Source organism: Nonomuraea sp. NPDC050536, assembly GCF_044457685.1.
Taxonomy (GTDB): Bacteria; Actinomycetota; Actinomycetes; order Streptosporangiales; family Streptosporangiaceae; genus Nonomuraea.
Window position 1 is genome coordinate 1 of the sequence record NZ_JBITHD010000017.1, and the last position, 56609, is coordinate 56609.

Annotated in this window: 50 protein-coding genes (1 of these 50 running past the window's edge); 14 read left to right on the plus strand and 36 right to left on the minus strand. The window is 70.7% G+C overall.

Translation table 11 applies throughout. From position 1 onward, the window contains the following. Positions 1-331 precede the first annotated feature (331 nt). Positions 332-1405 (plus strand): AI-2E family transporter, encoded by a 1074-nt coding sequence (locus ACIBHX_RS37160; protein WP_397072123.1) that lies wholly within the window; start codon positions 332-334, stop codon positions 1403-1405. Here the strand turns inward: ACIBHX_RS37160 and ACIBHX_RS37165 are convergent. Then, the gene (locus tag ACIBHX_RS37165) at positions 1344-2435 is read right to left on the minus strand and encodes a sensor histidine kinase (protein ID WP_397072124.1); all 1092 of its coding nucleotides are present in this window, start codon (positions 2433-2435) and stop codon (positions 1344-1346) included. The two genes, ACIBHX_RS37160 and ACIBHX_RS37165, sit on opposite strands and share 62 nt — an antisense overlap. Then, the gene (locus tag ACIBHX_RS37170) at positions 2435-3088 is read right to left on the minus strand and encodes a response regulator transcription factor (protein WP_397072125.1); all 654 of its coding nucleotides are present in this window, start codon (positions 3086-3088) and stop codon (positions 2435-2437) included. Before ACIBHX_RS37170 ends, ACIBHX_RS37165 begins: the two co-directional genes overlap by 1 nt. 101 nt (positions 3089-3189) lie before the next feature. On the opposite strand from ACIBHX_RS37170, the gene ACIBHX_RS37175 reads away from it, so the two are divergent. Further along, on the plus strand, positions 3190-3591 hold the full coding sequence (locus tag ACIBHX_RS37175) for a hypothetical protein (RefSeq protein WP_397072126.1): 402 nt from the start codon (positions 3190-3192) through the stop codon (positions 3589-3591). 45 nt (positions 3592-3636) lie between these two features. Here the strand turns inward: ACIBHX_RS37175 and ACIBHX_RS37180 are convergent, their stop codons facing one another. From ACIBHX_RS37180 to ACIBHX_RS37225, 10 genes are all read right to left on the minus strand, one after another. Next, positions 3637-4368 carry a DUF6597 domain-containing transcriptional factor gene (locus ACIBHX_RS37180; protein WP_397072127.1) on the minus strand — a complete coding sequence of 244 codons (732 nt, stop codon included), beginning with the start codon at positions 4366-4368 and terminating at the stop codon, positions 3637-3639. A gap of 9 nt (positions 4369-4377) precedes the next feature. After that, a complete protein-coding gene (locus ACIBHX_RS37185; RefSeq protein ID WP_397072128.1) occupies positions 4378-5241 on the minus strand; it encodes a hypothetical protein in 864 nt (287 codons plus the stop codon). Between the two features lie 47 nt (positions 5242-5288). Beyond that, positions 5289-6497 carry an ABC transporter permease gene (locus tag ACIBHX_RS37190; RefSeq protein WP_397072129.1) on the minus strand — a complete coding sequence of 403 codons (1209 nt, stop codon included), beginning with the start codon at positions 6495-6497 and terminating at the stop codon, positions 5289-5291. A gap of 64 nt (positions 6498-6561) precedes the next feature. Beyond that, positions 6562-7212: an ABC transporter ATP-binding protein gene (locus ACIBHX_RS37195; RefSeq protein ID WP_397072336.1), complete on the minus strand. Its 651-nt coding sequence runs from the start codon at positions 7210-7212 to the stop codon at positions 6562-6564. Continuing rightward, the gene (locus tag ACIBHX_RS37200; RefSeq protein WP_397072130.1) at positions 7212-8306 is read right to left on the minus strand and encodes a peptidoglycan-binding protein; all 1095 of its coding nucleotides are present in this window, start codon (positions 8304-8306) and stop codon (positions 7212-7214) included. Before ACIBHX_RS37200 ends, ACIBHX_RS37195 begins: the two co-directional genes overlap by 1 nt. Then, entirely contained in the window at positions 8303-8824 is a 522-nt protein-coding gene (locus tag ACIBHX_RS37205) for a hypothetical protein (RefSeq protein WP_397072131.1), read from the minus strand. The genes ACIBHX_RS37200 and ACIBHX_RS37205 overlap by 4 nt, the downstream gene beginning before the upstream one ends. Before the next feature lie 29 nt (positions 8825-8853). Continuing rightward, positions 8854-10275, minus strand: coding sequence for a sensor histidine kinase (locus tag ACIBHX_RS37210; protein ID WP_397072132.1), 1422 nt, complete (start codon positions 10273-10275; stop codon positions 8854-8856). After that, a complete protein-coding gene (locus ACIBHX_RS37215; RefSeq protein WP_397072133.1) occupies positions 10272-10952 on the minus strand; it encodes a response regulator transcription factor in 681 nt (226 codons plus the stop codon). Before ACIBHX_RS37215 ends, ACIBHX_RS37210 begins: the two co-directional genes overlap by 4 nt. Positions 10953-10987: 35 nt before the next feature. Next, on the minus strand, positions 10988-12514 hold the full coding sequence (locus tag ACIBHX_RS37220; RefSeq protein ID WP_397072134.1) for an AMP-binding protein: 1527 nt from the start codon (positions 12512-12514) through the stop codon (positions 10988-10990). 40 nt (positions 12515-12554) lie between these two features. Then, positions 12555-12695 carry a hypothetical protein gene (locus tag ACIBHX_RS37225; RefSeq protein WP_397072135.1) on the minus strand — a complete coding sequence of 47 codons (141 nt, stop codon included), beginning with the start codon at positions 12693-12695 and terminating at the stop codon, positions 12555-12557. A gap of 189 nt (positions 12696-12884) precedes the next feature. On the opposite strand from ACIBHX_RS37225, the gene erm reads away from it, so the two are divergent. Continuing rightward, positions 12885-13631: an ErmE/ErmH/ErmO/ErmR family 23S rRNA (adenine(2058)-N(6))-methyltransferase gene (erm, locus tag ACIBHX_RS37230; protein WP_397072136.1), complete on the plus strand. Its 747-nt coding sequence runs from the start codon at positions 12885-12887 to the stop codon at positions 13629-13631. On the opposite strand, the gene ACIBHX_RS37235 is transcribed toward erm, so the two are convergent. Next, positions 13620-14903, minus strand: a complete 1284-nt coding sequence (locus ACIBHX_RS37235; protein ID WP_397072137.1) for a hypothetical protein — start codon at positions 14901-14903, stop codon at positions 13620-13622. The two genes, erm and ACIBHX_RS37235, sit on opposite strands and share 12 nt — an antisense overlap. Before the next feature lie 222 nt (positions 14904-15125). On the opposite strand from ACIBHX_RS37235, the gene ACIBHX_RS37240 reads away from it, so the two are divergent. After that, a complete protein-coding gene (locus ACIBHX_RS37240; protein WP_397072138.1) occupies positions 15126-16325 on the plus strand; it encodes a hypothetical protein in 1200 nt (399 codons plus the stop codon). Between the two features lie 6 nt (positions 16326-16331). Further along, positions 16332-17450 carry a VWA domain-containing protein gene (locus ACIBHX_RS37245; protein ID WP_397072139.1) on the plus strand — a complete coding sequence of 373 codons (1119 nt, stop codon included), beginning with the start codon at positions 16332-16334 and terminating at the stop codon, positions 17448-17450. Here ACIBHX_RS37245 and ACIBHX_RS37250 read toward each other — a convergent pair. From ACIBHX_RS37250 to ACIBHX_RS37280, 7 genes are all read right to left on the minus strand, one after another. Continuing rightward, positions 17423-19228 carry a chitinase gene (locus tag ACIBHX_RS37250; protein WP_397072140.1) on the minus strand — a complete coding sequence of 602 codons (1806 nt, stop codon included), beginning with the start codon at positions 19226-19228 and terminating at the stop codon, positions 17423-17425. The two genes, ACIBHX_RS37245 and ACIBHX_RS37250, sit on opposite strands and share 28 nt — an antisense overlap. Continuing rightward, positions 19225-20454, minus strand: a complete 1230-nt coding sequence (locus ACIBHX_RS37255; RefSeq protein ID WP_397072141.1) for a carbohydrate-binding protein — start codon at positions 20452-20454, stop codon at positions 19225-19227. The genes ACIBHX_RS37250 and ACIBHX_RS37255 overlap by 4 nt, the downstream gene beginning before the upstream one ends. 102 nt (positions 20455-20556) lie before the next feature. Then, positions 20557-22254, minus strand: a complete 1698-nt coding sequence (locus ACIBHX_RS37260; protein ID WP_397072142.1) for a carbohydrate-binding protein — start codon at positions 22252-22254, stop codon at positions 20557-20559. Then, the gene (locus ACIBHX_RS37265; RefSeq protein ID WP_397072143.1) at positions 22251-23813 is read right to left on the minus strand and encodes a chitinase; all 1563 of its coding nucleotides are present in this window, start codon (positions 23811-23813) and stop codon (positions 22251-22253) included. The genes ACIBHX_RS37260 and ACIBHX_RS37265 overlap by 4 nt, the downstream gene beginning before the upstream one ends. A gap of 105 nt (positions 23814-23918) precedes the next feature. Further along, complete coding sequence (locus ACIBHX_RS37270; protein WP_397072144.1) at positions 23919-26063, minus strand: glycosyl hydrolase family 18 protein; 2145 nt, start codon at positions 26061-26063, stop codon at positions 23919-23921. A gap of 405 nt (positions 26064-26468) precedes the next feature. Further along, entirely contained in the window at positions 26469-28283 is a 1815-nt protein-coding gene (locus tag ACIBHX_RS37275; protein ID WP_397072145.1) for a M14 family zinc carboxypeptidase, read from the minus strand. A gap of 77 nt (positions 28284-28360) precedes the next feature. Beyond that, positions 28361-29032 carry a nitroreductase family protein gene (locus ACIBHX_RS37280; protein WP_397072146.1) on the minus strand — a complete coding sequence of 224 codons (672 nt, stop codon included), beginning with the start codon at positions 29030-29032 and terminating at the stop codon, positions 28361-28363. A 93-nt stretch (positions 29033-29125) separates the two neighbouring features. Here ACIBHX_RS37280 and ACIBHX_RS37285 point away from each other — a divergent pair, with 93 nt between their 5' ends. Continuing rightward, positions 29126-29692, plus strand: coding sequence for an Lrp/AsnC family transcriptional regulator (locus ACIBHX_RS37285; RefSeq protein ID WP_397072147.1), 567 nt, complete (start codon positions 29126-29128; stop codon positions 29690-29692). Here ACIBHX_RS37285 and leuE read toward each other — a convergent pair. After that, on the minus strand, positions 29630-30277 hold the full coding sequence (gene leuE, locus ACIBHX_RS37290; protein WP_397072148.1) for a leucine efflux protein LeuE: 648 nt from the start codon (positions 30275-30277) through the stop codon (positions 29630-29632). The two genes, ACIBHX_RS37285 and leuE, sit on opposite strands and share 63 nt — an antisense overlap. A gap of 15 nt (positions 30278-30292) precedes the next feature. Continuing rightward, a complete protein-coding gene (locus ACIBHX_RS37295) occupies positions 30293-31504 on the minus strand; it encodes a serine hydrolase domain-containing protein (RefSeq protein WP_397072149.1) in 1212 nt (403 codons plus the stop codon). A gap of 87 nt (positions 31505-31591) precedes the next feature. Between ACIBHX_RS37295 and ACIBHX_RS37300 the strand changes: the two genes are divergently transcribed. From ACIBHX_RS37300 to ACIBHX_RS37310, 3 genes are all read left to right on the plus strand, one after another. Next, on the plus strand, positions 31592-32965 hold the full coding sequence (locus ACIBHX_RS37300; RefSeq protein ID WP_397072150.1) for a selenium-binding protein SBP56-related protein: 1374 nt from the start codon (positions 31592-31594) through the stop codon (positions 32963-32965). After that, positions 32962-33579 (plus strand): hypothetical protein, encoded by a 618-nt coding sequence (locus ACIBHX_RS37305; RefSeq protein ID WP_397072151.1) that lies wholly within the window; start codon positions 32962-32964, stop codon positions 33577-33579. The genes ACIBHX_RS37300 and ACIBHX_RS37305 overlap by 4 nt, the downstream gene beginning before the upstream one ends. 230 nt (positions 33580-33809) lie before the next feature. Further along, entirely contained in the window at positions 33810-36923 is a 3114-nt protein-coding gene (locus ACIBHX_RS37310; protein ID WP_397072152.1) for a BTAD domain-containing putative transcriptional regulator, read from the plus strand. Here the strand turns inward: ACIBHX_RS37310 and ACIBHX_RS37315 are convergent. The 4 genes from ACIBHX_RS37315 to ACIBHX_RS37330 form a co-directional block, all read right to left on the minus strand. After that, positions 36896-38437, minus strand: a complete 1542-nt coding sequence (locus ACIBHX_RS37315; protein WP_397072153.1) for a CocE/NonD family hydrolase — start codon at positions 38435-38437, stop codon at positions 36896-36898. The two genes, ACIBHX_RS37310 and ACIBHX_RS37315, sit on opposite strands and share 28 nt — an antisense overlap. Further along, entirely contained in the window at positions 38434-39183 is a 750-nt protein-coding gene (locus ACIBHX_RS37320) for an ABC transporter permease (protein ID WP_397072154.1), read from the minus strand. The genes ACIBHX_RS37315 and ACIBHX_RS37320 overlap by 4 nt, the downstream gene beginning before the upstream one ends. Further along, entirely contained in the window at positions 39180-40115 is a 936-nt protein-coding gene (locus ACIBHX_RS37325) for an ATP-binding cassette domain-containing protein (RefSeq protein ID WP_397072155.1), read from the minus strand. Before ACIBHX_RS37325 ends, ACIBHX_RS37320 begins: the two co-directional genes overlap by 4 nt. Positions 40116-40181: 66 nt before the next feature. Next, positions 40182-40448 (minus strand): hypothetical protein, encoded by a 267-nt coding sequence (locus ACIBHX_RS37330; RefSeq protein ID WP_397072156.1) that lies wholly within the window; start codon positions 40446-40448, stop codon positions 40182-40184. A 263-nt stretch (positions 40449-40711) separates the two neighbouring features. Here ACIBHX_RS37330 and ACIBHX_RS37335 point away from each other — a divergent pair, with 263 nt between their 5' ends. Then, positions 40712-41341, plus strand: coding sequence for a VC0807 family protein (locus ACIBHX_RS37335; RefSeq protein ID WP_397072157.1), 630 nt, complete (start codon positions 40712-40714; stop codon positions 41339-41341). On the opposite strand, the gene ACIBHX_RS37340 is transcribed toward ACIBHX_RS37335, so the two are convergent. The 8 genes from ACIBHX_RS37340 to ACIBHX_RS37375 all read right to left on the minus strand — a co-directional run bounded on the left by ACIBHX_RS37340 (position 41249) and on the right by ACIBHX_RS37375 (position 50927). Next, positions 41249-42187 (minus strand): hypothetical protein, encoded by a 939-nt coding sequence (locus ACIBHX_RS37340; RefSeq protein ID WP_397072158.1) that lies wholly within the window; start codon positions 42185-42187, stop codon positions 41249-41251. The two genes, ACIBHX_RS37335 and ACIBHX_RS37340, sit on opposite strands and share 93 nt — an antisense overlap. Before the next feature lie 73 nt (positions 42188-42260). After that, positions 42261-44012, minus strand: a complete 1752-nt coding sequence (locus tag ACIBHX_RS37345; RefSeq protein ID WP_397072159.1) for a bifunctional metallophosphatase/5'-nucleotidase — start codon at positions 44010-44012, stop codon at positions 42261-42263. Between the two features lie 121 nt (positions 44013-44133). Continuing rightward, positions 44134-45033, minus strand: coding sequence for a GNAT family N-acetyltransferase (locus ACIBHX_RS37350; protein ID WP_397072160.1), 900 nt, complete (start codon positions 45031-45033; stop codon positions 44134-44136). A 3-nt stretch (positions 45034-45036) separates the two neighbouring features. Then, positions 45037-45912 carry a carbohydrate ABC transporter permease gene (locus ACIBHX_RS37355; RefSeq protein WP_397072161.1) on the minus strand — a complete coding sequence of 292 codons (876 nt, stop codon included), beginning with the start codon at positions 45910-45912 and terminating at the stop codon, positions 45037-45039. Then, positions 45912-46778 (minus strand): carbohydrate ABC transporter permease, encoded by an 867-nt coding sequence (locus tag ACIBHX_RS37360; RefSeq protein ID WP_397072162.1) that lies wholly within the window; start codon positions 46776-46778, stop codon positions 45912-45914. Before ACIBHX_RS37360 ends, ACIBHX_RS37355 begins: the two co-directional genes overlap by 1 nt. Next, on the minus strand, positions 46778-48079 hold the full coding sequence (locus tag ACIBHX_RS37365) for an ABC transporter substrate-binding protein (protein ID WP_397072163.1): 1302 nt from the start codon (positions 48077-48079) through the stop codon (positions 46778-46780). Before ACIBHX_RS37365 ends, ACIBHX_RS37360 begins: the two co-directional genes overlap by 1 nt. Continuing rightward, positions 48076-49686, minus strand: coding sequence for a beta-N-acetylhexosaminidase (locus ACIBHX_RS37370; protein WP_397072164.1), 1611 nt, complete (start codon positions 49684-49686; stop codon positions 48076-48078). Before ACIBHX_RS37370 ends, ACIBHX_RS37365 begins: the two co-directional genes overlap by 4 nt. Then, positions 49683-50927, minus strand: coding sequence for a Gfo/Idh/MocA family protein (locus tag ACIBHX_RS37375; RefSeq protein WP_397072165.1), 1245 nt, complete (start codon positions 50925-50927; stop codon positions 49683-49685). Before ACIBHX_RS37375 ends, ACIBHX_RS37370 begins: the two co-directional genes overlap by 4 nt. A 125-nt stretch (positions 50928-51052) precedes the next feature. Here ACIBHX_RS37375 and ACIBHX_RS37380 point away from each other — a divergent pair, with 125 nt between their 5' ends. Continuing rightward, positions 51053-52207 carry an ROK family protein gene (locus ACIBHX_RS37380; RefSeq protein WP_397072166.1) on the plus strand — a complete coding sequence of 385 codons (1155 nt, stop codon included), beginning with the start codon at positions 51053-51055 and terminating at the stop codon, positions 52205-52207. Here the strand turns inward: ACIBHX_RS37380 and ACIBHX_RS37385 are convergent, their stop codons facing one another. Further along, positions 52208-53338: an FAD-dependent monooxygenase gene (locus ACIBHX_RS37385; RefSeq protein ID WP_397072167.1), complete on the minus strand. Its 1131-nt coding sequence runs from the start codon at positions 53336-53338 to the stop codon at positions 52208-52210. Between the two features lie 97 nt (positions 53339-53435). Between ACIBHX_RS37385 and ACIBHX_RS37390 the strand changes: the two genes are divergently transcribed. After that, complete coding sequence (locus tag ACIBHX_RS37390; protein WP_397072168.1) at positions 53436-53981, plus strand: TetR/AcrR family transcriptional regulator; 546 nt, start codon at positions 53436-53438, stop codon at positions 53979-53981. Here the strand turns inward: ACIBHX_RS37390 and ACIBHX_RS37395 are convergent. Continuing rightward, positions 53949-55070, minus strand: coding sequence for a sensor histidine kinase (locus ACIBHX_RS37395; RefSeq protein ID WP_397072169.1), 1122 nt, complete (start codon positions 55068-55070; stop codon positions 53949-53951). The two genes, ACIBHX_RS37390 and ACIBHX_RS37395, sit on opposite strands and share 33 nt — an antisense overlap. A gap of 302 nt (positions 55071-55372) precedes the next feature. Between ACIBHX_RS37395 and ACIBHX_RS37400 the strand changes: the two genes are divergently transcribed. Next, the gene (locus tag ACIBHX_RS37400) at positions 55373-55981 is read left to right on the plus strand and encodes a DedA family protein (protein ID WP_397072170.1); all 609 of its coding nucleotides are present in this window, start codon (positions 55373-55375) and stop codon (positions 55979-55981) included. A gap of 36 nt (positions 55982-56017) precedes the next feature. After that, positions 56018-56609, plus strand: the 5' portion of a protein-coding gene (locus tag ACIBHX_RS37405; RefSeq protein ID WP_397072171.1) for a DMT family transporter. It continues 287 nt past the right edge of the window; the window shows 592 of its 879 coding nt (coding positions 1-592); its start codon is at positions 56018-56020; the stop codon falls past the right edge of the window.

The following is a 56609-nucleotide window of genomic DNA, read 5'->3' on the forward strand; positions in this document are numbered from 1 at the left end:
TGCATGAAAATTCATGCACTGGCTTTTAACACACTGTTGAGTTCTCAAGAAACGGACGCGTACTCCCCTGAACTTCAGGAGGCGTTCATTTCGTTTTCGTGTCTCAAACCTTACCGCCGTCCCAGCTGGTGTCAAATTGACTCCGGCCAGTCCTAGCTGCAGGAATGGGATCCCGCTCCGTCTCCGGAGCAACCCTTCTAACTTACTCCGAACTTCGGAGCTTGTCCAGTCGGGCCGCCGGGCGATCTTCATCTCCCGGTCGGGACTGGTGAACTCTATGTAGACACCCGGCAACCGTCAAATCGACGGATATGGGGGTATGTACCGGACCGTGAGCGATCGTCCGGTGCCCAGAGCGCTCATCATCCTGCTGGGGATCGCCGGAGCGGTGGTCGCCCTCTTCGGAATGCGCGAGGTCAACTCCATCCTCGGCCCCGTCGTCCTCGCCCTGGTCCTGGTCATCGCCGTTTCCCCGGTGCGCAGGTGGCTGGAGGGCAGGCATGCCCCCACCTGGGTGCAGATCGCCGTGCCGTTCACGATCGTCCTGCTCGTCCTGCTCGGAATGGTGGCCGTGCTGACCCTCGCGGTCACCCAGCTGGCGTCGATCCTGCCCACCTACACCACGCAGTTCCAGGGCCTGATCACGCAGTCCCAGCGGTTCGCCGTCGAGCACGGCATCAGCAACGACCAGCTCAACAAGGCCATCCAGTCCTTCGACCCCGGCAAGATGATCGGCCTGGCGCAGAGCCTGCTGACCAGCCTGCTCAGCGTGCTGTCGAGCCTGTTCCTGATCGTAGTGCTGTTGCTGGCCATGTGCCTGGACGCGCCGGCCACCGCCAGGACCATCGCCTCGGAGCACGGCGATCGCCCGCAACTGGTGAGGGCGCTGGCCGAGTTCGCGCACAAGACGCGGCGATACCTCATCGTCTCCACGGTCTTCGGCCTCATCTGCTCCGCGCTGGACGTCGGCGCGCTCTACATCCTCGGAGTCCCGCTCCCCCTGCTCTGGGGTGTCCTGGCGCTCATCACGAACTACATCCCGAACATCGGCTTCATCCTCGGCCTGATCCCGCCCGCGATGCTGGCGCTGCTCGACGGCGGGCCGAAGCAGATGCTCCTCGTCATCGCCGCCTATGTCGCGATCAACGTGGTCATCCAGTCGTTCATCCAGCCGAAGTTCCTCGGCGACGCCGTCGGGCTGTCGACCACGATGACGTTCCTGTCGCTGATCGTGTGGGCGTTCGTGCTCGGCCCGCTGGGTGCGCTGCTGGCGATCCCGCTGAGCCTGCTCACCCGGGCACTGCTGATCGACAGCGACCCGAGCGCGACCTGGGCGGCCGCCCTCATCTCGGGCGAACCCCCGCGAGCGGTACGGCAGGCCGTACCGGCTCCGAAGGGAAAGTGACCGTGATCGAGAGGCCGCCCTCGGGGCCGGGGAGGGCGGAGACGGTGGCGGCGTGGGCGTCGGCGATGGCCGCGACGATCGAGAGCCCCAGGCCGAGCCCGTCGGCGCCCGCGCGACGGTCGGCGTCCAGGCGGCGGAACGGCTGGAAGAGCCCGTCGATCTGGTCGGCCGGGACGACCGGGCCGCTGTTGACGACGGTGAGTGAGCGCTTGCCGGTGGAGACCCGCACCCAGCCGCCGGGAACGTTGTAGCGGCGGGCGTTGTCGACGAGGTTGGTGACGAGGCGTTCGATCAGTGCGGGATCGCCGGAGACCCGGGTGGGGACGAGATCCGGGGAGTCGCCGGCGACCCTGGTGGCGATCGCGGCGAGGTCGACGTCCTGCCTGGTGGACAGGCCCTGCTGGCCGCGCGCCAGGGTGAGGAGCGCGTCGATGAGGCGTTCCTGGTGCCCGCAGGAGGCCAGCAGCCGCTCGAACGTGGCGCGCATCGCCGCGACGTCGGGATCCGGGTCGGCGAGCGCCACCTCGACCATGGCCTGCTGCAGCGTGAGCGGGGTGCGCAGCTCGTGCGAGGCGTTGGCGACGAATCGGCGCTGCGCGACGAAGGCCGCCTCCAGCCGTCCGAGCAGGTCGTCGAAGGTGTCGGCCAGTTCTTTCAGCTCGTCGTCAGGGCCGGTCGCGGCCAGGCGCCGGTCGAGGCGGTCGGCCGAGATCCTGCGTACGGTCGCCGTCATGCCGGCCAGCGGCCGCAGCACTCGCCCGGCCATCACCCAGCCGAGCGCGACCGAGGCGCAGGCCATGACGCCCAGCGCGATGGCGGACCCGGCGAGCAGCCGGTTCAGGTCGGCCTCGCGCTGGCGGTCCATCCAGGTCTCGGGCACGGTGATCGGCGGGCCGGACAGGTCGGGCGCGGGCGGGGCGCCGGCGGGCAGGTGCGCGGCCAGCAGGTAGATGAGCGCGACGAGCAGGATCCCGGTCGCCAGGAAGAGGGTGCTGTAGACCAGGGTGAGCCGGAATCGGATGGTCCGCATCAGATCCGGTATCCCGCTTGGGGCACGTTCTCGATCAGCGGCGGGTCGCCGAGCTTGCGCCGCAACCGGCTGATCGTGACCTTGACCGTCTGGGTGAACGGGTCGGCGGCCTCGTCCCAGGCCCGTTCGAGCAGGTGCTCGGCGGAGACGACCGCTCCCCTGGCGGCCATCAGCAGCTCGAGCACGGCGAACTCCTTCGGGCTCAGCGCCAGCGGCAGCCCGTCGCGGCTCGCCTCGCGCCTGGCCGGGTCCAGCCGGAGCCCGCCGCGTTCCAGCACCGGCGGCAGCGCGGGCTGCGACCTCCTGGCCAGCGCCCGCACGCGGGCCACCAGCTCGGCGAAGGCGAAGGGCTTGGGCAGGTAGTCGTCGGCGCCCACGCCAAGCCCCTCGACGCGGTCCTCGATCGTGCCCGCCGCGGTGAGCATCAGGACCCTGGCAGGGTTGCCCGCGGCGGCCAGCGCGCGGCAGACGTCGTCACCGTGCACGCCGGGGAGGTCGCGGTCGAGGACGACGACGTCGTAGCGGTTGACGCAGGCGCGGTAGAGCGCGGCGTCGCCGTCCAGGGAGACGTCCACGGCCATGCCTTCGCGGCGCAACCCGGTGGCCACGGTTTCGGCCAGCTCCGCGTGGTCCTCCACGATCAGCACCCTCATGCGGCCATGGTGACCTTCGCCCGGTTACGGCGGCGTAACTGTTCCCGGGCTGTAACCGACCGCCCGCTTCCCTGGGGTCAACCGATCCGAGGAGGAACATCATGCTCAAGCTCGTCACCGCCCTGCTGGGCGTCGCGGCCGTCACCGGGGGCGGCCTGGTGACAGCGGCGTCCGCGGACACTCCGGCGTCAGGGGATGCGTCGGCGTTCGTCCGGTGCATGCGGTCGCACGGTCTGCCGGACTTTCCCGGCGTGACCGTCACGGGGGACGGCCAGGTGCACATCGAGCTGTCGGGGACGCGGGTGGATCCGGTGTCCCAGCAGTACGACGCCGCCGTCCGCGCGTGCGAGCCGCTACTGCCCGCCGGGGCGCGCCTGCCCCGCCCGCCCGCCGCCCCTTCCGGCGTCGACTTCCCTGGCGTTCCGGGTGTCCCGGGATTGCCCGCTTGCGATGCCTGGTGCCCCGTCGCGCCGACCGCGCCCCGCGCGCCGCATTCGTCATGAGGGTGGTACGGCGGGCCGGCGTGGCTCGCCGTACAGCCGGAGAAGTCAGGCGGCGAGGTGGGTCATGGAGACGCCGCTGAGGCGCTTGACGTCGTGGGAGAGGTGGGCCTGGTCGGTGTAGCCGCTGGAGGCGGCGACCTCGGCCAGGGGGACGCCGGAGCGGGCCAGGCGGAGGGCACGCTGGAACCTGACGACGCGCTGCAGGGTCTTGGGCGCGTAGCCGAAGCCGGCCAGGGTGCGGCGGTGCAGCTGCCGCTCGCTGTAGCCCAGGTCCCAGGCGACCTCGGCGACCGTGCGCCCGGCCCGCAGCGCCGCCGCGATCGCCGGGGCGGCCGGGTCGGGTGCGGGGGTGTCGCGCAGCCGGGCGAGGACGACGGCCTTCAAGGCCAGCATCCGCGCGGCCCCCACCGCATCCAGCCCCGCCAACCTCGGCACCCCGAGAAGCGACGCGGTGGGGTCTGTGAGGAGGGGGGCGGTGAGGGCGTCGAGCGCGGCGGCGGGGACGCGCTGGTCGCGCAGCTCCGAGAGGGGGACGCCGAACACCAGGCCGGTCGCGCCGGGTTTGAAGCGGATCCCGACGTAGGCGTCGCCGGCGCGCATGGGCGCCGGCATCGGCCCGGTGTCGGGGCCCGCGACGTGCGGCCCGCCGGGACCCCAGATCAGGTCGACGCAGCCGTCGGGCACCACGAGGTGGGTGCCGTCGGCCTCGCACACCTGGTGCCACAGGCAGGCGATCCGATCGGCCAGCGCGGGCTCCGGCGGCCTCTCGGTGTACACATGGCCAGGCTATGCCCCGCCACCGACAGAACGCCCGTACGCCCGGAGGGTCTTGAGCCGGAGCACCGTGACGTACCCGCCCCACTCGTGGGCCACGATCGGCGTCCACATCAGCCAGTTCCCGCTCCACCCGCCGTCGGCGGACTGGGCGGCCTCCAGGACGTCGAGGTGCTGGGAGAGCACGTCGTCGGTGAAGAGCGGCAGCCGCAGCGGCGCGGGCGCGTAGTCGAGCGGGAAGTGGGCATGGCCGGAGGCGCCGGGGTCGAAGCTGACTGTGGCCAGGATCGACTCCTTCAGCCGGGTGAACTCGGCCAGCGCCCGATCCCGGTCGGGCACCAGGTCGAGGAAGGTCACCACGGCGCGCGCCTCGTAGGGCGTGGTCTCGGCGATGCGGGCGATGGCCGACCAGCAGAACTCGGTGGCCGGGCCGAGCCAGGGATGCTCGACGCCGTGCTTGTGCAGCAGGCCGACCAGCGAGGCCGTCGGCACCAGGTTGCCCGGCGGGTCGTCCTCGGTCTCCCACCAGGGCGCCCGTGGCATGTCGCGCACCGAGGGCAGGACGAACGGCACGCCGCCGTCCTTGGCCGTGACGGAGGCCAGGTAGTCGCAGGCCGCGGGGACCATCGGGTCGGAGAAGGCGTCGAGCTCGTCCAGGATCCAGAACGCCACCTCGACCGGCTCCGGCTGGCTGGCGGCGCCGCGCAGGTCGGGTTCGAGCGCGTTGCCGAACCCGCCGTCGGCGTTCTGGTAGCCGCGCAGCACGCTGAGCACGCGCTCGCGCGATCCGCCCGAGAACAGCGCCTCGAAGCGGAGCCGGTCGATCAACCTGGCATTGAGCTGCAAATATGTCGCCGCACGCGGCAAAACGTTCATACGGCGACGCTATCCGGGACCCGCCCGCCGCCTCTTGTAGAAATCGGTCATGGCGTGGCCAGGGCCTCCGTGGGCGACATCCTGGCCGCCCGGACGGCCGGGTAGAAGCCGGCCAGCCCGCCGATGACCAGCGTGGCCAGCACGCCGCCGACCATCGCCCAGATCGGCACGAGGGACGGCCAGCCCTGGAACGTGGCGTAGCTCCAGGTCACGCCGATCCCCAGCACGACGCCCCCGATCCCGCCGATCGCCGACAGCAGCAGGGACTCGGCCAGGAACTGCAGCCGGATCTGCCCGCGCGTGGCGCCGAGCGAGCGCCGCAACCCGATCTCGGCCCGCCGTTCCAGCACCGAGATGACCATGGTGTTGGCCACGCCCACGCCGCCCACCAGCAGCGCGACCCCGCCGAGCCCGAGCAGGAGCGCGTTGAGCGTGGCGTCGGTGGCCTGCTTGGCGGCCAGCACGTCCGAGGGCCTGGAGACCTGGACCTCGTTGGGTTTCTCCGGGTTGGCCGTGGCCGCGAGCACGTCGCGTACCGCGGGGACCTGCTCCTCGGCGGCCCTGGTGTAGATCGTGGTCGGATACCCGTCGAAGGCCAGCCGCGATTCGGCCACCGGCCAGCCGACCAGGGCCGCGCTGTCCAGCTCCGGCGCCAGCGCCGCGGGGGCCAGCACGCCCACCACGGTGAACCACTGCCCGCCGAGCCAGACCCGTTGATCGGGACCGGCGTGGACGACCCCGAGCCGGTCGGCCGCCTTGGCGCCGAGCACGACGGCCGGGTAGCGGTCGGTGGCCGCGTTCAGCCAGGCGCCGCCTGCCATCGTGGCGCCGACGTCGCGAAGCAGGTCGAGCCGGGCGGCCATGACCGAGATGCTGCCTGACTCCTCGGCCGGGATGTGGTCGTTGCGGTACACCTTGGCCGTGGTCAGGCCTGTGGCGGTGACCGCGGTGACGGGCCCGATCCGGCCCACCATGCCCTCGGCTTCGGCGGGCAGGTGGGAGCTGTCGCCGAAGAGCGTCTGGCCGGGCGAGACCTTGAGCAGGTTGGTGCCCAGGGCCTGCAGCTGCCGGTTCAGGTCCTCCTGGCTGGAGGCGGAGATGCCGACGACGCCGAGCATGGCGGCGATACCGATGGCGATGCCGAGCGCCGACAGGAACACCCGCAGCGGCCTGGCGCGCAGGCCGGCGCCGCCGACGCGGACGACGTCGCGGGGCCGCAGGCGGGCGGCGGCGAGCGCGGTGGTCAGCACGGTCATGAGCCCTCCTTCGTCGGTCTCATGACCAAGGTGCTGTGTCTATTGATGACCTCGACAAGCTCGGTCATGACAGCACCTGCCCGTCGAGCATCTCGACCTGCCGGGGCAGGGCGCCCGCGATGTCGCGGTCGTGGGTGATGATGAGCACGGTGGTGCCGGCGGCGTGCAGCCCGCGCAGCAGCTCCATCACGCCGGCGCCGGAGCGGGAGTCCAGGTTGCCGGTGGGCTCGTCGGCCAGCAGCAACTCCGGCTCGCCCGCCACGGCCCTGGCGATCGCGACGCGCTGCCGCTCGCCGCCTGACAGCTCGTGCGGGCGATGGCCGAGGCGGTGCCCGAGCCCGACGCGTTCCAGCGCGTCCAGCGCGCGCAGCCGCCGGTCGCGCAGCGAGTAGCCGGCGTAGAGCAGGCCGTCGGCCACGTTGTCCAGCGCCGAGACGCCGGCCGCGAGGTGGAACTGCTGGAAGACGAAGCCGATCGAGCCCGCGCGCAGCGCCGACAGCTGCCGGTCGGTCAGCCCGGCGACCTCGTGCCCGGCGATCCGGACGGTCCCGGCGGTCGGCCGGTCCAGCGTGCCGATCATGTGGAGCATGGTCGACTTGCCGGATCCCGACGGGCCCACGATGCCGACCAGCTCGCCGTACTCGATGCCGATGGAGACGCCGCGCAGGGCCGCGACCTCGCCGTAGTCCTTGCGGACGTCGTGGAGTTCGACGATCACTTGGGCACCGCCACGGTGGCGCCCTCGTCGACGCCGGTCACCTCGACCTGGCCGTCGGCGAACATCCCGGTCTTGACCGCCACGTAGCGGGTGGTGGCGCCGTCCACGACCTGCACCCCGTAGCCGCCCTCGGACAGCGCCAGCAGGGCGCCGACCGGCACCGACAGGACGTTCGCACGCTGCTCGGCGACGAGCGTGACGTCCACGGGCGCGGCGTCGAAGCCCTTCTTCAGCCGCGTGACAGAGACCTTCACCGCGATCGTGGTGGTGGCGTCGTCGCCTTGGCCGCTCTGCGTCGCGACCTTGCCGACGCTGGTGACCTTGCCCTTCACCGTGGTGCCGTCGGGCAGCTCGACCGTGGCCTTGGTGCCGCGCTTGACCAGGTGCTCGTCGGCCACGTCGAGGTTGACCTGAACCTGGCGGGTGGTGCCGGTAGCGGTGAGCACAGGGCCCGAGGCGGCGGATCCCTTGGCGGTCTTCAGGTCGGCGACCCGGATGGGTCCCGAGGCGATGACCACGTCTCCCGGCTTGACCTGGCCGGTCTGCTCCACTCCGAGGTCGTCCTGCCACCGCTTCACAGCCTCGGCGGTGGCCGAGCTGTAGGTGTCGTCCACGGTGAACCCGGTGTAGCCGAGCTTGGCCAGGTTCCGCTCGAGCTCCTCGACGTCCTTGCCCGAGACGCCGTCCTGAAGCGTGCGGTAGAGCGGCATGGTCCCGTACAGCAGCGGGCGGCGGTCGGCGTCGACGCTGTAGACGGCGTGGCCGCGGGTGATGACCGCGCCCTCGGCGGGCAGCCAGGTGATCACGCCTTGGGCCGCGGCGGAGATCGTCTGGGTGTTGCCGTAGCCGAGCGTCCCGTCGACGGTCTTGGTCTCGGTGAGCGTTGTCTTGGTCACCTTGGCGGTCGCGGGCGGGGTTCTGGCGGCGGCAGCCGTACCCGTGCCCTTGCCGCCGAAGCCGATGGCGGCGGCCGCGACGGCGGCGGCCAGCAGCGCGGCCCCGCCCGTCCACGCCGCCAAGCGCAGCGGGTGGCGGCGGCGCGGCGGCAGGGCACGGGTGCGCAGTCTGTCCTCTTCGTGGACCTTGGTCACTGCTTCACCTTCATCTGCGGCATCTGCGAGCGGCATGTCTCGAGCGCCTGCTTGAAGGCGGGGTTGTCCGGGTCGAACCTGGTGTCCTTCTTCTTGGTCATGACCATGTTGCCGCTGGGGTCCGGGTCGGGCATGTCCACGCCGTGCTCGCGCATGCACTTGGCGAAGTTGCGCATCTTGTCCAGGTCCTCTGGCGTCATCTGCGCGCGGTCCTTGAACGGCGCGAAGGACCGGCAAGCGTCCATGGCCTGCTTGAACTTGTCCTTGTCGCCGTCGGCCTTGACGGCGAATTGCACGCCCTTGCCCGGTTCGGGGTCGGGCACGTCGACGCCGTGCTCACGCATGCACTTGGCGAACTTCCTGCCCTGCTCCTCCGGGTCCACGCCGGCGGTGGCCGATGGGGTCGCCGACGGCTTGTCCGAGGCGTTGGCGACGGAGGCGACGCCCGTCGAGCTCGGCTGGTTTGCGCAGGCGGCCGCCCCGATGAGCAGGGCGGCCGCGATGAGTGTCCGTCTCATGCTCCGAATGTGCCGACCGCCGCTCGGAGCTAGCTGGGAACCGCCTCGGAGCCGGGTAGGAGCACGCGGAAGGTGGCACCGCGGCCCGGTGCCGTGTCCACCTCGAGCCGGCCGCCGTGCGCGCGCACGATCGCCGCCACGATCGCCAGCCCCAGCCCCGCGCCGCCGTCGGCCCTCGATCTGCCCTGGCTGACGCGGTAGAGCCGGTCGAACAGGTGCGGCACGTGCTCGGCGGCCACCCCCGGTCCGTCGTCTGTCACTTCGAGTACGGCCCAGCCATCGAGGCGCCCCACGCGCACGGTGACCGCGGCGTCGGGCAGGGTGTGCTTGAGCGCGTTGCCGACCAGGTTGGCCGCCACTTGGCGAAGCCGGGGTTCATCGGCTGCGAGGGCGACCGGCTCGAGCTTGTCGCCGAGGCCGGCGAGCTTGACCTGCCGGTCGGGCACCCTGACGCGGGCGTCGCGGATCGTGCCGGCCGCCACCTCGAGCAGGTCGACGGGGTGCAGGTCGAGCGGGCGTTCCTCGTCCAATTGGGCGAGCGTGAGCAGGTCGTTGACCAGCACGCCCATCCGGGCGGCCTCCTCTTCGATGCGGCGCATCGTCTCGTCCACGTCCTCGTCTCCGCCGCGCCTGTGCAGCTCGGCGAAGCCGCGTACCGAGGTGAGCGGGGTGCGCAGCTCGTGCGAGGCGTCGGCCAGGAAGCGCCGCATGCGCGACTCGGAGGCGGTCCTGGCGGCGATCTCCGACTCGAGCCGGTCCAGCATGACGTTGAGCGCCAGGCCCAGCCTGCCGGGCTCGGTGTGCGGGTCGGGGGCGGGGACGCGGCTCGCGAAGTCGCCTTGGGCGATCGTGCCGGCCGTACGCTCCATCCTGGTCAGGGGGCGCAGGCCGAGCCGTACCACCGCGTCGGCGGCCAGGCCGACCATGAGCAGCACGACGGCGCTGACCGCGAAGGAGATCGCGCTCAGCGCGGTCCTGGTGCTCTCGACCTCCTTCAGCGAGGAGGCCAGCAGGACCGTGCCGCCGTCAGGAGTCTGGGTCCTGAACACCCGCCAGGACGGTCCCGAGGTGCCGGGAACGGTGTAGGGGCCGTCCTCGTCCGTGCGCACCTCGGCCAGGTCGGGACCCGGCTGGCCGTCGTCGGGCAGCTTGGAGACGGGCCGGCCGGGCGAGTCGTAGGAGTAGATGCGCAGCGCCGACGCGACCCGTTTGGTGATCAGCGTTTCGATGGGCATCGGGGTCCCCGCGAGGCGGGGTGTGAACCCGTAGGCCATGACCGGCTTGGCGCTGACGACCTTGGTCATGGCCGTGAGCTGGTCGTCGGTCCGGCCGATCAGGTTGCCGGTGAGCAGGGTGATGCCGAACACGTTGGCCAGGACCAGGCCGATCGTGGTCAGGCCGAGCACCGCGATGACCAGGCGGGCGCGCAGGGTCCAGCGGGCGGGCCTCATCGGGGCGTCCTGAGCGTGTAGCCGACGCCGCGGACGGTGTGGATGAGCTGCGGCTCCCATTTGTCGATCTTTTTGCGCAGGTAGTAGACGTAGGACTCGACGATGCTGGAGTCGCCGTCGAAGTCGTAGCGCCAGACGCTGTCCAGGATCTGCGCCTTGCTCACCACCCGGCCGGCGTTGGTGAGCAGGTACTGCAGCAGGTTGAACTCGGTCGGCGACAGGTCCACCAGCGTGCCGTCGCGCCTGACCTCGTGCGCGGCCGCGTCCAGCTCCAGGTCGGCGTAGCGCAGCACGTCCGTCCCGGGGTCCTGGGTACGGCTGCGCCGCAGGATCGCGCGGATGCGCAGTACGACCTCCTCCAGGCTGAACGGCTTGGCCACGTAGTCGTCGGCGCCGAGGGTGAGGCCGCGCACGCGGTCCTCGATGGCGTCGCGGGCGGTCAGGAAGAGCACCGGGACGCGCTCGCCCAGGCGCCTGGCCACCTCGAAGCCGTCGAAGTCCTCGAGCATCACGTCGAGCACGACGAGGTCGGGGGCGAAGTCGCGGGCGGCGGCGATGGCCTCTGCGCCGGTCTCCGCCGTCTTGACCTCGAAGGAGACCAGGCGGAGCGTCTGGGAGAGCAGGGCGCGGATGTTCGGCTCGTCGTCGACGACGAGGACCCTGGCCGGTCGGTCCATGCCCCAAGGTTTACCCCAGGCAGCTCAATGCCAGCTCAAAGCGGGACGTACCGCAGCTCCTTGCCCGGGCGGTGCCAGAGCGGGTCCGTCGTGGCGGTGGCTTCCTTCCGGAGGCCGCGTTTGTCGACCTTGTTGGTGGCGGTGAGCGGCATCTCCTTGACGAGCCTGACGTAGCGTGGCGCCCACTTCGTCCCGAGATCATCCTGCCGTTTCAGGAAATTTCCTAATTCGTCCGGGGTGAGGTCGCCCTCGATGGCGGCCATCACCTGGTCGCCCGTGACCGGGTCGGGGATCGCGTAGACGGCCACCATGACGACCTTGGGATGGCGGGCGATGATCCGCTCGACGGGCGCGGCGGCGAAGTTCTCGCTGTCCACGCGCAGCCAGTCCAGGTCACGTCCCGCGAAGTAGAAATAGCCGGCCTGGTCGCGATATCCCAGGTCACCGCTCCAGTACCAGCCGTCGCGCAGCCTGCGCGCGTCGGCCTCGGGGTTGTTGTAGTAGCCCTCGAAGCGGACGTTCCTGCCGACGATCTCGCCGATGGCGGCGTCGCCGTTGACCAGGGCGCCCGTCTCGTCGAACTCGGCGCGCGGGCACTCCCGGCCCGTCTCCTGGTCGTGGACGGCCACCTCCATGCCCTCGGGCGGCAGCCCCAGCGCGTCGGGCGGGGTCTCGGGCGTTCTGTTCAGCGAGATCGCGCCCTCGCTCGAGCCGTAGCCCTCGATGACCTGGCAGCCGAACCTGCGGGCGAACTCGGCCATGTCCCGCGCCGACGCCTCGGTGCCGAAGGCGACCCGCAGCGCGTTGTCACCGTCGTCCGGAGCCTCGGGGGTGGCCAGGATATAGGCCAGCGCCCGCCCCACATAGTTGACGTACGTAACCCGATATTTCCGGATATCGGAGATGAAGCCGCCGGCCGAGAAGCGCCTCCGCAGGGTGATCGTGGCTCCCGCACACGTCGCCATCGCCACGTTCGCCATGATCGAGTTCCCGTGGAACAGCGGCATCGCCACGTACGTCACGGACTCCGGCCCGATCCCGAACCGCTCGCCGTACGCCCCGATGTCGGCCAGCCTCCCCTGACTGCACACCACCGCTTTCGGCGCCCCCGTCGATCCGGACGTGAACAGCAAGAGCAACGGGTCCGTACGGCAGGCCACCCCATCCGCGCCGCGTGGGCGATCAGGGACGTCGGCGATACCTTCGTCCACGAGCCGCACGGGCACCCCCAGATCCAGCCGATCGAGCAACCGCGCCTGGGATGCGTCCGTGACGATGAAGGCGCAGTCCGTATGCCGGATGTCGGCCGCCAGCTCGGAACCCCGGCGCGTGGGGTTGATCCCCACCACCACTCCCCCGGCCAGCGCCGCCCCGAAGATCCAGAAGAGGTACTCGGGCACGTTGTCGAGCAGCACCCCCACGTGCGCCCCGCGCGGGATCTCCGCGGCACGCAGCCGGGCCTCGGCGACCACCTCCCGCCAGCTCCACGCCATGTCCTCGAACCGCAACCCGACCCGGTCGTCCTCGGCCCGCGCCAGCACGAGCTCCGCGAAGGTCACCACATCCGCGATCTTTGAACAAGCGCTTGACCGCGTCAAGCCGTCACTTCAAGTGGAACACCGGCCCCCGCGCGCGGAACGGCAGCGAGGCCCCCTGCGGCACCAGGAAGGCGTGCCGGACGACCACGACGTGCAGCAGCAGCTCGGGGAGCTGCGCCGAGGTGACCGTGACCGTTGCCTGCATGCCCTCCAGAGTGCGGAAAACGCGTGGCGGGCGCATCAGGTTTTCCGGCAGGCTGACGGCATGACATGTTACGGCGCCTACTTCATCAGGCTGCGTCACAGCGGGGCCCTGGCTCGCTAGACGCTGGTCGGCGCGCCCAGGGCCCTTCGAGAGATCCCATTCATCTCGAGGACCCGAGAGGGCTGCTTTGTGGCGCGCAATCGACGCGTTTTTTCACAGAATTTCCTGACAGACCGGCATGCGCTCGACCTGATCGTCAAGGCCGCGGAACCCGAAGGCCTGATCCTGGAGCCCGGCCCCGGAGAAGGCGTCCTGACCAGGGCCCTGTCCCATGCGGGAGCCAGCGTGATCGCCTACGAGATCGACCCGAGGCTGGCGGCGAGGCTGGCCGCCAGCACCAGGGACGACCCGCGGATCCAGGTCAGGCGCGGCGACTTCGCCCGGGCCTTCCCACCGCGGGAGCCGTTCGCGGTGGTGGGCAACATCCCGTACTCGGCCACGTCACGGATCGTCGGCTGGTGCCTGCGGGCGCCCGGCATGACCGCGGCGACTCTGCTGACGCAGCTGGAGTACGCCCGCAAGCGCACCGGCGACTACGGCCGCTGGAGCCTGCTCACCGTCGCCTCCTGGCCCTGGTACGGCTGGCGGCTCGGCGACCGGGTGAGCAGGCGCAGCTTCCACCCGGTGCCGTCGGTGGACTCGGCCATCCTGCGGATCGAGCGGCGGCGCCGGCCGCTGGTCCGCGACGGCCGCGCCTACCGGGAGCTGGTCGAGCTGGGCTTCCGCGGGGTGGGCGGCTCGGTGCGTGCCTCGCTGCGTCCGCATTACAGGGGCGTGGACGCGGCGCTGGCCGCGGCGGGCATCGGCCGCGACACCGTGGTCGGGTACGTCCATCCCGACCAGTGGGTCACGCTGTTCCTGCGGCTACACCAGTGAGACGGACTCCTTGTCCGGGGTGGGCCTGGGCGTGATGATCGCCGGGGCCGTCGCCTTGCGGCGGCCCCACGGCATCGCCATCACCAGGATCGGCAGCAGCACGATCGAGGCGCGCGACCACTCGGAGTGCAGCGCCCACCAGGTGTTGACGTCGAACTGGGTCATGTAGAGATAGCCGTATCCCGCCCACAACGACACCCCGATGATCGCCGGCCAGGCGAACCGGGTCGGGCGGGCCACCAGGAACGGCATGAACCACATCAGGTACTGCGCGCCCAGCCGCGGCGTGACGACCATGAACGCCAGCAGCATCGCGATGGTCAGGTCGATCGGGTCGGCCCGCCGCCACAGCAGGGCCACCACGACCAGCGTCAGGTAGATCAGGTTGGTGCCGATCTTGGCCATCCCGGGCTCGAGCGACCAGTCGCCGCCGGTGAACTGCGGGGTCCACCCCCACTCGCCCACGATCGGCCGGATGTCCTGGATGACCTTGATGACGTCGGGCAGCTGGCTCCACTTCGTCCCGGCGAACACCGGCAGCGTGACGAAGAAGAACAGCGGCACGGCGCCCGTGGTGACCAGCGCCACGATCCTGGCCCGCAGGTGCGGCAGGAGCAGCAGCATGCCGGGGATGAGCCAGATCGGCCAGCTCTTGGCCGACAGCGCCAGCCCCATCAGCACGCCCGCCCACAGTGCGCGCTTGAGTTCCGCCCGGTCGCCCGTGCCCGGGAGCAGCGCCCGGTGCAGCATGCCGCCGCGGCCGACGATCCGCGGGATCGAGCCGCGCACGCCGTACGCGCGCACGCCGTTGCGGACTCTGGCGACCACGTCGGTGGTGATGCCGTTGCGGTAGGGCGAGCCGGGACCGCGGGCGACGACGAAGGCGGCCACGCCGAACACCAGCGCGACGGGCTCCACCTGGCCATGGATGGCGGCCACCAGCAGCGCGAGCGGGTTGAGCGCGTACTGCAGCGCCCGCAGCGACGCGCGGGGCCCGCCCGCCAGCTTGGCGACCAGCGGGATCAGCACGATGTCGGCCACGACGGTGACCAGGCGCCCGGCGTAGCTCCACGGAATGCCCAGCCACAGCAGCGCGCCGTACGCGTAGGGGATGGTCGGCAGGAAGTGCCAGCCGCCGTCGCTGGCCAGCACCGGATCCTGGCCGTGCAGCACGGCCTGCCCGGCGGGCTGGAAGCTCTCGACGTAGTCGACCGGCTGCCAGGCGTCGTTGGCGGCTGTGAACAGCAGCAGCACCCGTACGCCGACGCCCACGAGGACAGCGGCCCAAAGGGGCGGACGCCACTCTCGCCACTGGGCGATGAGGGCGAGAGCAACACCGGCGACGAGGACTATCCCCGTGAGAACTGCGTATTCCATGGCGTTGACTAGCCTGCCGTACCCGTAGAAGTGCTGCCACCAGGGCATCCAAATGCGATGGAGCCTGAGGCGGGTCGTACCACGATAGATCACCACCGGTTGTGCTGAACTTCTTCCATGGGGGGATCGCAGGTCAACAAGGCGCTGTTCGCGCTGTACAGCGAGGCGCGAAAGGGTCTCGAACCGGTCTTGGCCTGGGCGAAACTCACAGGAAACTCTGAGCTCTACCAGGCGCTCCGCGGCCGGCCCCGGATCGCGATCCCCGATCGGGTGGCGGCCGAGCTGGCGGCGGCCGCGATCGCGCACGCGCGGGCCGCGCACGGGCCCGGCTCCGTCGCGGCGATCGCGGGTTCTCCGCTGGCCGAGCTGATCGGCACGGTGCTGCCGGAGCCGCCCATCCCGGGTCCGCGTTCGGCGGAGTGGGCGCGGGCGGCGTACGTGGTGCTGTGGGGCGCGCAGGGACGGCCCTCGCCCGGGGCCCCGTGGGTGATCGCCGGCCGTTATAGGGGGCAGAAGGTGGTGGCCATCGGCCCGCATCCGGCGCGGCTGTCGGACGAGACGCTGGTCGTGCGGCCCGGCACCGACGAGGCGCTGGCGCGGGCGGTGGGCCACGTGCTGCTCAAGGAGTTCTTCGTGGACCGGCCGGTCTTCACCGACCGTCCCGAGCTGTCGTTCCTGGTACGGCCGGGCGGCGGCGAACTCCTGGGTCCCGCGGGGCGGCTGTCGCTGCTCGGCGAGGGCGAGCCCGCCGAGGTGCTGCTGCACCATCCGGGCGGGGTGCTGCGGCGCGGCGTGCCGGTGATCCGGGTGGACGGTGAGCCGGCGACCACGGTGTTCGACCTGATGCTCGCCGAGTACGGGGTGGCGCGCGACGGGCTGCCCGGCTCGTGGCCCGGCGGGTACGGCGATCCGCGCGAGCCGTACACCCCGGCCTGGCAGGAGGCGGTGACGGGGGTGGCGGCCTCGCGCGCGGTCAAGCTGGCGCGGGAGCTGGGCGTGACGGCGGAGAAGACCGGCGGGCAGGTCGCGATCCTGCCGGGACAGCTCGAGCCGGACGCGCTGCGGGTGGTGCTGGCGCTGCTGCGGCTGACGGGCGGCGGGTGGGCGCTCCCGCCTGCGCCCAGGGTGCTGGCGGTGCCGGGCGCGCCGGGACAGCTGGCGATCCCGGGACTCGCCCGTCCTGGTCCCGCGGGGTTCCAGCCGGAGGTGGAGCTGCTGATCGGGCCCGGCGACGACTGCGATCTGACGCCGCCTCCCGTCCCGCTGGTGTCGCAGGCGCTGGCGGCGCTGAACCATCAGGCGGTGGAGTCCGTGTAAACCGGCATGATCAGAAACGTCGCTGTCGCCGCCACGTTGCTGTTGGTCGCCGGATGCGGCGCGGAGTCCGTGCACTCCGCCCCTGCTCCCGCGAAGGGATTCGCGGGGGAGGCAGACAGCGGAAAGGCCGCGCCCACGAACGCGCCGACCCCGCCGGAGCAGCAGCGCAGCTCCGGGCTGCGAGCGGGAAGCGTGGACGACAATGTGGCCTTCGCCGACTACATGAAGTACCGCGAGAAGTTCGCCGGGTGGAACATCCCGGTCCGCGACATCGACGTCCGGCAGAGCCGCATCGTCACCGTGGTCGACCAGGACGGCCGCCCGCTGCCGGGCGCGCTCGTGCGGGCCGGGCAGCGGGAGGTGCGCACGTTCGCCGACGGGCGGGCCGTGCTGCCGGGCTCCGGCGAGGGCACCGTGACCTACGGCAACGCCAGTGTGCCGCTGGCCGAGCAGGGAAGCACGAAGGTGCCCGTGTCGCGGCCGAACGGCAGGCCGCGCCTGCAGGTGCTGTTCCTGATCGACACCACTGGCTCGATGCAGGACGAGATCGACCGGCTCAAGGCCACCGTCGCGACCGTCGCCCAGCGCATCGACGACCTGGCGGACCTGGAGTTCGGCATGACGCTCTACCGCGACAGGGGCGACGCCTACGTCACCAGGACCACCGACTTCACGCCCTCGGTCGACGCCTTCAGGAGCGCGCTGGCCGAGGTGCAGGCCGACGGCGGGGGCGACACTCCTGAGGACCTGAACGCCGCCCTGGCCGAGGCGCTGGACAAGCCGTCCTGGCGCGACGAGACGCTCAAGCTGGTCTTCCTGATCGCCGACGCGCCACCGCACCTGGACTACCAGGACGAGCCCGACTACGCCACGAGCGTCGCCGCCGCCGCCCGGCGCGGGATCAAGATCGAGCCGATCGCCTCGTCCGGGCTCGACGACCAGGGCGAGTACGTCTTCCGGCAGCTGGCCCAGCTCACCATGGGCCGCTTCACCTTCCTCACCTACGGCGCCGACGGCGGCTCGCCCGGGGACAACACCCGCCACCACGTGTCGGAGTACGCGGTGCTGTCCCTGGACGACCTGGTGGTGCGCCTGGTTCAGGACGAGCTCAAGCCGTTGAGGTAGGCGCGATGACTGCGTGAGAACTCCAATCCGTTGAACCTGTCCCAGTTGATCGACCAGGCCATCAGCCCCTTCAGCCCGCCGAAGACGCCGTGCGGCCGGTAGCCGCCGCAGTTGGTCCCCTTGGCCAGGCAGTCGAAGGCCTTCTGCACCTCGGCGACCGTGGTGAAGCCGTTGCCCGCGTTGGGCGAGGCGGGCAGGCCGATGGCCACCTGGTCCGGGTTGAGCGCGGGGAACAGGTTGGCGGTGTTGCCCGCGATCGGGAATCCGGTGAGCAGCATGTCGGTCATCGCGACGTGGAAGTCGGCCCCGCCCATCGTGTGGTATTGGTTGTCCAGCCCGGTGATCGGGCCGGAGTTGTAGTCCTGCACGTGGAGCAGGGTCAGGTCGTTCCTGAGCGCCTGGATGACCGGCAGGTAGGAGCCGGAGCGCGGGTCGGCTGCGCCGTTCGGCCCCGGGCCGTAGAACTGGTAGCCGAGCTGGACGAAGAACGTCTCGGGCGCCATGGTCAGCACGAACTTCGCGCCATATCTGGCCTTGAGCGTCTTCAGCGCGGAGATGAGGTTGACCACGACCGGGGTTGTGGGGTTGTTGACGTTGGTGTCGCCCTGGTTGAGGTAGAGCGAGTGGCCCTCGAAGTCCACGTCCAGGCCGTCGAGCCCCCATCGGTCGATGACGGCGCCGACGGACTCGACGAACTTGTCCCTGGCCGCCGTGGTGGTCAGCTGGACCTGCCCGTCCTGCCCGCCGATCGAGATCAGCACCTTCTTGCCCTGCGCCTGCTTGGCCTTGATCGCCGCGAGGAAGTCGGCGTCGGACTCGACGCCGGGGCACTCGCTCGCCGGGCAGCGGTTGAACCGGATGTCGCCCGAGGTGACCGAGGTGGGCTCGCCGAAGGCCAGGTCGATGTAGTCCCACTCGGCGGGCACGTCGGCCATCCTGATGTATCCGGACCCGTTGGCGAACGAGGCGTGCAGGTAGCCGACCAGCACCTTCTTCGGCGTCCCTCCGCCGCCTCCCGCCGTCGTGGTGCCGCCGACCTCTCCCGTGTACGGCGAGCAGTTCCCGGACCCGTCGCAGGCGCGCACCTTGAACCGGTAGGTGGTGCTGGGGGTGAGCCCGGTGGCGGTGAAGCCGGTGCCAGTGACCGCGACGGGAGTGCCGCCGTCACGGGAGACCTCGTAGCGGGCGACGCTTCCCGAGTTGTCGGTCGAGGCGGACCAGGAGGCGGTCAGGCTCGTGCTCGTGGCCCCGCCCACGGTCAGATTGCCCGGCACCGTCGGGGGCTCGGTGTCGGGTGTGCCGCCAGGTCCGTCGAGGTTGACGTCGTCGGCGTAGTAGGCGCCCTGGCCGTACCAGCCGTTGACGTAGACGGTGACGCTGGTCGTGCTCGCATCGGTGGTGAACGAGGTTTTCAGCTGGGACCACTGCGATCCGGGTGCACCCCAGGTGGAGACGTTGACCCCGCCTCCGGTGGCGCCTAGGAAGACGTAGTTGCCCTGCACCCACGCGGACAGCTGGTACGCCGTGGACGGCTTGACGGTCAGGGTCTGCTGGCACCGGGCGAAGTCGCTGCCAGCGGGCGTGGCCTGCAGGGCCTTGGTGCCGCCGTGCACCGGGCTCGACACGGCCTGCGCGCTCGCGGTCGTCGAGCAGGTCCAGCCGCTCAGCCCGCTCTCGAAGCCCGGGTTGGTGAGGATGTTGGCGGCCGCGGCAGGCCGGGCGATCAATGCGGCACCGGCGAGCGCGGCGGCCGCCACGATGGCGACGGAGCGGTTCATCCTGTGTACCCCACGAAGATCTTGGCGAAGTCGTACGGCGACTGCGGGATGTTCGTGCACTTGTACAGGGCGCCGTTGCAGGCGTTGCGGTCGCGGGTGAGCTCCCAGAACGCCAGCGTCCCCAGGTGCTTGGAGGTGGCGAAGGTGACGAGCTGGCGGGCGTCGTCCTGGTTGTAGATCCGGCCGTCGTCGTTCTGGCCGACCATCGGCGTGACGCCGACCATCCGCCACAGCTGGGCGTCCGACTTCCCGGAGTACAGCGACTTGAGCTGGTTGAACGTGCTGGTGGCCGCCTGGACCGCGGCGTCGCCGTAGTCCACGCCGCGGTAGTAGTCCATGGCCATCACGTTGACCAGGTCCAGGTTGACGCCGGCGTCCCTGGCCGAGCGGACCACGGCCAGGCCGTCGGCCGTCAGACCCTCGGGCAGCACCGGCAGCGTCAGCGAGATCTTCAGCGCCGGGTAGGTCTGCTGCAGCCTGGCCAGGGCCTGCGAGCGGCGGGCGACCGAGGCGGCGTCGGCCTGCGCCGCGCCCTCGATGTCCAGGTCGATGTAGGTCAGCCGGTAGGCGTCCACGACCGCCTTGTACTCGTTGTACAGCGCCGTCACGTCCGAGCAGCCCTGGGCCAGCTCGACGCCGGAGGCGCCGCCGAAGGACACCTTGACCTGGCCGCCCGCGGCCCTGACGGCGTCGATCTGGTCCTTGGCCCAGGCCTGGCGCGGGTCGTAGGCGCCGAACCAGCTCGCCTTGCAGGCGGCGCCGGTGACGAAGGCCAGCGTGAAGCTCTTCAGCCCGGACGCCGCGGACATCTCGGTCAGGCTCGGGGTCGGCCAGGCCCCCATGTCCACGTACGGCGCCACCGGCATCGCGACCGCCGGCGGGGTGCCGGTGACGGTCGGCGTGGGCGTCGGTGAGGTGGTCGGCGTCGAGGTGCCCACGGGCTTCCAGAGCGCGGGGACGTTCGGGGGCTCCCAGCCGGTCAGCGAGGTGTGGGCCTGGATGCACTCGTAGTCGGTGCCGTTGTAGGTCACCCGGTCGCCTGCCTTGTAGGAGACGTTGGGCGCCCAGGCGGCGTAGGCCTGCGCGGCCGCCACGGCGGCGGGACGGGGCGCGCCCGCCAGGCTCGGGGTGGCCGCCAGTGCGGCGGCGGCCAGCGCGGTGACGACCGCGACGCCGGCGGCGACGGCCGCCATGGCGGCGCGGGAGGCGAGGGAAGGAGGTTTCATCGTCCGTCCAGAAGCTGGGGGGTGGGGGCGGAGCGTCGTGGGACAAGGGGTACGGCTTGCGCCCGTGGGGTCGGGGGCGCAAGCCGTACACGAAAGCGGCCGCTAGAAGCCGGCGGTGATCTTGGTGAACTCCCAGTCGGCCTGGGCGATGCCGCTGCAGGCCTCCTGGACGCCGCCGCCGGGGCAAGGACGGTCACGGTTGGTCGACCAGAACGCCAGGCGCGTCAGGCCCCTGGAGTTGGCCCAGTCGCGGATCTGGGTCCAGGTCGACTGGTTGGTGAGCTCCTGCTGGTCCGACAGGCCGTTCATGCCGGAGATGCCCATGTGCGCGTACGCCTGGGCGTCGGTCCAGCCGAAGGCGTTCTTCAGCGCGGTCTTCAGCCCCTCCGAGGCGTTGACGGTGTTCTGGTACATGTTGGCGCCGCCGCCGAAGTCGAACGGCATGATCGTGTAGTTGTCGATCGGCACGCCGAGCGCCTTGGACTGGTTGATCAGGCGGGTGCCGTAGTAGTTCGGGCCCGAGGTGGTGGTGCCGATGGTGACGACCGCCTTGACGTTCGGGTTGTTCTGCTTGACGATCTTGATGCCGCCGAGGATGCGGTCCTGGACTGTCTCGTTCTCCATCTCGTCGGTGTTCTCGATGTCGAAGTCCACGACCGCGGGGCCGAGCGCGGTGATCACCTGCTGCACGGCGCCGGCGAAGGCCGAGGCGGAGGAGCAGTTCGGGCCGAGCTTGTTGCCCTGCCAGCCGCCGAAGGAGATCTGGACGCTGCCGCCCTTGGCCTTGATCGCGTTGATGGCCTGCTGGTCGGCGCCGCCGGTCAGCGGGCGCTGGCCGTCCCATGCCGGGTTGCAGCCGCCGCTGGACAGCATGAACGCCATCGTGAACGACTTGACGCCGGTCGCGTCCATCACCGTGCCGGGCGCGGGCGGGTTGCCCCAGCCCATGTAGAGGTACGGCGCGCCGGGCAGCTTGGTGCCGCCGCCGGTGCAGCCGGTGGTGGTGGCCGACACGTCACGCCCGGCCGATTCACCGGCCGAGTTGTAGGCCTTGATCGTGTAGGTGTGGTTCTCGCAGGTGCCGAGCCCGGAGATCGTGGCGCTGGTCCCGGTGACCGTGGCCTTGACCGTGCTGCCCTCGTAGACGCGGTAGCCGGTTACGGTCCCGCTCGAGGCGCCCCACGACAGGGAGATCGAGGTGTTCGTCGAGGTGGCGGTGGCCGCGCCCGGCTGGCCGGGGGCGCCGCTGTTGCCCGAGGTGGAGACCGTGAGCGCGGCGCTCGGGTCGGAGACGTTGCCCGCCGCGTCGCGGGCTCGGACCGTGTAGGTGTAGCTGGTCGCGGCGGTCAGGCCCGTGTCGGTGTACGACGTGCCCGTCGCCGTCGTCACCTTGGTGCTGCCCCGGTAGACGTCGTAGCCGGTGACGCCGACGTTGTCGGTGGAGGCGTTCCACGCCAGGGAGATGCTGGTGGAGGTGGTCGCGGTGGAGTGCAGGTTGCCGGGCACGCTCGGAGCCTGGTTGTCGCCGCCGCCGGTGACCGGTTTCCACAGGGCGGGCACGGCCGACGGGGTCCAGTCGGGCTGTGAGGTGTGGGCCTGGATGCACTCGTAGTCGGAGCCGTTGTAGGTGACCCGGTCGCCGACCTTGTAGGCGGTCCACGGCGCCCACGCGGCGTAGGCGGCGACCTGGGCGGCCGAGGCCGTCCTCGCCACGGACGCCTGCGCGGGCGCGGAGGCCATGCCCGCGGCGCCCAGCGCGGCGGCGGTCAGTAAGTACAGGACCTTGCTACGAAATTTCATGGCATTCCCTGGAGGTGGGGTTTGACGGTTCTCGAGAAGTTCCAGCCGTTACTTGCGTCCCAGTTGATGGACCAGGTCATGGCGCCCCTGATGTCCGGGTAGGTGTGCGGGGGCACGAAGGAACCGCAGCTCGCGTGCTTGGCCAGGCAGTCGAGCGCCTGGTTGACCAGGGTGGGCGAGACGACCCCGCCGCCGGCCGCGCCCGGCCCCGCGGGCAGGCCGAGCGCCACCTGGTCGGGCCGCAGGCCGTTCTCCAGCTGGATGCAGGCCAGCGCGGTCATGAAGTTGACCGTGCCCTGCGAGTAGGCCGCGTTCTGGTCGCAGCCGAGCATCGCGCCGGAGTTGTAGTACTGCATGTGGACGACCGTGAGGATGTCCTTGATGGTCAGCGCGAGCTGGAAGTACTGCGTGCCGGTGGACTGCATGTCGATCGTCTGCGGGGCCATGGTGATGATCAGCCCGGAGCCCGCCCTGGTCCGCAGCGCGCGCAGGGCCTGGCCCATGGAGGCAGCGTTGAGGCCGTTCTCCAGGTCGATGTCCACGCCGTCGAAGCCGTAGCCCTGCATGATCGAGTAGACGGAGTCGGCGAACGCGGTGGCCGCGGCCGAGCTGGAGACCTGGATGTCGCCCTTCTCGCCACCGACCGACAGGATCACCTTCTTGCCGCGCTGGTGCAGGGCGGCCACGTCGGCCTTGAACTGGGCGTCCGTGTAGCCGCCGAGCGCGCTCGACAGACCGGGGTCGAGGCCGAATTTCACCTGGCCTGGCGTGCTCGTGGACTCGCCGAAGGCGACGGCGACCAGGTCGTACTCGTCGGGGACCGCCGACAGTCTCAGCGGGGTGGCGGGGTTGGTGAAGTTCTGCCAGTAGCCGGTCAGGAAGTGGCGGGGCAGCGGGCCGCTGGTGCATCCCGCCGTGGCCGCGGTGGTGGAGGTGCCGGCCGACTCGCCCACGTCGTTGTAGGCCTTGACGTTGTACGTGTGCGTCTCGCAGGTGCCGAGCCCGGAGATCGTGGCGCTCGTCCCCGTCACGGTGGCCTTGACGGCGGTGCCCTCGTAGACCCGGTAACCGGTCACGGTGCCGCTTGCCGTACCCCAGGACAGGGAGATCGACGAGGTGGTGGACGTGGCGCTGACGGGGCCCGGGGCGCCGGGGACGCCGGGCTGCGAGGGGCCGCCGCCGCAGGGAGCGCCGTTGAGCGTGCAGTTGGAGATGCCGGGGAAGTTGCCCGGGCTGCCGTTGAAGCCGAACGACGCCGAGGCGCCGGGCACCAGCGGGCCCGCCCAGGACGGCGGGATGAAGGTGTAGTGCTGGCCGCTGCGGGACAGCTGAGCGTCCCAGGCGGACGGGATCGAGAACCCGGCGGGGACGTCGAACTGGACGTTCCAGCTCAGCGGGGTCGAGCCGCCGTTGGCGATGGTGACCTTGCCCTCGAAGCCGGAGCCCCAGTCGGAGGTCTTGGTGAAGGTGGCGGTGGGCGATCCGGCCGCCACGGCGGGAGAGGCGAACAGCGCGATGAGGGTGAGCGCGACGGCCCACGACAATGCGCGTGATTTCACGGTGGTTCCTTCACGGAGTGGCGTGCCGTACGGCTTGCGCCGGGGGGTGAGAACGCAAGCCGTACGGCACGGCCCGCGGAGGCGGCGCGGGCCGGTCGGGAGGTGTCAGCGCAGGCCCGAGTCCAGCGCCGTGGTGAGGACGCCGGGGTCGCCGGACATCTCCCAGATCATGGCGCCGAGCAGGCCCTTGGCCTTGATGTATGCGGTCTTCTTGCCGATGGACCAGGGGTCGTCGAACGTCCACCACTGGCCGCCGTTGCCGGTGAAGCAGTACGTGGCGATCGACTGCTCGTCGTGGCGGATGGTGCAGTTCGGGACGCTGGCCAGCAGGTTGCTGTAGCCGCGGGTGCCCGCCTCCTCCTGGAACTGGCCCGGGGCCGCGCCGTGCGCGTCCTGCCACTCGCCGAACTTGCCGCCGTCGGTGACCTGCTGCCAGCCGCGGCCGTAGTAGGCCAGGCCGATGGTCAGCTTGCGCGGGTTCACCCCGGCGTCCAGGTACTTCTGGACGGCCTTGTCGACGGAGAAGTCCGGGCTGTACGGGCTGTCGGTGTCCAGGTAGAGGTTGCCCTGGTGGCCGGTGCGGTTGGGCTCCCAGGAGTTGTCGCTGCCTGCGCCGTGGAAGTCGTAGCCCTGGGCGTTGGCGAAGTCCAGGGAGCTGAAGATCTTCGACAGGTCCCAGCCGGCGTCGATCTTGACGGGGTCGGCGGGGGTGAACGCGGTCAGCAGGTAGTGCTTGCCCGTCGTCGCGCCGAGCGCGTCGAGCTGGGTGCGGAACTCCTGCAGCAGCAGCGTCAGGTTGGCCTTGTCGTTCGGGCTCACGTGGTTGCCCGGGTGCCCCTCGGCGCCCGGCCACTCCCAGTCGACGTCGATGCCGTCGAAGACGCCGGCCGCCGCGCCGTCGCCACCTCTGCCTGAATAGGCCGGCAGGTTGCCCTTGATGTACATGTCGATGCACGACTTGACGAAGGCCTTGCGCCTGGCGTCGGTGGAGGCCAGGTCGGAGAAGTACTTGGAGTACGTCCAGCCGCCGACCGAGATCAGCGTCCTCAGGTTCGGGTACTTCGCCTTGAGCTTCTTGAGCTGGCCGAAGTTTCCCGCCAGCTTGGCGTCCCAGGCGTCGGCCTGGCCGTCGACGGACTCGCCCGCCGAGAAGCCCTTGCCGTAGTCGGCCCACGCGTCACCGGCGCCGTCGCCCTGGTTGGGGTCCTGCGGGTTCGGGCTGGTGGCCTTGTCCACGCCGTTCATGCAGGTGAGCGAGCTCGAGTTGACGTTGCTGAAGGCGTAGTTGATGTGGGTGAGCTTGGCGGCGGCTCCGGTCGTGTCCAGGTTCTTCACCAGGTAGCCGCGGCCGTAGATGCCCCACTGGACGAAATATCCGACCTTGTTGTACGTGCCGCCGCCGGTGTCCGGTTTGGTGGAGGCGGTGACGGGCGCGCTCTTGTCGGACTCGTTGTTGGAGGGGTCCACGGCGGTGACCGTGTAGGTGTGGCCGGTGTTCGGGTTCAGCCCGGTGACCTGGGTGGACGTGGTCGTACTGGTCTTGACCAGCGTGGCGCCCTCGTAGACTCGGTACTCCTTGATCGAGCCGCTGTTGTCCGTCGAGGCGTCCCAGGCCAGGTCGATCGTGATCGAGGTCTGCGCGGGCGAGCGCAGGTTGCCGGGCACGGTGGGCTTGGTGGTGTCACCGCCGGTGTTGGTGGTCTTCGCGGTGACAGGGGCGCTCTTGTCCGACTCGTTGTTCGACGGGTCGACCGCGGTGACCGTGTAGGTGTGGCCGGTGTTCGGGCTCAGGCCGGTGACCTGGGTGGACGTGGTCGTACTGGTCTTGACCAGCGTGGCGCCCTCGTAGACCCGGTACTCCTTGATGCTGCCCGAGTTGTCGGTGGAGGCGTCCCAGGCCAGGTCGATCGTGGTGTTGCCCTGGGCGGGCGACCTGAGGTTGGCGGGGACGCTCGGCTTGGTCGTGTCTCCGGGGGTTCCGGTGGCCGGCTTCCACAGCGCCGGTACGGCGGGCGGAGTCCAGTCCGGCTGGGAGGTGTGCCCCTGGATGCATTCGTATTCGGTGCCGTTGTACGTGACGTGCGCGCCTGTGGCGTAGGCGGTCCACGGCTGCCAGGCGGGGGCTGCCGCGAGCGCTTGGGTGACCTCGGTTCCTCTGGGAGTGGCCGCGTGCGCCGAGCCGGGGACGAGGAGGGCGAGGAGGAGGCTTGCCAGAGCAGTCAGGGTGAGTAAGGGACGGCTGCGCCGCATGATCGCTCCCATGGCTGGGGAACTCAGGGGGTGTCCACGACCCGTAACTTCCGTCGTGGTGAGAGAGTCATCCATTTCCGCAGCTAGCGACCGGAATATCCGGAGGTGATCGAGCCATCACTGTCCCGATTCATGATTTCTTTTAAGAAAGTTTCCTAACAGTTGTCGCGATCGTAGCCTTGACAGGGATTGCTTACAAGACCCAATTCGACCCCGCGTCGAAACCCAGCGTGCCGGGGTGCGGTCGCTCCGTAACGGCGGGCGGGCCGTCAGACTGCCTGGCGTGGAACCTGCGGAGGCGCGCCCGCGGCGGCGGGTGGTGGGTGGGGCGGCTTGCCGTAACGCGAGAAGACCACGCCCCGCCGCACAGGGGGGCGCGCGGCGGGGCGTGGCGGAGCGGGACGCTTACTGCTGCTGAGTGATCTTGACGTCGTCGACCCCGGCTTCGACCAGGGAGGCCGAGGACGCGTCGGCGGCGTCGATGAGGATGCGGACCGTCTGGCCCGCGTAGGACGTCAGGTTGGCGGTGGCCGCGGCCCAGGCGCCGTTGCGGTTGGAGGCCGCGCCGGCCTGCTGGAACACCGTGGTCGTGGTGTTGCCGACGACCCTGACCCTGAAGTAGTCCGCGCTGGAGGCGTTGGAGCCGTGGGCCAGATACCACGACAGTGACAGCGTCAGCGTGCCGGTGCTGGGCAGCGTGATCGGCGGCGACTGGATCGAGGTCACGCCGCCGTCGATGTCGTAGTCACCGGCCGACGCGCCGGCCAGGCGTCCCGTCACCAGGTCGTTGGTGCCGCTGACCGTGGTGCCGAGCTGCTTGGCGCCGGAGGAGTTGGTCGCCTGGGGGACGCCGCGCTCCCACTGGCCCGTGGTGGCCGTGTCGGTGCCCGATGGGTTCGTGGTCCAGCCGGTGTTCGTCTCGAAGGTGTCGGAGTAGACGGTCGTGGGCGGGTTGCCGGTGCCGCAGTACTGGGGCTCCTTGCCGATGATGCGGTAGACGCAGTCGGAGTACTCCAGGAAGCGGAGCACGGCCTCCTTGTTCCGCGTCGTCTGCGGGACGATCTGCTCGTCGGGCGGGTAGAAGCCCGGGTTGGCGCCGGTCGGGTACATCTCGAAGGTGAAGCTGAAGATCTTGTAGACGCCCCACAGCCAGTCGTCGATGCTGCCGTCGGTGATGTACAGGTCGCTGGCCTGCTCGGGCGTGTAGCCGTTGGTCGAGGCCATGTTCTGGCCCAGCGTGGCGAACGCGTCGTGGTCGTCCTGGGTCATGCCGGGGGCCGTGTCGTTGTAGGTGTAGCCGTACGGCCACAGGATGAGCTCGCTGTAGGTATGCCAGTCGATGTTCGTCTTGATCTGCTGGACGCCGTTCACGACCCGGCTGCGCACGAAGTCCGCGGTGGCCTTGACCTCGGGCGCCGACTCGGCGGAGGGGCCGCGGTAGGTCTCGCTGGTGGTCGAACCGGACGAGCCGCCGCAGCAGCCCCAGTTGTAGGCCCAGTTGCGGTTCAGGTCGGTGCCGTTCGGGGGCTGGCGGTTCTTGCGCCACGAGCGGTAGCTGCCGGTCGCGATGTCGTACTCGCCGCCGTCCGGATTAAGGTCCGGCAGAATCCAGATTTCCCGGCTGTTGACCAGGTTCGTGATGCGAGCGTCGGAGCCGTAGTTGTCGGCGAGCAGGTGCATGATGTACAGCGCCATCTCGACCGTGAGGTGCTCGCGCGCGTGCTGGTGAGCGGTGAAGAGCACCTCGGGCTCGTTCTCGTCGGTACCGACGTTGTCGCTGATCTTGACGCCGATCAGCTGCCTGCCCTCGTAGGACGTGCCGTAGGTGAACTTGCTGGCGATGGCCGGATGCGCGGCGACCAGCGCGTTCACGTCCGCGGTCATCTCCGCGTAGTTGTGGTAGCCCGAGTCCGCCGGCGGGAAGTCAAAGGGTGTCACATCGGCGGACGGGGATAACGGGCGCGGCACCTCCGCGACCCGGAAGCCGAGCCGCTTGATCGCGGCCACCTCGGCTTCCGTGGCGGTGACCAGGACCGAGTCCTTCGTCACCTCTTCGATGGCGGCTCCGGTGGCGGCGACGGCGCTGCGCTGCCGCGCGTCGGCGGGCCCCTGGACCCGGTACTGCTTGTTGGCGGGTGGTTCCGCGGCGGCCGCGGGGTTGATGCCGCTCAGGCAGAACAACCCCAGAACGGCGATCAGGATGGCTAATCGGCGTCTCACTGGGCCCTCCTCGTGGGTGGTTGACACGCGCCTGCACCGAGGGTGAAGAACAAACGCCAACCGAAAAAGGCCCAACTTTACGGCCGGCTCACCAGGGCCCGATCGAGAGGTTTGCGGGCCAGGTCGGGCACCTCCGCGTCGGGCGCCGCGTAGCCGACGGGGAACAGGATGTACGGCCGCTCGCTCGCCGGGCGCTCGCAGATCTCGCTGAGGAAGGCCATCGGGTTGGGCGTGTGGGTGAGCGTGGACAGGCCCATCGTGTGCAACGCCGTGATGAACAGGCCGCAGGCGATGCCCACGCTCTCGTTGACGTAGTAGTGCTTGACGCGGGTGCCGTCGGGGCGGGTGCCGTACTTCTGCGCGAAGCAGACCACCAGCCACGGGACCGTTTCCAGAAAGGACTTGTCGGAGCCGGTCCCCAAGGGGGCCAGCGCCTCGCGCCATTCCGGCGGCAGGCGGCCGCCCTCGTAGTTCTGCCGTTCCTCCACCTCGGCGGCCTCCCTGATGCGGCGTTTGGTGGCCGGGTCGCCGACCAGCACGAACGTCCACGGTTGCTGGTGGGCGCCCGACGGCGCGGTGTTGGCGGCCAGCACGGCCAGTTCCACACACTCGCGCGGGACCGGCTCGCCGGAGAAGAACCGGACGCTGCGGCGGCGGTCGACGAGCTCGTAGAACTCACGGCCGCGCTTGACCATCTCGTCCTCGGGGTAGCGCTCGGGCCTGTAGGGGACGAACGGGTACTCATGCATGCCAGCCAGTCTTATGCCCTGCTATCCAGCGTGACAACACTCGTTCGCCTATACTGCCATTTTTACAGCTATAGCCGAGTTTAGGTGTCTGATATGCCAGCACGACGTCACGGGCTCGACGATCTCGACCTGAGCATCCTCCGCCTGGTCCGCGAGCGGCCCCGCGCCGGGCTGCTGGAGCTGGCGCGCCTGCTGGACGTCGCCCGCGGCACCGTCCAGGCCCGCCTCGACCGCCTGGTGGCCGACGGCGTGATCACCGACTTCGGTCCCTCCCTCTCCCCCGCCGCGCTCGGCCACCCGGTGCAGGCCTTCACCACGCTGGAGGTCGAGCAGGCCGGCCGTACGGAGATCTCCCGCGCGCTCGCGGCGATTCCCGAGCTCCTGGAGGCCTACATCGTGACGGGCCCGGGCGACGTGTGGTGCAGGATCGCCGGGCGCGACCACGAGCACATCCAGCAGGTCATCGACCGCATGCTGGCCATCCCGGGAGTACGGCGCAGCACCACGGTCATCACCCTGTCGCCGGTGGTCCCCTACCGGGTCGAGCCGCTTGCCGCGCTTGTCCAGGTACGGGACCGGAGCCAGGGAGCGCAGGCGTCAGGACAGGGAACTGGTGGCCAGCTTGGCGCCGAAGCCCAGGAAGAGGGCGCCGACTCCTGACGTGAGACCGGCCGAGAGCTTCCTGCGGGCGCGGAACTGCCCGGCCAGGAAGGTGCCGCCGAAGATCAGTGTCGTCAGGTAGAGGACGCTGAAGACCTGGATGATGCCGCCGAGGATGAGGAACGACAGGGCCGGAGCGCTGTAGCCCGGGTCCACGAACTGGACGAAGAAGGAGAGGAAGAACAGGATCGCCTTCGGGTTGAGCAGGCTGATCGTGAGCGCCTTGCGGAAGGGGTGGGCCTTCGGCACCTCGACCGGCTCAGCGGACAGCGTCTCGGGGTGACGCCAGGAGCGCCAGGCCGAGCGGATCATCTGGAAGCCGATGTAGGCGAGGTAGCCCGCACCCGCGTACTTCACGATCGTGAACAGGATCGGGCTGGACTTGAGCAGCGAGGCGGCGCCCGCGGCCGTGAGCAGCATGAGGACCGTGTCGCCGATGAAGACCCCGGCGGCGGCCGTGTAGCCCTGGCGGACTCCTCGCTGCGCGGACAGGCTCAGCACGTACAGCGAGTTCGGTCCCGGCAGCAGAATGATCAGGAACGCGCCGACGACATACTTCCAGATGTCGATGATGCCGAAGAACATGCATCCCACGATATTTCAGGACCGATACCAAATTCCTCCCCCGAGTTGGTCGTACCCGAGTGACCGATATGTCGCATCCACCAGAGCCTGTCCCCGCGGGTTGATGCCCAGCCCCGCACCCTGCTTGTTCATCGTGTATCCGAACGCCAGCCGCAGCGGAGGATCGCAGAACCCGGCCGAGCCGCCCATCCCCGAGTGACCGAAGGCCGTGGTCGACATCATCGCGCCCTCGCTGTCGGCCGGAGGCAGGTACCGGTTGTCCACCGACCGCATGACGCCCAGCCCGAAGCGGGTCGGCACGAGCAGCACCGCGTCCATGCCCGCCGAGGTCGTGGTGGACATGATCGTCCGCTGCTCGACCGGCAGCAGGCGCCCCTCGGCCAGCGGCCGGTACATCCCGGCGAGCCCGCGGGCGTTCGTGATCGCGCCGATCGCGCCGTACTCGGCGGCGTGCGCCTCGCGCGTGTCGGACATCATCGCGGACCCGGCGGCGTCGGACGCGCCCATGTAGCCGCCGGTGTTGGTGAACAGCAGAGCCTGCGGCGAGCCGGGCTCGGAGAAGGCCCGCAGGTAGAACGACGGCGGCTCGGCCGGAGGATCGGCCGGGATCGTGGGCGCGACCCGCCCCTCCTCCGACTCGGGCAGCCCGAGCCAGAAGTCCAGCCCGAGCGGCTCGGCCACCTCCTCACGGAAGAACGTGCCCAGGGAGCGCCCGCTGACCCGCCTGATGACCTCTCCCACGAGGAACCCGAACGTGAGGCCGTGGTAGCCGTGCCTGGTGCCCGGCTCCCAGAACGGCTCCTCGGCGGCCAGCCGCTCGACCATGAGCTTCCAGTCGAAGAAGGCGTTGGGGGGCAGCGGCTCCCGCAGCGCGGGGAGTCCCGCCTGGTGCGCGAGTAAGTGCCTGACCAGCGTCCCGCTCTTGCCCCGCACGCCGTACTCGGGCCAGTAGCGGGTCACCGGCGCGTCGAGGTCGAGGTCACCGCGCGCGGCCAGCAGGTGCGCGCAGAGGGCGGTGGCGCCCTTGGTGCAGGACCAGACGTGCCCGATGGTGTCGCGCCGCCAGGGTTCGCCGGGTACGGCTTCGCCGCCCCACAGGTCGACGACGACCTCGCCGTCGAGGATCACGCACACCGAGGCGCCCACCTCGCCACGGTCGGCGAGGTTCCGCTCGAACTCCTCCGCGACCTGGGAGAATCGGGGGTCGCAGGTCCCTTGTGCCGTCATTTCCCGAATTCATCATAAAGGTCGAAGACTGTAAACCTCTTTACAAACCTATTGACCCTGTAGGTAATCGATGAATGTGTAGAAGTCATGACGCTCTGGACTCCGGATCCCACGTTCTATCCCTCTCCGAGAGACGCGGCCGAAGCGCCCGCGGAGAAGCGCGCCTACGTCGTCGCCTTCGACAGGCAGGCGCAGAAGCCCGACGCGATAGCCGTGATCGACACCGACACCGGAGAGGTCGTGGGCTGGACCGACCTGCCCAACACCGGCGACGAGCTGCATCACTTCGGGTGGAACGCGTGCAGCAGCGCGCTGTGCCCCTATGCCCCGCACCCGCACGTCGAGCGCCGCTATCTCGTCGTGCCGGGGATCAGGTCGTCCCGCATCCACATCTACGACACCAAGGACCGGGTGAGCCCGGAGCTGGTCAAGGTGATCGAGCCGGAGGAGCTGGCCAAGCGGGCCGGGTACTCCCGCCCGCACACCGTGCACTGCGGCCCCGAGGGGCTGTACGTCTCGGCGCTGGGCGGGGCCAACGGCGAGGAGGGCCCCGGCGGGATCGCGATCATGGACCACACCTCCTTCGACGTGCTCGGCCGGTGGGAGGTCGACCGCGGGCCGCAGTACCTGGCCTACGACTTCTGGTGGCACATCAACTACGACGTGCTGGTCTCCTCGGAGTGGGGGACGCCGTCGATGCTCGAGGACGGGCTGGTCGGCGAACTCCTGCTCGGCCGCAAGTACGGCCACAAGCTGCACTTCTGGGACCTGCGCAAGCGCCGCCACGTCCAGGAGGTGGACCTGGGCGACCAGTACCAGATGACGCTCGAACTGCGGCCCGCGCACGACCCGACCAAGCTGTACGGCTTCGTGGGCGTGGTCACCAGCGTGGAGGACCTGTCGGCGTCGGTGTGGCTGTGGTTCCGCGAGAACGACCGCTGGCAGGTCCGCAAGGTCATCACGATCCCGGCGGAGCCGGCCGATGCCGCGGACCTGCCGCCGATCCTGCAGCCCTTCGGCGCCGTGCCGCCGCTGGTGACCGACATCGACCTGTCCGTGGACGACCAGCGACTGTACGTCTCCTGCTGGGGCACAGGCGAGCTCAAACAGTACGACGTCTCGGACCCGCACAAGCCGGTGGAGCTCGGCAGTGTCCGCATAGGCGGAATTGTCGGCAAAAAGCCGCATCCGTCGTTGGATCAGCCTCTCAGCGGCGGCCCGCAGATGGTCGAGGTGAGCCGCGACGGCAAGCGGGTCTACTTCACCAACTCGCTGTACGGCGCGTGGGACGACCAGTTCTACCCCGAGGGGGTGGGCGCCTGGCTGGCCAGGGTCGACGCCGACGGCTTCACCTTCGACAAGAACTTCTTCCCGCACGGCGACGACTTCCGCGGCCTGCGCCCGCACCAGGTGCGCCTGCAGGGCGGGGACGCCTCGTCCGACTCCTACTGTTACCCGTGACGATCGCGGCCGTCCTGCTCCTCGGCGCCTTCCACGGCCTGAACCCGGCCATGGGCTGGCTCTTCGCCGTGGCCCGCGGCCTGCAGGAACGCAGCCGCGACCTGCTCCTGCAGTCGATCCCGGTGATCGCGCTCGGCCACCTCGCCTCGGTGGCCGCGGTGGCGCTCGTGGTGAGCGCCACGGGCTCGCTGGTCACCGGGAGCGTGCTGTCGATCGGCGGCGGCGTGGTGCTGGTGGGGTTCGGCCTGTGGCGGCTGCTGTCCACCCGGCACTTCCGCTGGGTGGGCATGCGGCTGACGCTGCCGCAGCTGGCCGCGTGGTCGTTCCTGATGTCCTCGGCGCACGGCGCGGGCCTGATGCTGCTGCCCGTCTTCACCGGGCTGCAGAGCGCGGGACACCACCACGGCGCGCTCGCAGGGGGCCTGGCCGTCGCGGCGCTGCACACGCTGGCGATGTTCGTGGTCGCGGGCACGATCGCGCTGGTCGTCTACGAGGTGGTCGGGCTGAAGATCCTGCGCAGGGCCTGGTTCAACCTGGACAGGATGTGGGCGGTGGCGCTGGTGTGCGCGGGCGCGATCACCCTCACGATGGGGCTTTACCCGAATTCCCCCTAGGTTTAGTATGAAATCAGGCGCGCTTCCTCGATGAGGGAGGCGGGCCGACGTCCGGTAGGCGTCTTCGCCACCGCGACGGCGGTGAGCCTGCTGCTCGCGCCGGGGCTGGCGGCGCTGCTGTTCAGCGGGTCCACCGTTTGATGGTGGAGTACGGCTCGTGCGGCTAGGGGTGGCCGCGCGAGCCGTACTACCCCCATCGGCACGGCAGGATGAGACCTGTGCGGATATCCATGCTGGGGGCACTGGAGGTCGAGGGCGAGACGGGCCCGGTGGCCGTCGGCGGGTTCCGCGTACGTACGCTGCTCGCCCTGCTGGCGCTGGAGGCAGGCCGTACCGTCACCGCCGAGCGCCTGATCGACGCGCTGTGGCCGGGCGAGCCGCCCGCCAACGCGGCCAACGCCCTGCAGACCCTGGTCAGGCGGCTGCGCGCGGCGCTGCGACCGGCCGAGGTCGTGCGGAGCCGCCCCGGGGGCTACGTGCTGGCGGTCCCGGCCGACGACGTCGACGCGCTCCGGTTCGGCCGCCTGGCCAGGCAGGATCCCGAAGCGGCGCTGGCGCTGTGGCGCGGGCCCGCGCTGGCCGGGCTCACTTCGGTCCCGCACCTGGCCAACGTGGCCGCTTCCCTGGAGGACGAGCGCCTGTCCGCCGTCGAGTCGCTGCTCCAGCAGGGCAGGACGGCCGGTCTCGACCTGCTGGCGGAGGTGGCCGCGCATCCGCTGCGCGAGCGGCTCGCGGCCCTGGCCATGCGCGCGCTGGCCGCCGACGGCCGCCAGGCCGACGCGCTGGCCCTCTTCGAGCGGACCCGCGCCAGGCTCGCCGACGAGCTGGGCGTCGACCCCGGTCCCGACTTGCGCGACGCCCACCTCTCCGTTCTCACGGGCGAGCTCCCCCGCCACGTTCCGGTACGGCAGGCCGTACCGGAACCCGCCCCACCGGAAAACGGCGCGCTGCCCAGGAGCAACCTGCGCAGGCCGCTGACCAGCTTCATCGGCAGAGAGGACGAGCTGGCCCAGCTCACGGGCCTGCTCGGCGAGGCCAGGCTGGTGACGATCGTCGGACCCGGCGGCGCGGGCAAGACCAGGCTGGCCACCGAGGCGGCGCTGCGCATGACGCCCGGCTGGATCGTCGAGCTGGCCCCGATCACCGACCCCGGCGGCCTGCCCGCCGCGGTGCTGGACGCGCTCGGCCTGCGCGAGGGCCTGCCCAGCCTGCACCCGGACCCCACCCGGCAGGCGGACGGAGCGCCGGCCCGGGTCGTGGACGGACCGCTGGCCCGGGTGGTGGACGCGCTCGGCCACCACCGCGCGGTCATCGTGCTGGACAACTGCGAGCATCTGGTCGACGCGGCCGCCACGCTGACCGAGTCGCTGCTGGCCGACTGCCCCGGCCTGCGCGTGCTGGCCACCAGCCGGGAGCCGCTGAACGTGCCGGGCGAGCGGCTCGCCCCGATCCCGTCGCTCGAGCTGCCGCCGATGGGCGTGCCTGCCGAGCTGGCAGTCGGATACCCGGCGGTGCGGCTGCTGATCGACCGGGCCGCGAACTTCGCGCTGGACGCCGGCAACACCGAGGCCGTGGTGTCGCTGTGCCGCAGGCTCGACGGGATGCCGCTGGCGATCGAGCTGGCCGCCGCCCGGCTGCGCACGATGACGGCCAGGCAGCTGGCCGACCGCCTCGACGACCGCTTCCGGCTGCTCACCGGCGGCAGCCGGACGGCGTTGCCGCGCCAGCAGACGCTGCGCGCGGTGGTCGAGTGGAGCTGGGACCTGCTGGACGGCCAGGAGCGGACGCTGGCGCGGCGCCTGGCGGTGTTCGCGGGCGGCGCCGGGCTTGAGTCGGTGGAGGCGGTGTGCGACGCCACACCCGACGTGCTCGGCGCGCTGGTGGACAAGTCGCTGGTCCAGGTGGCCGGTGTTCATGACGGGGGCGGCCGCTACACGATGCTGGAGACGATCCGCGCCTACGCGCTCGAGCGGCTGTCTGAGTCGGGCGAGGAGGCGGAGTATCGGCGCCGCCACGCCGTACACCTCATGGAGCTGGCCGAGCGCGCGGTGCCCGAGCTGCGGACGGCGACGCAGCTGGAGTGGATGGAGCGGCTGACGGCCGAGCGCGACAACTGGGCGGCGGCGCTGCACTGGGCGCACGAGACGGGCGACGTCGAGATCTCTCTGCGGCTGTGCGCGGCGCTGAACTGGTTCTGGTGGATGGGCGGCTACCACCAGGAGTCGGCGGCGTGGGCCACCAGGGCGATGGAGCTGGCCGGCAACCGGCCGCCCGAGGGGCTGGTGCGGGCGTACGTGGCGTGCCGGTTCGCCTATGGGGTCAGCCTGTTCGGCGAGCTGGTCAGCGACAAGGGAGCCATGGAGCGGCTGGCGGCGGAGATGGAGGAGCTGGTCGACGCTGCCGAGCGCGAGGGGCCCGTGCATCCGCTGCTGCTCATCAGCCGGGTCGTGATGGCGTCCGCCTCCGGACAGGACGAATACGCCACCGAACTGGTCGGGCGTTACCTGGAGTCCGACGACCCGTGGCTGGCGGCTTGCGCGAGGATGATCGGGCCGCCGGGCGGGCGCAGCGAGGAGGGGCTGGAACAGGCGGCGGCCGCCTTCAGGAAGCTGGGCGACCGGTGGGGGCTGAGCGAGGCGCTGCTCGGGCTGGCGTTCATGCGGGCGGCCAGGGGCGCGCCGACCGACGATCTGATCGCGGAGGCCGGGTCGCTGACGTTCGAGTGGGTCAGCCCGATGGAGCGGATCTCGTCGCTGACCCGGCTGGCCTCGCTGCGCGTCCAGGCCGGCGATCTGGAGGGCGCCGGGGCGGACCTGGCCAGGTGCCGGTCGATGGCCGACGCGGACACGCCTGTGTTCGCGCTGATCCAGCTGGGGCTGGCCGAGTGCCAGTTGAGCCGCGTGCGGGGTGACCTGGCCGGCGCCGTGGCCGGGTTCGAGGAGATGATCGGGCTGCTGGTGGACGCGCCGCCGGTGCCGCAGTTCGTGGCCGCGGTGCACACCGGGTACGGGCGGATCCTGGCCGAGCTCGGCGACGGCGGTCAGGCGCTCGAGCAGCACAGGATCGCGCTGGACAAGCTGGGCGACAACCCCGACCTGCCGATGCTGTCGGCCGTGCTGGCCGGGTTCGCGCTGGCCGAGCAGGCCGCCGGCGACGCCGAGCGGGCGGCCGTGCTGTTCGGCGCGTCCGCCGCGGTCGAGCCCGCCGACCAGGCGCCCGACACCCTCGCCGGGGCCGAGTCGGCCAGGCAGACCCTCGGTTCAGAGCGGTTCGAGCGGCTGTACGGCCGGGGCGGCGCGATGACCCGCGAGGAGGTCTACGAGCTGATCGGCAGCACCAGGTAGGACGGCGCGTGGACCGTGGTGGTCCCCTTGTGCGGGTTCCTGGCGAAACGCGGGAAGTTGGAGCCCGCCACATCCACCCGGATCCGGTGGCCCGGCAGGAACCGGTTCGCGATCTCGCCGAGCTCCACCCTGGTCTCGCCGGTGTCGCTGACTCTGGCGATCCCGTCGATCAGCAGCTCCGCCCGGCCGTCGGGGTGCACGTCGATCAGCTTGGCCGTGACGTCCGCTGCCGTGGCCGAGGTGGAGACGCGCGCGACCAGCTCCACCGGCCCCGCGACCTCGACCGCCGCTGTCAGCGGCTCCGTCTGGTAGCGCAGCACGTCGGCGCGCCCGTCGAGCGGCCGCTGGTCGAGCGGCCCGAACCCGTCGAAGACCATCACCGCGCCGCCGAGCGTGGGCACCGGGTCGCCGGGGTCGCTGACGAACTCCCTGCCGCCGCTCTTCGGCGCGGTGCCGAGAGTCCCGTCCTGACCCAGGTGGTACGGCACGCGGCGCACCTCCCGCGGCGGCCAGTGCCGGGCCGTGCGCCACTCGTCGCCGCCCATCACGAAGTACCGGACCCTGTCGTGGTCGTGCATCGGCTCGCCGCGCAGCCATTGGCCGAACCAGTCGAGGTGGATCCCGGTCCAGTCGATCGCGTCCTGGCTCGCCAGGTCGCCGTAGTCGCGGCCGAAGATCTCCCTGTCGCGGGTGAAGTGCGTCCACGGGCCCACGATCAGGCGTGACCGGTCGTCGAGCCGCTGGAAGTGGGCGATCGTGTCCTCGGCGAAGTAGTCGTACCAGCCGGTGCTCATCAGCGCGGGCACCCGGATCCTGTCGTGCTCGACGACCGCCCGCTTCCACAGCTCTGCCCGCGGGTCCGGGTTGTCCATCCACTCGGCGAAGAACGGGGCGAGGTCGGCCAGCATCGGCTGGTCGCTGATCGGGTCCCGCTCGGCGTGCTCGGGCGACAGCATGACCGCGGTGTACCGCTCCAGCGCCGCCGGGTCCGCTTCGCCGCGGGCGATGCGGCGCTGCAGCTCGTTCAGGCCGAAGACGACATACGCCACGGTCAGCGTCACGTTCAGGTGGGGGATGCCGTGCCGGTAGGCGATCTCGTACAGGCCTGCCGGGGTGACGTGCGGGGCGATCGCGCGCAGGCCCTCCGGCTGCTCCTGGGCGGCCAGCAGCTGGGTGATCCCCAGGTAGGAGTCCCCGTACATGCCGACGTTCCCGTCGGACCAGGGGGCGGTGGCCGCCCAGCGGACCGCGTCGTGGCCGTCCTCCGCCTCGTGGGCGAGGAACTCGAAGCGGCCTGCCGAGTCGCCGGTGCCGCGCACGTCCTGGAGTGCCACGGCGTAACCCGCTTCGACCAGGCGGGCCACGTTCAGGTGGAAACCGGCGGACTCCTCGGCCCTGCCGTACGGGGTCCTGGAGAGCAGGACGGGGAAGCGGCCGTGCGCGGCGGGGCGCCACAGCGTGGCGGCGAGCTCGACGCCGTCGCGGGCGGTCATGGTCTCGGCAGAGGTGATCACTTGACTCTCCTGTTGTAGGCCCGCAGGGCGAGCGGGGCGAAGACGACGACCAGGCCGGCGGTCCAGCCGAGCGTGATCCAGACGTCGGCGGCGTGCAGGCCACCCACCATGAGCCCGCGCAGCGCGCCGGCCAGGTGCGAGACGGGGTTGACGTCCATCCACCAGCTCAGCCAGCCGGGCATCTGCGTGGCGGGGATGAAGGCGCTGCTGCCGAAGGTGAGCGGCAGGATCACCGCGGTGGCCATGCCCTGCATCGAGGTGACCGACTTGGCCTTCAGGCCGATCCAGGCCGAGCCCCAGCTGAGCGCCATCGCGAACAACACCAGCAGCCCGATCCCGGCCAGCGCCTGAAGCGGATCGGTCTGGATACGGAACCCGACGACATAGCCGATGATCAGCGACATCGCGATCGTGATCAGCAGGGTCAGCAGGTCGGCCATGATCCGCCCGGCCAGCGGCGCCAGCCGGGCGATCGGCATCGTCCTGAACCGGTCGAAGACGCCGTTGCCGATGTCGGTGGCCAGGTTCATGCCGGTGCCGATCGTGGAGATCAGCGCCACCTGGGTCAGCACGCCGGGAAGCATGTACATGACGGCGCCCGCCCGGTCGCCGCCCGAGCCGCCGAACAGGTACACGAACACCACGATCATGAACACGGGCTGCAGCAGCAGGCTGATCAGTTGCCCCGGGCTGTTCTTCAGCGGGACCAGGCTGCGCCAGGCGAGGGTGAGGCTCTGGGTGATCACTTGCCGGCTCCCATCAGGGTCTTGTCGGTGCCCGTGAGCGTGAGGAAGACGTCGTCGAGCGAGGGCAGCCGCAGCGCGTGCTCGGCGAGCACGATCCCGGCCTCGTCCAGCTTCCTGAGTACGGCGGGCGGCACCGCGAGGTCGTGGATGGGGATGGTCAGCCGGCCGTCCTCGCCGGGTTTCGCGCCGAGGATCCCGGCGGCCTTCTCGACGTCGTCCCGCCTGAGCGGCTTGAGGTCGAGGCGGTGGCCGCCGGCCAGCGCCTTGAGCTCGTCCGGGCTGCCGCTCGCCGCCACCCTGCCGTTGTCGATGACCAGCAGGTCGTCGGCCAGCTGGTCGGCCTCCGCCAGATACTGGGTGGTCAGCAGCACGGTCACGCCGTCGGCCACCAGTTCCCTGACCACGTCCCACAGCTCGTTGCGGGCGTGCGGGTCCAGCCCGGTGGTCGGCTCGTCGAGGAACAGGATCCGCGGCCGGCTCACCAAGCTGACGGCCAGGTCGAGCCTCCTGCGCATGCCGCCCGAGTACGCGCCGGCCTGCTTGGCCGCCGCCTCGGTCAAGGAGAACCTCTCGAGCAGCTCGGCCGCCCGGGCCTTCGCACTGGTGCGGGACAAGCCGAGCAGCCGCCCGATCATCACCAGGTTCTGGGTCCCGGTGAGCTTCTCGTCCACCGAGGCGTACTGGCCGGTCAACCCGATCAGCTGCCGCACCTTGGCGGCCTGCCGCGTCACGTCGAACCCGCCCACCAGCGCCCGCCCCTCGTCCGGAGCGGCGAGCGTCGCCAGGATCCGCACCGCCGTGGTCTTCCCCGCGCCGTTCGGCCCCAGCACTCCGAGCACGGTGCCGGCCCGGACCCGCAGGTCGATCCCGTCCAGCGCGGCCTTGTCGCCGTACCGCTTCACAAGCCCTTCAGCTTCGATCGCGTAGGTCATGCCCCCACGCTCCCGAACCCGGCTGGCAACCCCCTGGCAACGACCTGTCAGCCGGGTCAGGCGGGATCAGGTGCCTTGCGGGGGTCTGGCGCGCAGCTCGTCCAGGGATGAGAAAGGCGAGTCCGCCCTGGCGGCGACGGCGGCCGCGCTGAACAGCCGGCCCAGCACGGCCAGGTCGGCGGCGGGGACGGTGCCGCTCAGCTGGGCGATGAGCTCGCCGTTGCCGTTGCCGCACAGCACCTCGACCTCGAGCACGCCGTCTCCGGCGGCGGCCGCCGTCAGGTCGTAGCGGCCGCGGCTGCTCGACACGTGCAACTCGAGTGCCTGGGTCATGCGTAATCCCCTTTCCACGGCCACCCGCGTGGCGTTGTCGATCAAGCCGGCAGCCGTGAAGGTAGCGCACACCTCCGACAAGATCTTTCCGGGCACGTCGTCAGGCCGTTCCGGCAACAGGCGGATAGTCGGAATGGGGAAGAATGTGCAACTTTCACCGCTTGGAGCACGTCAAAAGGGGCAGTCGCATGGTTCGGGGTCGGGTACGGTAGGCCACCGGTAAGCGTCCCCCGCCTGCCTGGTTAGTTGACTGCGGAGCTGTCTTGAACCATCCCCCGATACAACTGCCAAGGCTCACCGCTCTCGTGCGGCAGGCCGTACCGAAGCTGCTCGAAGGCGTGGTCGCCCCCCTCGCGGTCTTCTACGCGGCGCTCACGGTGCTGGGGCTCAAAGGGGCTCTGGCGGCGGCGGTGGGGTGGGTCTATCTGGGGTTGATCTACCGGCTGGTCAGGCGGGTCAGGATTCCCGCGACGATGATCCTGGCGGCGATCGCGATCACGGCGCGGGCCGCGGTGGGGTTCTGGACCGGCAGCTGGGTGATCTACTTCATCCAGCCGGAGCTGGGCACGATCTGCATCAGCATGGCCTTCCTAGCCAGCGTCCGGCTCAACAAGCCGCTCGTGCAGAAGCTCACGCTCGACTACATCCATCTGCCGTCGGCGGTGCTCCGGCACGAGCGGGTGCGCAGGTTCTTCGCGCGGATCACGCTGCTGTGGGCGTTCGTGCTGCTGGCCAACTCCACGGTGAGCATCTGGCTGGCGCTGCACGAGTCGCTCGGCACGTTCATGCTGCTGCGGACCTCAGCGGTGGCCGTGATGAGCGGGCTGGCGATCGCGTTCTCCATCTTCGCCTTCAAGCGCCTGCTGCACCGCCTGCACATCGCGCACGCCTAGCGCGAACGCGCCGGCCAGGCCCATCACCAGTCCCGTGAGCAGGGCGAACAGCTCGACAAGCCGCTGCGCCGGGCTCGCCGACCCCGAGCCGATCGGCCCGCCGACCGCGCCCACGATCTCGGCGAACAGGCTGTTGCCGAACATGATCCCCGACCCCAGCCAGGCCACGGCGAGCAGCTTCCAGTACGGCCGGCCGCTACGGAAGACGGCGACCAGGCAGACGGCCCCGGCGATGCCCAGCACACCCTGGACGCCGTCCTGCACCGCGGTCACGAACGACTCCCCCGACAGCGCCCAGTAGACGCGGGTCCCGCCGAGCACGCAGGCCACCACGAGCGCTCCCCAGCCCACGACGTGGTGGAACGGCTGGATGCGCAGCGAGATGTGCGGCCACCGGTCGCGGACGTAGAGGGCGAACGCCGCCATGAGCCCGATGCCCTGCCCGACGAATCCCCCGTACACCATCATGTAGATCCACGGCGCGATGGGCCCGCCGGTGGAGAAGACGGCCCAGCCCTCGACGAGCAGCGCCAGCGGCGCGCTGGCCAGGATGTTGAACAGCAGCCCGATCCCCACCCACAGCGGCAGCAACACCAGCCAGCCGGGCAACCGCATGCCCCAGCGCATGGTGAACCCGAGCGCGAGCACCAGGGCCACGGCGTCCATGCCGAACGTCAGGCCGTTCATCCCGAGCATGGTCGACGAGCCCATCAGCGCCGGATCGGAGACGCCGATCGAGCTGCCTGTCATCCAGAGGATCTTGATGGTGAGGTAGGGGAGCATGGCGGCGATCGCCACGATCGCCGCCGTGATCCGGCCGATGCCGGCCTTGGGAGGTGTCGTCATGTACCGAGCGTGCTCCCCAGCGCCCGCGACACCCTCCCGCCGTCAGGGGAACCTGATCCCCCGTACGGGGGAGCTAGGACAGCGGCACCGCCCGGTCCAGGGCGGGCGGGGTCACGGTGCCCTGGCGCAGGTAACCCCGCATCGCCTCGTAGTCGCGGTTGCCGCGCACCGCGTCGGTGTACCCGGCGAAGGCGGAGTATCCGTCGGCGCCGAGCAGCGTGTAGGCCAGCGCGGCGAGCCGGTAGGTCTTACCGGTGTCGAGCGGCTGCCCGTTGATGATCACGTCGGCGGGGTTGATCCTGTCGCCGACAGGCCTGCTCGCGTCGTAGGAGAAGCGGACGTTCTTCGACACGGCCAGCGGCGCGAACTTCACGGTGCCGTTGGCCTGCGTCTGCCACTGCTGCTCCAGTGCCTGCTCGAGCTGCGAGCCCTTGACCGTGACCGTGAGCACCGGGTTGGCGTATCCCCAGGCCGCCCAGGACTCGCCCATGAGCACCGTGCCGTCGCTGTCCGCGGGGTTGGCGCCCTTGGCGAACAGCAGGTCGCCGCGCAGGGAGTTGGAGCCCTTGGGCGGGGCGACGGCCACCATGGCCAGGTCGGCCTGGCCACCCGGTGTCTTCTGCGAGTCGGCGTACTCCACGTCCGCCACGGTGTTGCCGAGCGTGCTCTGCCCCGTCGCGTCCCGCGTCCTGGTCAGGTCTCCGGTGATCGTGCCGTACGGCTTGGCGTAGGTCTCGTTCTTCTTGGCGTTCCAGTAGTCGACCAGCTTGACCATGGCGGGGTCCGGGGTGACGTCCCGGGTCACGGGATGGTTCACCGACGTCGTCGCCGAGCGGATGACGTCGCGGGTGCGCGGGTCCAGCCGGAAGTTGATCTCGTTGATCAGCTTGCCGTGGTAGGCGGCCTCGACGACGGGACGGAGGTTGCCATCCGGGTCGGGGATCATGCAGTTGAACGGCGCGTGCCAGTGTCCTGTGACGATCGCGTCGATCTCGGGCGAGACCTGCCTGGCGAAGTCGATGACCGGCCCGCTCGGGTCGACGCACCGGTCGTACAGGTCGTCCTTGGTCGTGCCGCCCTCGTGCACATTGACCACGATGGCCTTGACGCCCCTGCGCTTGAGGATGTCGACGTACCGGTTGGCGGTCTCCACCAGCGGCAGGTTGTCCAGCGACGGCTGGTAGGAGGTGGAGCCGTCGACCGTGGTCGGGGTGGTCAGGTTGATGAACCCGACCGGGATCCCGCGGAAGTACTTGACCACGTACGGCTTGAGCACCGGGCGCGTTTCGCCCTTCCTGGTGATGTTGGCCGTGGAGATCTCGAAGTCGGCCCCGTGGAAGCGCTGCCCGTCGGAGTCGGTGAAGCAGCTGTCGACGTCGATGTCGCCGAAGCACTGCCCCTTGCCCATGTGGTCGCGCAGGAACTCCAGCGACCGGTCGAGCTCGTGGTTGCCCACGGTGGTGAAGTCGAGCTTGATCTTGTTCAGGAACTCGATCGTGGGCTCGTCGGCGTGGTAGGAGACCTCGGTGGGCCAGCCGCTGAAGTTGTCACCGGCGGAGAAGGTGACGGTGTTCTCGTGGCCTTCCCTCAGCTTGTTCAGGTGTGTCGCGAGGTACGGCGCGCCGCCGACGACGATGTTCGCGCCCGACGGGTCCTTGATCGTGCCGTCGCCCACGTTGTTCTGCGGGGTGATGTAGCCGTGGAAGTCGGTGATGGACAGCAACTGGACGTCCACGGGCTTCGGCTTGGCCTGGGCGGCGGGTGAGGCCACCGTGGCCAGAGTGACTCCTAATGCGACAGTGATCCACTTGCGGGCGGAATGCACACAGACTCCTAAATAGGGGGATATTTCGGGAGGAAAGCCTTGTGGGTCAGCCCTTCTGGCCGGTGAACGCGGCAGCTGCCGCCGCATGACCACGAAGAGAACGATCATGGGCCGCCGTGGGTCAGAAGCCGTCGGCCAGCCAGAACGTGGCCTCGGGCGCGCGGGACAGGGCTTCGATCTCGGCGGCGCCGGCGTGCACGGGTCTGGCCATGCCCTCGTCCCCGCCTGGGCGCAGGACGCCGAAGGCACGGCGGAGGGCGGGCTCGGTGAGCGGGTCCCTGGGGCAGCGGATCGTGACCGGACGGCCGCCGGCCAGGGACGCGGCGTGGCCAGCCAGCGCCCAGGCGGCCTCCTCGTCGAGGACCGCCAGCTCGGCCAGCTCCAGCCGCTCCCCCCGGTCGGCCAGCGCGACGTAGCCGCGGTCGGCGTAGGCGAACAACCGGGCGGGCGGACCCAGGCGACGCCCGACGCCGCGGGTCCAGTCCGCCGGGGCGCGCACCGCGGTCAGCGGCCGGTGGGCGTTGAAGGCCGCGTGGATCGGCGCCAGGGTCCGCCATTCCGCGACGGGAACCGGGCGCACCCCGCCGGCGGGCGGCACCGGGGGCGGGGGCTCCGCCGTACGCTCGCACAGGGGGAACGGGCGCCAGCCCAGCGAGGCGTAGACGTGCTGGCTGCCGGTGAACAGCAGCGACCAGGCGCACCCGTCGCCGGCCATCGCCTCCAGGGCCAGCTCGAGCAGCCGGCGGGCGTGGCCGCGCCGGCGCGCGTCCGCGCGGGTGGCCACCGCGCCCACCCCGCCCACCCGCACCGGCGTCCCGGAGGAGGAGCGCAGCAGGCGGGGCACGTAGAGCACCACGGCCAGCACGCCCGAGGAGTCGGCGGCCACGAACGTGCGCGAGTTCCGCTCAGGCACCGCCTCCCAGTCGGCGCGCACCGCCTCCAGCGCGCCGGGGAAGGACTCGCCCCAGACGGCCAGGATGCCGGGCTCGTCGGTGGGGACCGCGGTTCTGTAGTCGGCCATGCCTCAGCCCTTGATCGCGGAGAAGCTCATGGTGGCCACGAAGTGGCGCTGGGCGAACAGGAACCCGAGCGCCATCGGCAGGGTCGCCACCACGTTGCCCGCCATCAGCAGTGACCAGTCGGTGCGGTGGGTGCCGGAGAACTGGGCGATGCCCAGCTGCAGCGTGTACCAGGCCGGGTTGTTGATCCCGATGAGCGGCCAGATCAGGTCGTTCCACGAGCCGAGCAGCGCGAACACGGCGAGCGTGGCCAGCGCGGGCCTGGCCAGCGGCAGCACGACGCGCACGAACGCCCGTACCCGGCCGCAGCCGTCGATCATCGCGGCCTCCTCCAGCTCGGCGGGGAGCGAGAGGAAGAACTGCCGCATCATGAAGATGCCGAACACCGAGCACAGCCACGGGACGATGGCCGCGCCCAGCGTGTTGGCGATCCCGACGCGGGAGAACATGATGAAGGCCGGGATCATCAGCAGCTGCACCGGGATCATGATCGTGCCGAGCAGCAGCATGAACGACACGCCCCGGCCGGGGAACCTCAGCCGGGCGAAGCCGTACCCGGCCAGCGAGCACAGCACGAGCTGCCCTGCCAGCGCGCAGCCCACCACGACCAGCGAGTTGCGCACCCAGGTCAGCACGGGCTGGTCGGAGAAGAGCCTGGCGTAGCCGTCGAGATGGATCCCGTCGGGCAGGAACGGCGGCGGGTACCGCTGGATCTGCCCCGGCGACATCAGCGAGGTCAGCACCATCCACACCAGCGGCAACACGAAGACCAGCGCGGTCGGCATGAGCAGCAGGTGCCAGGGGCTGAACGGCAGCCGCCACCTCGCCTTCTTGGCCACCGGGACCGCCACGGCGGCGGGCCTGGTCTGCACGGCGGTCATCAGAACGCCTCCTTGCGCCGGCGCGAGTAGACCACGATGGCCAGCGTCACCAGGAACGTCCCGGCGAACAGCCCGTAGGCCAGCGCCGAGCCGTACCCGTAGCGCAGCCGCTCGAAGGCGACGCGGTAGATGTAGTAGACGATCGTGGTCGTGGAGTCGGCGGGCTGCCCCTTGGTCGTGACGAAGACCAGGTCGAACAGCTGCAGCGACTGGATCGTCTGCCAGACGGCGACGAAGACCGTCACGGGCGCCAGGTGCGGCACCACGACGCTGCGGAAGGCCCGCCAGCGCCCGGCGCCGTCGATCATGGCCGCCTCGGTCAGCGACTTCGGCACGTCCTGCAGCGCCGCCAGGTAGATCACCACGTTGAAGGCGGCCGAGCTCCACAGTCCGACCACGCAGAGCACGATCATGGCCTGCGAGGGGCTCTCCATGAACTGCTGCTGCGGCAGCCCGAGCAGCCGCAGCACGTTGTTGGCGCCGCCGAAGGCGGGATCGAAGACGTAGTTGGCCAGGATCCCCTGCGCGGCCGTGGAGGCGACGAACGGGATGAAGATGCACGTCCGGTAGAAGCCGATGAACCTGATCTTCCTGTTCAGCGCCACCGCGAGCAGCAGCCCGACGACGATCGACCCGGGCACGTAGAGCACGGTGTAGAACAGCGTGTGCCGCACGGCCGCCCACACCGACGGGTCGTTGATCATCTTCTCGTAGTTGCGCCAGCCGACGTCGGTGGCCGGGGTGATGTTGTCGGTCTTCTGGCGGGAGATGAGGAACGCCCAGGCCGCGGGGAACAGGTGCATCGCGGCGATCACCAGCAGCCCCGGCAGGACGAACCCCCACCCGATGAGCCCCTTCCTGACCATCACTCGTCCAGCGCGGAGGTGGCCTTCTGCGCGGCCTCGGTCAGCGCCTGCTTCGGGTCCGCGCCCTGCACCAGCACCTTGATCAGACCGTTCGCGGCCTCCTGGGAGACCTCGGTGTAGCTGCCGATGGACGGACGCAGGTTCTTGGCGTTCTTCAGGTTGTCGAAGAACACCTGCAGCGTCGGGTCATCCTTGAGCCGCTGCTTGAACGCCGCGGTCTCGCCCTCGGACACGCGCAGCGGCAGCGATCCGGCGATCGCGCTGAAGCGGGAGTCCTGCTCGGGCTCTGTCACCCACTTGACGAACTCGTAGGCCCAGTGCGCTCGGGCGGGGTCCTGGTGGTCGAGCAGTGCCCAGAAGTCGGGACCCGCGATGGTCTGGTGGTCGCCGTTGACGCCCGGCAGGAACGACACGCCGATGTCGATCCCGGCCTTCTTGCTCGGGTTGCTGGACCAGGGGCCGGTGAGGAACATCGCGATGTTGCCCGAGTTGAACAGGGGCTGGATCTTGGTGGCGGTCTGGTCGAGGTAGACGCTCTTGTCCTGGACGGCCATCCTGCGCAGGAGCGTGGTGGCCTGGACCGCGGCGTCGGAGTCGAAGGTGGCCTTGGTGGCCTGCGCGTCGACGATGTCGCCGCCGTGCTGCCACAGCAGCGGCCAGAACGGGTACACCGTGCCCTCGCCGCCGTCGACCGGCCAGGCCGTGCCGTACTGCTTCTTGGCCGGGTCGGTCAGCTTCTTGGCGGCGTCGGCGAACTGCTCCCAGGTCCAGTCGTTGGTCGGGTAGGCCACCTTGGCCTGGTCGAACAGCTTCTTGTTGTAGAGGATGCCGATGTCGTCGATCAGCGCGGGGAAGCCGATGACCTTGCCCTTGATCGTGACCGTCTTCTGCGCGGCCTGCGGGATGTCGTCCCACTTCACATCCGGCTGGCGAACCTTGTCGGTGATGTCCAGGGCCTTGCCGCTGGCGGCCAGCTTGGTGGCCCACGCCCCGAAGGCGTAGGAGATGTCGGGGTAGTCGCCGGCCGCGAACCCGGCGCTCAGCTTCTCCAGCAGCTTGTCGGTGCTCGGCGCGCCGGAGGAGGTGGTGATCGTCACGTTCGGGTGCTTGGCGTGGAACTCGGCCGCCAGCCCCTCGAGCAGCTTCTCGCCGTCCTCGATCTGGCCGGTCCACCAGGTGAGCGTGACCGGCTTGGCCGGGTCGAAGGACCCGGTCGCCTTCGGCGGGCCGCTCTGGCCGCCGTCGGAGCATCCGGCGACCAGCGCCGCCGCGAGCAGGGCGATTAAGGGTAGCTTCTTCATGGTGCCCTCCTGAGGTTGGCCGTCCAGGCCATGAGCTGGGCGTCGATCGCCGCCCGCGTGCGTGGTTCCCCGGGCGCGTCGGGCCGCCGCTGCCACGGCAGCGGCCCTCCCTCGCGCCTGAACTCCACCCCGAGCGCCTCCAGGCGCTTTTCGTGTACGGCAAGCCGCCGCGTGAACCCGTCGAAGTCCTGCCGCCCGCTCCACACGGCCTCCGCGAACGCCGCGAGCCGTGGGAAGGCCATGTAGTCGAGCAGCCGGGGCGAGTCGATGTGCTCGGTCCACAGCGCGGCCTGCGCGCCCAGCACCCGCTCCCGCTCCGCCCCGGCCAGGCCCGCCGGGAGCGGGTCGAAGGCGTGCACGTCGCGCAGGCTGGTCACGCTGCCGATCGGGACCGGCTCGTCGGCCAGCTCCGACTGCCGGAAGTCCAGGTACGTCCCCGTGAAGGGCGAGACCACCACGTCGTGCCCCGCCCGCACGGCCAGCGCCGCGCACTCCTCGCCGCGCCAGGCCGCGACCGTGGTGCCCGCAGGCACGCCGCCCTCGAGCAACTCGTCCCAGCCCAGCGGGGTGCGCCCGCGGGCGATCAGGTAGTCGGTGAACTGCCGCACGAACCAGGTCTGCAGCTCCTCGACGGAACGCAGGCCCAGGTCGGCCATGCGCTGCTTGGCGTCCAGGCTCTCCCGCCACTGCCCCTTGCGGGCCTCGTCGCCGCCGACGCAGACGTACTCGCCGGGGAACAGCTCGAGCACCTCGTCGAAGACGTCCTTGAAGAAGGTGATGGCGGCGTCGGAGACGTTGAGCACGTCGTCCTGAATGCCCCAGCCGGTGCCGACCTCCGGCTGCGCCTCGGCCAGGTTGCCCAGCTCGGGGTAGGCGGCGATGGCGGCCCGTGTGTGCCCGGGCAGGTCGATCTCCGGGACCACCGTGACGAACCGGTCGGCCGCGTAGGCGACGATCTCCCTGATGTCGTCCTGGCTGTAGTAGCCGCCGTGCGGCCGGCCGTCGAAGCGGCCGTGCACGACGGACCCGACGGGCGACTCGCGCCGCCAGGCGCCCACCTCGGTCAGCCGCGGGTACTTCCTGATCTCCAGCCGCCAGCCCTGGTCGTCGGTCAGGTGCAGGTGCAGCACGTTGAGCTTGTGCATGGCCAGCAGGTCGATGTAGCGCAGCAGCTCGTGCTTGGGCAGGAAGTGCCTGGCCACGTCGATGAGGCAGCCCCGCCAGCGGAACGCGGGCCGGTCGCCGATGGTGACCGGCGCGACCTGCCACCGCCGCTTCCCGGTACGGCCGGCCCGGTAGACCGCGGGGTCGAGGAGCTGGCGCAGGCTCTGGGCCCCGTAGAACGCGCCGGCCGGGTCGCCGGCCCTGATCAGCACGCGCTCGGCGGTGACCGTCAGCTCGTAGCCCTCCGGCGGCAGGCCGGGTGCGGTCCGGATCTCGATCCCGCCCGTTCCCTCGGGCAGGGGACATCCGGTCGCGGGGGTGAGCGCCTCCCTCAGCCAGGCTGCCGCCCTGCTCAGCGCGGGGTCGGCGGTGAGGGGGGTGGCGGGCGTCAGCTCGAACGGATCGGCGCCGCCGGCCGTACGGGATGGCAGGGGGATGATCACAGGGCCTGCACCGTCCCCGTCTCGCGGGCGCGCTCGGCGGCCCAGACGACCAGGTGCCCGGCCAGCGCGTCGGCGGCGTCGCCGCCGAGGACGCGCTGGTCGCGGGCCTCCACCGCGTCGATGAAGGCCGCGGTCAGCCCGCCGTCGCCGCCGCCGTGCCCATCGGCGGCGGACGCGCCCGCGACCGTCCGCGAGTCCAGGACCTCCTCGGACCCGTCGCGGAAGTCGACGACCCTGACCGTCTTGCCGTCGCCCTCGGCGAAGCCGTGGCTGCCGAAGACGCGGGTCTTGCGGTGCTCGAGCGGGGTGAAGGCGGTCATCGTGAAGGACACGGTCGCTCCCCCGGCGAACTCCATCATCACGACCTGCTGGTCGACCACGTCGTTGTCGGTCGCGTAGACGCACTTGCCGTACGGGCCGCTCTCGAGCGCCGCCAGCACGCCCCGCTCGGTCGCGTCGGCGGTGACGGCGGCCAGCGGCCAGAACTCCTTGCGCGGATCGCCCAGGCAGCCGAGGTAGAGGCGCTTGGCCGAGTACGGGCAGCCGGGCTCGACCGCGCAGGACACGCAGCGATCCCCCGCGCCCTGCGGCCTGTTCTCCTCGCGGAAGTGGACGAGGCTGCCGAACGAGGCGACCCGCTGCGGCTTCTGCCCGAGGATGTACAGCAGCCAGTCGATGTCGTGGCACGACTTGGTGAGCAGCATCGGACCCGACTCGTCGGCCCTGCGCCACTGGCCGCGCACGAACGAGTGCGCCTGGTGCCACCAGCCGACCGGCTCCAGGTGCTGCACGCTGGCGATCGAGCCGAGCCTGCCGCCGTCGATGACGGACTTCAGCAGCTTGGTGTAGCGCGTGTAGCGCAGCACGTGGCCGACGGCGAACACGACGCCGTTGCGCTCGACGGCGGCCACGATCTGCCTGGCCTCCGCCTCCGTGGGCGCCAGCGGCTTCTCCAGGAGCAGGTCGTAGCCCAGGTCGGCGAAGGCCATCGCGGGCCCGGCGTGCAGGTGGTCCTGCGTGGCGATGACCACGGCGTCCGCGAGCTTTGGGACGGCGGCTAGCTCCGCCCACCCCTCGAACAACCCCTCGGCCGGCACGTCGAACTCGGCGGCGAAGGCCGCCCTCCTCGCCGGATCCGGCTCCGCGACGGCCACGATCCGCGCCCTGCCGTCCACGACGGCGTTCCTGGCGTAGATCTGGCCGCGCATACCCGCCCCCACGACGGCGATGCTGACTGGCATACGATCAACTCCGACTTACTTTTGTTGGATTCCATAAATAAGCACCCTCCGGGCCTCGGGGTCAATATCTAGATTCAGAACGGGAGGGCCGACATACTGTGGAGCCCGTGATTAGTGGAGGAAGTGTGCAGGGCGGGGACTTGCAGCGGCTGCGCCGGCTGAACTCGCTGGGCGGCATCCGCGCGCTGCGCTCGGCCCCGCAGCCGCTCACGCTGACCGAGCTGGCCGCGCTGACCGGCCTGTCACGCGGCTCCATGGGCGATGTCGTCGGCGACCTGCGCGAACGCGGCTGGGTGGCGGAGGTCGAGCCCGCGCCTGGCGTCATGGGCCGGCCCGCCCGCCGCTACCGCTTCCGTGCCGACGCCGGGCACGTGCTCGGCCTCGACATCGGCGTGCACAAGATCCTGGCGACCGTCGCGGACCTCGACGGGCGCGCCGTGGCCAGCGGCCGTACCTCGGCCGGCACCGGCACCACCAAGGACGCCCGCCTGGCCGCCGTCACCCGGGCCGTGGAGGCCGCCCTGCTCGCCGCCGGGCTCACCTACGCCGACATCTGGGCGGTGGCCGCGGGCACGGTCGGCGTGGTGGACCGCGAGGGCACGATCACGCAGGTGGAGTCGCTGCCGGACTGGGCGGGCGTGGATTTGATCGGCTACCTGTGCGCGGACTTCTCCTGCCCGGTGCTGCTGGAGAACGACAGCAAGCTGGCCGCACTGGCCGAGCAGCGCCTCGGGGTGGCCTCAGGGGTGCGCGACCTGGTGTACCTGCACGCGGGCCGCCGGCCTGGCGCGGCGCTGGTCATCAACGGAAGGCTGCACCACGGTTCCACCGGCGCCACCGGGGAGGTCGGGCTGCTGGATGTGACCGGCTGGCGCACGATGGGCGAGCACCTGGAACAGTGCCCGGTCGCCGGGGACGCGCCCGCGCGGGACGCCGCCGCCCTGGTCTTCGCCGCCGCCCGCCGGGGCGATCCGAGAGCCCTGGCGGCGGTCGAGCGGTACGCCCACGACCTGGCCATCGGCACGGCAGCCATGGTGCTCACGCTGGATCCCGAGCTCGTGGTCCTCGGCGGCGGCTTCTCCCGCTCCGCCGACGTCCTGCTCGGGCCGCTCAGGCGGGCCCTGGAACCGCACTGCCTGCGCGTCCCCGACATCCGCACGTCGGCGCTCGGCGAGGACTGCGTCGTCCTCGGCGCCGCCTGCCTCGCCCTCGACCACCTGGACGAGCGCTTCTTCTCCCCCGACGGCGAGATCGGCGCCCCGATCGCACCCCGCCGCTAGCTAGCGGCGGCCGGCGGTGCCGAGGTAGTCCGGGAGGGGCACGGTGTCGCCGATCTCCTCACCGAGCGCCTCGACCGTGTCGTCGTCGGGCAGCTGGAAGAAGAAGCGCGCCGCGGCCCGCCCGTGGGCCTGGTTGCGCTCGACGTAGGGCCGCATGACCTGCTCGTAGCGAGCGAAGGCGCCGGTGTGGTCGGCGCCCGCGGCCAGCTCGCCGGCCAGCACGTACGCCCCGATCAGCGCCTGGGAGGTGCCGCGGCCCGAGGTGGGCGCCGCGCAGTAGGCGGCGTCGCCGAGCAGCGCGACCCGCCCGGTGGACCAGCGGTCCATGACCACCTGGCTGGAGGAGTCGAAGAAGAACTCCTCGGCCGAGCGCATCGCCTCAAGCAGCCGCGGCACCTCCCAGCCCGCGCCGGCGTAGGCCTGGGCGACCAGGTCGTGCTGCTGCGCCCGGTCGCGCCGGTCGTAGGCCAGGTCGCGGGCGACGAACGACAGCCCCACCCGCAGCTCGCTGTTGCCGCGGGCGGCGAAGGTCAGCGCGCTGCGGCCGGGCGTGTTGTACATGAGCCCGGTGTGGTCCAGGCCGAGGAAGTTGTCGGTGGTGAACAGCGCACCGTAGATGCCCAGGTGGCGCAGGTAGTCCGGCTCGGGGCCGAAGGCCAGGCGGCGCACCGCCGAGTGCAGCCCGTCGGCGCCGATCACCAGGTCGAACTCCCGGTCGGGCCCGCTCTCGAAGCCTGCCCGCACGCCGGAGTCGCTCTGGTCGAGCCTGGTCACGGAGTTGTCGAAGAGGTAGGCCGTCTGCGACCGGGTCGCCTCGTACAGGATGCGGGTCACGTCGCCCTTGAGCACCTCCAGGTCGCCGGAGATGGCCTCGTCGGGGAGCGTGGCGACGATCTGGCCCGCGTCGTCGACCAGCGACATCGATCCCATCCGGGTCTGGTGCTCGCGCATGGTGTCCAGCAGGTCCATCCGCTCGAGCACGTCGAGGGCGGTGCCGCGGAAGTCGATGGCGGCGCCGCCGTCGCGCAGGCCGGGGGCCCGCTCGACGAGCGTGGTCTCGTGCCCGTGGCGGTTCAGCCAGTAGGCCAGGGCGGGGCCGGCGACGCTGCCTCCGGAAATCAGGATGCGCATGACATGTCCTCTCGAAGTCGGTGATGGGCTCACCATAGCCACGATTTGCGCATATGCGCAAGACGCTTGTCTAAGGCATGCGTGCTAAGGTTCCGACGTGGGAAATCGCGAGGATCTGATCGCCGGGGCACGCCGCTGCCTGGAGGAGAAGGGCTGGGCCCGCACGACCGTCAGGGACATCTCGGCCGCGGCGGGCGTGAGCATGGCGGCCATCGGCTACCACTTCGGCTCCCGTGAGGCGCTGCTCAACGTGGCGCTGGTGGAGGGCATGCGGGAGTGGAGTGACGAGGTCAACGCGGCGCTGCAGGCCATGGACGCCCCGGACGCGTCTCCCGCGCAGCGCTACGAGGCCATGTGGACACAGATGATCAAGTCCGTCAACGAGCACAGGACGCTGTGGATGGCCAGCGTGGAGGCCATGGTCCAGGCCGAGCACTCGCCCGAACTGCGGGAGCAGCTCGTCGGGGGCCAGCGCGAGGCGCGCGAGGGCATGGCGATGGGCATGGGCCACCAGGTCGGCTCGGTGCAGCTCGCGCTGCTGTTCGGCGTCATGTCCCAGTGGGTCAACGACCCCGAGCGCGCCCCGTCGGGCGCCGACGTGCTGGACGGACTAAGGAAGATCGTCGGGCAGTTCGACGGTTAGCGCGTAGCCGCCCTCCGCGGGGCCGGCGGCCAGGGTCCCGCCGGCCAGCCGTACCCTCTCGCGCAGGCCCGCGAGCCCGAGACCGCTGCCCGGCCGGCCGGGACGGCGGGCAGGCGGGCCGTTGCGGATCGCGATGCGGCGCGGGGCCACCTCGACGGTCACCGGGGCGCCGGGGGCGTGCTTGGCGGCGTTGGTGAGGGCCTCCTGGACCACGCGGTGGGCCAGCGCGGGGGCGGGTTCGGTCACCTGGAGCGCGATGGTCATGCCCGAGGCGCGGGCCCGCTCGACCAGCGCGTCCACGTCCTCCTCCAGCGGCGTCAGCGGGGCCGGGCCCTCGCTGAGCAGGCCGATGATCTGGCGCAGCCGTTCGGTGGCGTCCGAGGCGGCCTCGCGCAGCTGGCCCGCGGCCCTGACCTGGGATTCGTCAAGCCCGGGCGACAGCTCGAGCCCGGCGGCCCTGACCGCGATCAGGGCCAGGTCGTGGCCGAGCGAGTCGTGCATGTCGCGGGCGATCCTGGCCCGCTCCCGCAGCCTGGCCTGTGCCTCCCCCGACAGCCTGTTCTGCTCCCGCTGCTGGACCAGCCGCCTGCGCAGCACTCCCAGCAGGTACGGCACGGCATAGCTGCCGGCCAGCGCGCTGGTCAGCGTGATCCAGGCGGCGAGCCCGCCACCCCGATACAGCACGACCCCCGCCCCGGCCAGGATGATCACGCAGAACGCCGCGGCAGCCGGCCAGGCGCGGACCATCCGGCGCCCAGTGAGGTAGGCGTACCAGATCACGAACAGCGAGGCGGCGTTCAGCGGAAAGAGCTTGACCTGCGACAGCCGTACCGGCCAGGTGAGGTTGGTCGTGGCGAAGCCCTCCGTGAACGTCCACGGGCCGAGCGGCAGCAGCAGGAGCACCGCGGCCAGCGGCCACGGCCTGCCCACCAGCACGGCCGCCGCGGCCAGCACGATCCGCGGCACGGTGATCGCGGCGAACCCCGCCGGGTTCGTGAACGGGTCGGGGCCCATGGCGGCGGCGGAGATCGACAGCAGGATCCAGAGGATCACGTCGTTCACGATCTGGCGTGGGGTGGTGCGTCTCACCCCATGAAAGGTAGTGCTAGGCCCACCCTGAATGCGGATAGTCGCACTCCTGTGCCGGGGCGCGCCAACCGGTTTGATCGTAGGTGAGCGCGCACCACCCCTGACGAAAGTAGGGGGTAGTGAGTGCCGATAGTCCGATGTGCCGTGACCTGCGGAATTTCTACCTTCATGGGGTGGCAGCCCTGACCCTCCTAGGGGACGGGCCCGCGTTCGACCGGGGGCATCCCCGATGCCCCCCGACACCTCTCGCAGACAGGCTGAGAGTGCCCTAGAAGATCGGAGTGCAGGCAATGTCGCATGCCATGCTCGAGCTGGTTCAGCAGGTGATGTCGTCACCCTGGCTGTACGTCGTGCTCTTCGCGCTGGCGTTGCTCGACGGGTTCTTCCCCATCGTGCCCGCGGAGACCTCGGTGATCACGGCGGCGGTGTTCGCCGCCTCGGGCGAGACGAACCTCGCCCTGGTGATCGTCGTGGCGGCACTCGGCGCGTTCGCCGGCGACCACATCTCCTACCTGATCGGCTACAAGGGCGGGAGCAGGCTGCGCGAGCGCAAGGCGCTGGTGTGGGCCCGCGGCGCGCTGGAGGAGCGCGGCGGGATGGTGCTGGTGGTGGCCCGCTACATTCCGGGCGGCCGCACGGCGACCACGCTGACGATGGGCGCGGTCCGTCATCCCCTGCGCTCGTTCTCGTTCTTCGACGCGATCGCGGCCTCCTCCTGGGCCGTGTACTCGGGCCTGATCGGCTTCTTCGGCGGGATGGCCTTCGAGAACGACCCGATCAAGGGGCTGCTGCTCGGACTCGGCATCGCGCTGTCCATCACGGGAGCCGTCGAGGGCGTGCGCTGGATCCGCAAGCGCCGCTCGGCCACGAAGGATTCGGCAGACCGTCTCCCGGTAGACACGTCCGTTTGACCCTACCTGGCGACCATCCACCTGAAAGGAGTGCGCATGACTGTACTGGCCGCGGTGATAGCCCTGGTCGGTTCGCTGTTCTTCGCGCTCGGTGCGGCTCTGCAGCAGTTCGAGGCGGCTGGTTCGGCGAAGCAGCTGGAGCGAAGGAGCTCGGGGGGAGAGAGCGAGGGGACCGATGCCAACGAGCCCCGAAGCGGTCGCGACCATAAGCACAGCCTTTTGGCCCTGCTCCGGCGTCCCCGCTGGCTGGCGGGCGGCGCCTCCATCCTGGCCGGTGGTGGCCTGCACATCGTCGCCCTCGGCCTCGGCCCGCTCACCATCGTGCAGCCGATGGGGGTGGCCAGCCTGCTGTTCGCCCTGCCCATCGCGGCCGCGCTGCACGGCCGCAAACCCGCACGCCGGGAGCTGTCGGCGGCCGCCGTGGTGGCCGCCGGGCTCGTCGGATTGGTCCTGCTGGTTCCCCCGTCGGCAGGACCGACGTATCTCAGCCCCACGGGCCTGGCCACGCTGCTCGCGGTCGCGGGCGTCGCGGCGGTGCTGCTGTGGGCCGGCTCCAAGGTGGCCTCCCCCGCGGGGCGCGCGGCCCTGCTGGCCACCAGCGCGGGAGTGCTCTACGGCGCGACCGCGA

Bases quoted from the DNA above. Each gene is read 5' to 3' on its own strand.
- ACIBHX_RS37165 (WP_397072124.1), bottom strand. From the start codon at position 2,435: ATGCGGACCATCCGATTCCGGCTCACCCTGGTCTACAGCACCCTCTTC.
- ACIBHX_RS37170 (WP_397072125.1), bottom strand. From the start codon at position 3,088: ATGAGGGTGCTGATCGTGGAGGACCACGCGGAGCTGGCCGAAACCGTG.
- ACIBHX_RS37175 (WP_397072126.1), top strand. From the start codon at position 3,190: ATGCTCAAGCTCGTCACCGCCCTGCTGGGCGTCGCGGCCGTCACCGGG.
- ACIBHX_RS37185 (WP_397072128.1), bottom strand. From the start codon at position 5,241: ATGAACGTTTTGCCGCGTGCGGCGACATATTTGCAGCTCAATGCCAGG.
- ACIBHX_RS37190 (WP_397072129.1), bottom strand. From the start codon at position 6,497: ATGACCGTGCTGACCACCGCGCTCGCCGCCGCCCGCCTGCGGCCCCGC.
- ACIBHX_RS37205 (WP_397072131.1), bottom strand. From the start codon at position 8,824: ATGAGACGGACACTCATCGCGGCCGCCCTGCTCATCGGGGCGGCCGCC.
- ACIBHX_RS37210 (WP_397072132.1), bottom strand. From the start codon at position 10,275: ATGAGGCCCGCCCGCTGGACCCTGCGCGCCCGCCTGGTCATCGCGGTG.
- ACIBHX_RS37215 (WP_397072133.1), bottom strand. From the start codon at position 10,952: ATGGACCGACCGGCCAGGGTCCTCGTCGTCGACGACGAGCCGAACATC.
- ACIBHX_RS37225 (WP_397072135.1), bottom strand. From the start codon at position 12,695: ATGCAGGCAACGGTCACGGTCACCTCGGCGCAGCTCCCCGAGCTGCTG.
- ACIBHX_RS37240 (WP_397072138.1), top strand. From the start codon at position 15,126: ATGGGGGGATCGCAGGTCAACAAGGCGCTGTTCGCGCTGTACAGCGAG.
- ACIBHX_RS37245 (WP_397072139.1), top strand. From the start codon at position 16,332: ATGATCAGAAACGTCGCTGTCGCCGCCACGTTGCTGTTGGTCGCCGGA.
- ACIBHX_RS37250 (WP_397072140.1), bottom strand. From the start codon at position 19,228: ATGAACCGCTCCGTCGCCATCGTGGCGGCCGCCGCGCTCGCCGGTGCC.
- ACIBHX_RS37255 (WP_397072141.1), bottom strand. From the start codon at position 20,454: ATGAAACCTCCTTCCCTCGCCTCCCGCGCCGCCATGGCGGCCGTCGCC.
- ACIBHX_RS37260 (WP_397072142.1), bottom strand. From the start codon at position 22,254: ATGAAATTTCGTAGCAAGGTCCTGTACTTACTGACCGCCGCCGCGCTG.
- ACIBHX_RS37270 (WP_397072144.1), bottom strand. From the start codon at position 26,063: ATGCGGCGCAGCCGTCCCTTACTCACCCTGACTGCTCTGGCAAGCCTC.
- ACIBHX_RS37280 (WP_397072146.1), bottom strand. From the start codon at position 29,032: ATGCATGAGTACCCGTTCGTCCCCTACAGGCCCGAGCGCTACCCCGAG.
- ACIBHX_RS37285 (WP_397072147.1), top strand. From the start codon at position 29,126: ATGCCAGCACGACGTCACGGGCTCGACGATCTCGACCTGAGCATCCTC.
- leuE (WP_397072148.1), bottom strand. From the start codon at position 30,277: ATGTTCTTCGGCATCATCGACATCTGGAAGTATGTCGTCGGCGCGTTC.
- ACIBHX_RS37295 (WP_397072149.1), bottom strand. From the start codon at position 31,504: ATGACGGCACAAGGGACCTGCGACCCCCGATTCTCCCAGGTCGCGGAG.
- ACIBHX_RS37300 (WP_397072150.1), top strand. From the start codon at position 31,592: ATGACGCTCTGGACTCCGGATCCCACGTTCTATCCCTCTCCGAGAGAC.
- ACIBHX_RS37310 (WP_397072152.1), top strand. From the start codon at position 33,810: ATGCTGGGGGCACTGGAGGTCGAGGGCGAGACGGGCCCGGTGGCCGTC.
- ACIBHX_RS37325 (WP_397072155.1), bottom strand. From the start codon at position 40,115: ATGACCTACGCGATCGAAGCTGAAGGGCTTGTGAAGCGGTACGGCGAC.
- ACIBHX_RS37330 (WP_397072156.1), bottom strand. From the start codon at position 40,448: ATGACCCAGGCACTCGAGTTGCACGTGTCGAGCAGCCGCGGCCGCTAC.
- ACIBHX_RS37340 (WP_397072158.1), bottom strand. From the start codon at position 42,187: ATGACGACACCTCCCAAGGCCGGCATCGGCCGGATCACGGCGGCGATC.
- ACIBHX_RS37350 (WP_397072160.1), bottom strand. From the start codon at position 45,033: ATGGCCGACTACAGAACCGCGGTCCCCACCGACGAGCCCGGCATCCTG.
- ACIBHX_RS37355 (WP_397072161.1), bottom strand. From the start codon at position 45,912: ATGACCGCCGTGCAGACCAGGCCCGCCGCCGTGGCGGTCCCGGTGGCC.
- ACIBHX_RS37360 (WP_397072162.1), bottom strand. From the start codon at position 46,778: ATGGTCAGGAAGGGGCTCATCGGGTGGGGGTTCGTCCTGCCGGGGCTG.
- ACIBHX_RS37365 (WP_397072163.1), bottom strand. From the start codon at position 48,079: ATGAAGAAGCTACCCTTAATCGCCCTGCTCGCGGCGGCGCTGGTCGCC.
- ACIBHX_RS37375 (WP_397072165.1), bottom strand. From the start codon at position 50,927: ATGCCAGTCAGCATCGCCGTCGTGGGGGCGGGTATGCGCGGCCAGATC.
- ACIBHX_RS37385 (WP_397072167.1), bottom strand. From the start codon at position 53,338: ATGCGCATCCTGATTTCCGGAGGCAGCGTCGCCGGCCCCGCCCTGGCC.
- ACIBHX_RS37400 (WP_397072170.1), top strand. From the start codon at position 55,373: ATGCTCGAGCTGGTTCAGCAGGTGATGTCGTCACCCTGGCTGTACGTC.